The sequence below is a fragment of the Delftia sp. Cs1-4 genome (genome assembly GCF_000214395.1).
GTDB lineage: Bacteria > Pseudomonadota > Gammaproteobacteria > Burkholderiales > Burkholderiaceae_C > Comamonas > Comamonas acidovorans.
The window spans coordinates 4,857,118-4,913,713 of record NC_015563.1; the positions used below are offsets into that span (position 1 = coordinate 4,857,118).

The window sequence follows — 56,596 nt, forward strand, 5'->3', positions numbered from 1 at the left end:
TGCTGCCCTCCATCCTCCAGGCCCAGGTGGCCCCCGCCGCCATCACGCGCGACGCGGCGCGGCCGCTGCTGCCCTCGGGCCTGCAAAGCGGCGATGTGCTGGCTGACCGCGCCATCGTCTGGGCGCGCGCCAGCCGCGATGCGCGCATGTGGATCGAATGGTCCACCACCTCCGGCTTTGCCAACCCCACGCGCGTGCGCGGGCCTGATCTGCTGATGGACAGCAGCGACGGCACGGGCCGCATCGACCTGCAGGGCCTGCCTGCGGGCCAGGACATCTTCTACCGCGTGGTGCTGGAGGACTTTGCCAGCGCCAATGTGCGCTCGCCCGCCGTGCAGGGACACTTTCGCACGCCGCTGGCGGCGGGCATGCCCGCCACGCGGCCGCTGCGCCTGGTGTGGAGCGGCGACACGGCGGGCCAGGGCTTCGGCATCAACGAGGCCTTTGGCGGCATGCGCATCTACGAGGCCATGCGCAGGACCGACCCCGACGTGTTCCTGCACAGCGGCGACACCATCTATGCCGACGGCCCCATTGCCGCGCAGATGAAGCTGCGCGACGGCACGCTGTGGAAGAACCTGGTCACGCCCGAGGTCGCCAAGGTGGCCGAGACGCTGGACGAATTCCGGGGCCGCCACCGCTACAACCTCATGGACGCCAACGTGCGCGCGCTGGGCAGCGAGGTCGCCCAGATCTGGCAGTGGGACGACCACGAGGTCACCAACAACTACTCGGACAGCAAGAGCGTGGCCAACGACGCGCGCTACACCGAAAAAAACGTGCAGCTGCTGGCGGCGCGCGGCCAGCGCGCCTTCATGGAATACGCGCCCATGCGTCCCTTCGGCGCGGCCATGCACCAGCGCCTGTACCGCCGCCTGCCCCAGGGCCCGCTGGCCGACATCTTCGTGATCGACATGCGCAGCCACCGCGGCCCCAACAGCCACAACCTGCAGGCGGCCGAAGGCCCGGACACCGACATGCTGGGGCGCCCGCAGGTGCAGTGGCTGCTGGACGGCCTCAAGCGCAGCCGCGCCACCTGGAAGCTGATCGCCAGCGACATGCCCATCAGCCTCTTCGTGCCCGATGGCAAGGATGCCGAGGGCCGCGCCCAGTGGGAGGCCGTGGCCAATGGCGAGCATGGCGCACCCCGGGGCCGCGAGCTGGAGATGGCGCGCCTGCTCAAGGGCATCAAGGATGCGGGCATCCACAACGTGGTCTGGCTCACGGCCGACGTGCACTACACGGCCGCCCACCATTTCAGCCCCGAGCGCGCCAGCTTCCAGGACTTCGACCCGTTCTGGGAATTCGTCTCCGGTCCGCTGAATGCGGGCGGCTTCGGACCCAACGAGATGGACAGGACCTTTGGCGGCGAAGTCGTTTTCCAGAAAAGCGCGGGCCACGCCAACTCCGCGCCCAGCGAAGGCTTCCAGTTCTTCGGCCAGCTCGACATAGACCCCCGCAGCCAGGCGCTGACCGTGGTGCTCAAGGACCTGGACGGCAAGGCGCTGTACACGAAGACGCTGGAGCCGCAGCGCAGCTGAGCCTGCCGCCTGGAGATCACGGCATTGCCCCCGCCGCAGGCCCCTGGCCGGCGAACAGGGCAAGATGGCCGGCTGCGGCATTCGGGCCGCTCAGACACAGCACGGAATCTCCATGAAGCACTACGACTACATCGTCATCGGCGGCGGCAGCGGCGGCATTGCATCGGCCAACCGCGCCGCCATGCACGGGCGCCACTGCGCGCTGATCGAAGCCGGCGAGATCGGCGGCACCTGCGTCAACGTGGGCTGCGTGCCCAAGAAGGTCATGTGGCATGCGGCCCAGATCGGCGAGGCCATGCACCGCTACGGCCCCGACTACGGCTGGGATGCCACCGTCAACCGCCTGGACTGGCAGCGCCTGCTGGACAGCCGCAGCGCCTACATCGACCGCATCCATGCCTCGTATGAAAGCGGCCTGGCGCGCAACAAGGTCGAGCTGATCCAGGGCTTCGGCCGCTTCGTGGATGCGCGCACCGTGGAGGTGGGCGGCCAGCGGCTCAGTGCCGATCACATCCTCATCGCCACGGGCACGCGGCCGGCACGGCCCGACATTCCGGGCGCCGAGCTGGGCATTGACTCCGACGGCTTCTTCGCCCTCAAGGCCCTGCCTGCGCGCACGGCCGTGGTGGGTGCCGGCTATATCGCCGTGGAGATTGCCGGCGTGCTGCACGCGCTGGGATCGCAGGCCCATCTGTTCCTGCGCCAGAACTCGGCACTGCGCGGGTTCGATCCGCTGCTGAGCCAGACCCTGATGGAGATCATGGAGGCCGAAGGCCCCGCCGTGCACCGCCAGGCCACCCCGAAGGCCGTGGTCCGCAACGCAGACGGCAGCCTGGACCTGCAACTGCAGGACGGCAGCAGCCACACCGTGGACTGCGTGGTCTGGGCCGTGGGCCGCCGACCCGACACCTCGGGCCTGAACCTGGAGGCCGCAGGCGTGGCGCTGCAGGACAGCGGCCACATCGCGGTGGACAAGTTCCAGGACACCAATGTGCCCGGCATCCACGCCGTGGGCGACATCACGGGCCGCATCGAACTCACGCCCGTGGCCGTGGCCGCCGGCCGGCGCCTGTCCGAGCGCCTGTTCAACGGCAAGACCGGCGAGCACCTGGACTACGACAACGTGCCCACCGTGGTCTTCAGCCACCCGCCCATCGGCACCGTGGGCCTGACCGAGCCGCAGGCACGCGAGCGTTTTGGCGACGATCAGGTCAAGGTCTACCAATCGGCCTTCACCGCCATGTACACGGCGGTCACGCGCCACCGCCAGCCCGCGCGCATGAAGCTGGTCTGCGTGGGCCCAGAGGAACGCATCGTGGGCATACACGGCATCGGCCTGGGGATGGACGAGATGCTGCAGGGCTTTGCCGTGGCCCTGAAGATGGGTGCCACCAAGCGCGACTTCGACGACACCGTGGCCATCCACCCCACGGCGGCCGAGGAGTTCGTGACCATGCGCTGAACAGGCGCACAGCCTGACCTCAGCGGTTGACCACGGCCTTGGGCAGGGCCAGCGTCAAGAGGCTGCCGGCCACCAGGCAGGCGGCGAACAGCAGCAGGCCTGCGCTCGACGAGTGCGTGAGATCCTTGAGCCAGCCCAGCAAATAGGTGGCCGCAAAGCCTCCCAGGTTGGCAATGGAGGCGATCAGCGCAATGCCTGCGGCCGCCGCCGGCCCCGTCAGGAACGTGGCGGGCAGGCACCAGAACACGGGAAAGGCTGCCATGATGCCCGCCGTCGCCAGAGAGAACAGCAGCACGGTGGCGAACACATGGCCGGTGTACAGCGTGCTCAGCGCCATGGCGGCCGCACCCGCCAGTGCCGGCAGCACGATGTGCCAGCGCCGCTCGCGGCGCCGGTCGGAGCTGATGCCGTTGAGCAGCAGCGCCGCGATGGCAAAGGCATTGGGAACGGCCGTGAGCAGGCCGATCTCGGCCGTGCTCCTGACCCCGGCCTCGCGGATGATGGTGGGCAGCCAGAAGCTGATGGCATAGGTGGACATCATCAGGCTCAGGTCGATCATGCCCAGCAGCCAGACCCGGCCGCTGGACAGCGCCGCCCACAGCGAATGGTGGGACTCGGCCAGCCTGTCGCTGTCGAGGTTGGCGCGCAGCACGCCCTTGTCGCGCGGCGACAGCCATTGGGCCGACTCGATGCTGTTGGGCAGGTAGACGAAGACCAGCAGGCCCAGCACCACCGAGGGAATCGCCTCCAGGAAGAACAGCCACTGCCAGCCCGCATGGCCACGCACGCCGGCAAAGGCCGTCATGATCCAGCCCGACAGCGGCGCCCCGACCAGGCTGGCCAGCGGCAGGCCGATCAGGAACAGCGCCATGATCTTGCTGCGCATGCGCGTGGGATACCAGTAGGTCAGGTACAGCATGACGCCGGGAAAGAACCCCGCCTCGGCCACACCCAGCAGAAAGCGCAGCACATAGAACTGCATGGGCGTGCTCACGAACATGGTCGCGCCCGAGATCAGGCCCCAGGTGATCATGATCCGCGCGATCCACAGCCGCGCGCCCATGCGCGCCAGCACCAGGTTGCTGGGCACCTCGAAGAGGATGTAGCCCACGAAGAACAGGCCCGCACCCAGGCCGTAGACCGTCTCGCTGAAGCCCAGGTCCTGCTGCATCTGCAGCTTGGCCAGCCCCACGTTGATGCGGTCCAGATAGGCGGCCAGGTAGCACAGGCAGAAGAAGGGCACGAGCCGCCACGTCACGCGCCCGTACAGCTGCCGCCGCTCCTTCTCCTGCTCCCGCAAATGGACCCCCTGCCCCTGCATACCGCCAATGCCTGCATTGCTGTGAACTGACATTTCAGCTCCTTGCTGTGTTGACCATTGCCACCGTTCATGGCCCTGCGTCGCCGCGTTGGCGCACTGCAGCCGGATCCGGCGGAAACATCTGTCTGCAGTGGAAATTTCAAGTGCCTACGCTCAATGCTACGCATGATAGTCAAAAACAAATCAAGTAGTTTCCCGATAGTCATCATCCATCAATGCGCAGAAAAATCCCTGTACGCAAAGGAAACAAGGGGCATCAACTCACGCAATGCCTTGGTGTTCCTTTGTAGTGGACCCGACTCAATTCAAGTGCATACGCTTCAAAACCCCGAACCCACGGAATGAAATCCGTGATCAGAACCAAGGAGACACCCCATGCCCAGACTGCATTCAAGGACAGGACACGCCATTGCCCTGGCCGCCCCGGCACTTGCCTTGCTCCATGCCATCGCCCCGCTGCCGGCGGGTGCGCAGGTCACGCTGCAGGGTCAGATCGATGCCTTCGCGGGGTTCTCGCGCCCGCTGGGCGCGGACAAGGGCACGGGCGTTCTCACGCCAGGCGGCATGCAGACGAATTTCTGGGCCTTGCGCGGAACGGAGGACCTGGGTTCTGGATTGAAGGCCGTGTTTGCACTGGAGGCCTTCTACCGCGCGGACAGCGGCGCCGAAGGGCGTTTTGCCAATGACGCCTTCTTTGCGCGCAGCGCCTATGTGGGCCTGAGCAGCGGCTGGGGCACGCTGCAACTGGGGCGCAACACCACGCCCTACTGGCTGGCCACCATCGCCTTCAACCCGTATGCAGGGTCCTTTTCGTTCTCACCCGCGGTGCTGCACAGCTTCGGGCCCAACGGCACGGCCGCCGCGCCGCTGCGGGGCGACTCGGGCTGGAGCGACAGCCTGCTCTACACCAGCCCGTCCTGGGGCGGATTCACGGCACGGCTGCAGTACTCGTTCGAGCCGCCGGCCGGCACGCCCGCATCCCAGCGCCGCGATGCGGACAAGTACGGCGCCAGCCTCAGCTATGCGGGCGGCGCATTCGCCGCCTCCCTCGCCTACCAGAGCGTGGCCTATCCCAATGCCGCCACCACCGCTACCGCCACCGGCTTTGACCGCCAGAGCGCCTGGCTGCTGGGCGGCTCCTACGATCTGGGCATGGTCAAGCTGTTCGCCCAGTACCAGCGGCTGGCCGACACCGTGGCCGGCGCGGACCGCCGCAGGAACAGCGGCCAGTTCGGCCTGTCGATTCCCGCAGGCCCGGGCGCCGTGCTGGCCTCATATGGCCATGCGCGCACCTCGGGCGCCGAAGACGCCAGGCGCAACACCTGGGCCGTGGGCTATGACTACCCCCTGTCCAAGCGCACGGACATCTACCTCAACAGCCTGCACGACCGCATCACGGGCACGGGCGCCGGCAGCGGCCAGACCTGGGGCCTGGGCCTGCGCCACTATTTCTGAGTCCTGGGCTGGGGCTGGGCCGGTGGCTGCTGCACCACGCGCAACACCGTCTCCACCATGTGGTCGCCCCAGCGCTGCAGCTCGGCCTGCTGCAGCAGCTCCTTGTCGAAGAAGGCGCTCAGCGTGTGGCGGTTGGACAGGTAGAAGTAGCCCAGTCCCATGACCGTGATGTAGAGATCGTCGATGTGCACATCGGGACGGAACAGGCCCTGGGCCATTCCCGATTCCACGGCCTTGCGCAGCAGCGTGATGGCGTTGGGAAAGAAGTCGCGTATGCCCGAGGCCTTCTTCAGGTGCTTGCCCTTGAGCAGGTTTTCGGTGTTGAGCAGGAAGATCAGCTCCGGGTGCTCCTGGTAGTAGCGCCACATGAAGCGCACCACGGCCTCCAGCGCAGCGCGCGGATCGTCGAAGTCCACCAGCAGCTTCGCCTCGGCCTCCACCAGCTTGCGGTAGGCGTTCTCCAACACGGCGGCGAACAGCTTGTCCTTGCTGCCGTAGTGGTAGTAGAGAAGGCTCTCGTAGCACTTGGCCTGCTTGCCGATGCGCTGCACGCTGGCGCCGTCGTAGCCACTTCTGGCGAACTCGATCTCGGCCGCAAGCAAGATGGCCTCCTTGGTCGTCTTGCCGGTCTTGGCAGTCCGCTTGCGCACCGCAGACGCCTTGGCAGGGGCCTTGGAAGGGGTCGACTTCGCAGCGGCTTTCCTGGCGGGCGGAGCCTTGCGCTTCGGGGTGGCGGGAACTTCCTCGGGATCAGTGGTCATGGGCACGGCGTCAGATGAAGGGGGCGTTGCGTCGGCCATTCTAGGGAAAAACGCCATATTGAAATTGAGTGTTCACTCAAACAAAATTGAGTGAACACTCAACAAGGAGAGCCCACATGGAAACCTATGTACTCGATACCTGGTACCCGCTGACCTGGTCGCGCAACGTGGGCCGCCAGCTGTCGGCGCACCGCATCGTCGAACGCGACGTGGTGCTCTACCGCACCGAGGCCGGCGCCGTCGTGGCCATGGAGGACGCCTGCCCCCACCGCCTGCTGCCGCTGTCCATGGGCAAGCTCAAGGGCGATGCCATCGAATGCGGCTACCACGGCCTGACCTTCGACTGCAGCGGCCGCTGCACGCGCGTGCCGGGCCAGGACATGATCCCGGGCAACGCCGTGGTGACCACCTATCCGGTCAAGGAGAACATGGGCCTGGTCTGGATCTGGATGGGCGATCCCTCGCGCGCCGACAGCGTGCCGGTGTTCGACCTGCCCCAGTACCACGACCCGGCGTGGAGCGCCGTTGAAGGCGATGCGCTGCGCATCCAGGCCAACTACCTGAACCTTGCCGACAATCTCTGCGATCCGGCCCATGTGAGCTTCGTGCACCTGAGCACGCTGGGCAACGCGGCCAGCGAGGACATCCCCGTGCACCACGAGGAGCTGGACGGCCGCATCGTCACCTGGCGCTGGATCATCGATGCGCCGGCCATTCCGCTGTTCGCCAAGTACGGCAATTTCAGCGGCAACGTAGACCGCTGGCACTACTACCACTACCACGCGCCCAGCATCGCCATCATCGACTTCGGCAGTGCCGCCACGGGCACGGGCGCCCCCGAGGGCCGGCGCGACAACTGCATGCAGATCTATGCCTGCCACTTCATGACGCCTGTGGACCGGAACACCTCCATCGACCACTGGCTGCACGTCAAGAACTTCACGGCCGATGCCGACACCAATGCGGCCCTCTCCGCCGACTTCCGCGTCGCCTTCGCCGAGGACAAAGCCATCCTCGAAGCCATAGAGCGCAACGAAAAGCGCTTTGCCACGCGCAAGACCATCAAGATCGCCATCGATGCGGCCCCCCGGCGCATGCGCCGCATGGTGGACCGCATGATCGAGGGCGCACCCACGGGCGGCTGAGGAGCGGGCCATGCACGACGACACCCACCCGACCCTCCCGCCGATCGGCTGCAACGGCCGTGGCGTGCAGCGCTCCTCGCGCCACCAGCCCATCGGCCTTCAGGAGCTGCCCATACGCGAGCAGTTCCGCCTGGTCAGTGAAACCGGCGCCTTCGACTGCTTCGACCGCCTGCCTCTGCGCACGCAAATGGCCGAGTACGAGGCCGCCATCGCCGAGTTCAACCTGCCCGTGCACACGGCCAGCTGGTTCTACCGCCTGGGCGAGGACGAGGCCTTGCTGGCCCACAACCTGCGCATCTGCCAGGCCATAGGCGCGCGCTGCCACAACATCATGACCTTCAAGCACCACCGCGACGGCCATGTGCTGGACGATGCCGAGATCACCGACCACTACCTGCGCGTCTACGACGACGCCATGGCTCTGGGCGTGGAGCCCAGCTTCGAGCTGCACGTCAACATGTGGACCGAGGATTTCCTGCGCGTACGCGAGGTGGCCCGGCGCGTGCAGGCGCATGGCGTGCCCTTCCACTTCACGCTGGACTACAGCCATGTGAACTTCAAGATCGGCAACCCGGCCGAGCAGGAACTGTCGGGCGTGCGCGAACTGGTCGAGAGCGGCGAACTGGTGCTGGACCCCTTCGAGCCCGGCTCCCTGTGCGAACAGTGGCTGGACATGGGCATCGTGCGCTGGGCCCAGCTGCGCGCAGCCGGTCCCAACCAGCCCCTGAACCTGTGGCACCGCAACGAGGACGGCAGCCCGGGCCGGGGCATCCAGTACCCCATGCTGCGGCCCGGCCCCGGCGAATGGCACTCCCCCTGGCACGCCTATCTGCTGGAGCCCTCCAAAGAGGCCATCCGCAAGGTGCTGGCCTACCACCACGCGCACCCGCACAGCCCGCTGCGCCACCTCACCACCGAATTCATCAACCTGCCCGACTACGGCCTGGGCGCACGCTATGACCTGCTGGCGCAGAACGTGGCGGCCGCACGCTTCATGCGGCAAGCCTGGGACGAGATCTGCGCCCGCCCCGCAGTCCAGGCCTCGTGCAAAGGTGCATCATGACCCCCGCACAACACGCCCAAGGCCACGCCGTCATCATCGGCGCCGGGCATGCCGGCGGCACCCTGGCCGCCCTGCTGCGCCAGTACGGCCACCCGGGTCCCATCACCCTGGTCGGCGGCGAAGACCTGCCGCCCTACCAGCGCCCGCCGCTGTCCAAGGCCTGGCTGCAGCAGGCCATGGGCCCGGACGACCTGCTGCTGCGGCCCGCCAGCGCCTATGCCGACCAGGCCATTGCCCTGCGCCTGGGCGTGCGCGCCATGGCCATAGAGCCGGGCTCGCGGCAGGTAGCGCTGAACGACGGGTCGGCACTGCACTACGACCACCTGGTCATTGCCACAGGCGCCGCACCGCGCTGGCTGGCCCTGCCCGGGGGTGAGCGGCCCGGCGTGACCTACCTGCGCACCATGGAAGACGCGCAGACGCTGCGGGGCCACCTGCAGACCGCCCGCTGCCTGGCCATCATCGGCGGCGGCTATGTGGGTCTCGAAGTCGCGTCCACGGCCCGCAAGCTGGGGGTACAGGTCCGGGTCATCGAGCGCGAAGGCAGGCTGCTGTCTCGCAGCGCCTCGCCCCAGATGGCCGCACATCTGCACGGCCTGCATGCAGGCCAGGGCGTGGAGGTGCATTTCAACGCTTCGGTCACCGCCATCCAGGGCGACAGCCCCACCGGCATCACGGGCCTGAGGATGGCCGATGGCTCCCGCCTGGAGTGCGATGCCGTGCTCATCGGCGTGGGCGCAGCGCCCAGCGTGGAGCTGGCACAGTCCCTCGGCCTGGACTGCGCGGGCGGCATTGCCGTGGACGGCGAAGGCCGTACCGCCATGGCCGGCATCTACGCCATAGGCGATGCCACGCGCCGCCCGCTGGCCGGCTACCCCGGGCTGCACCGGCTCGAAAGCGTGCCCAGCGCGCTCGAACAGGCCCGGCGCGCAGCCTGCGCCATCACGGGCCGCGCACTGCCCGCCCATGAAGCGCCCTGGTTCTGGTCCGATCAGTACGACACCAAGCTGCAGATCGCCGGCCTGCCCGGCCATGGCGACCAGACCGTGCTGCGCGGCGACCCGGCCAGCGGCAGGTTCGCCGTCCTGCACCTGCGCGGTGGCCAGCTGTGCGCCGCCGAATGCGTGAACTCACCGGGCGAATTCATGGCAGCGCGCAAGGCCATCGCCGCCACGCACTGCGCCGACCCCGGTTTCCCGCCCCGCCCCCCCAAAGCCCCACCCACGCCATGACCACCATCACCTTCATAGAACACTGCGGCCGCGAGCACGTGGTGCAGGCCACGGACGGCCAGAGCCTCATGCGCGCCGCCGTCTCCAACGGCGTGCCGGGCATCGATGCCGAATGCGGCGGCGCCTGTGCCTGCGCCACCTGCCATGTCTACATACAACCGGAGTGGCTGGACCGCGTGGGCCCGGCCCAGGGCGGCGAAAGGGAGATGCTGGACTTCGCCCTCGACGTGCGCGGCGACTCGCGGCTGGCCTGCCAGATCACGGTATCGCCGCAGCTCGACGGGCTGGTGGTGGGCATGCCGGTGGCGCAGAGCTGACGCGGCATCCGGCCGGCCCCAGGCTCACTTTCGCTTCCACTTCCACTTCCACTTCCACTTCCCAAGACGATTTCAGCACGACGCCAGGCCGTTCCCCACCGCCCGCAAACACTCCACCAGCAACCGCGTCGTCGCCGTCATCGGCTGGCCGCGCAGGGTGATCAGGCCCACGGCCGGCAGGTCGATGGGCACGGGCAGGTCCAGCACGGCGACCAGCCCCTGCTGCGCGAAATGCTCGGCCACGCCGCGCGCCATGAAGGCCACGGCGCCGCGCTGGTGCAGGAAGCTGATCTGCGACAGGAATGAGGCGGACTCGACCAGATCGGCCGGCGGATGCAGGCCGTGGGCGAAGAACTGCTGCTCCAGCTTCACGCGCAGCGATGCCCAGGGCGGGGGCATGACGCAGGGCATGTCGGCCAGCGCCTGCCAGCTGGCAGGCTGCGCCAGCAGTGCATGGCCGGGGCGCACGACGGCGACCATGGGCTCGTCGTACAGGGCTTCGGTCTCCAGGTCGGGCGAGGCATAGCCAGGTTCGAGCCGGCCCACGAACAGGTCCAGCTCGCCCATGCGCAGCTTGGGCAGCAGCCGCGTGAGATCGCCCTCCTCGACCAGCACCGTGGTCTGGGCCGATCGCGCCTTCAACTGCTCGACGGCCCGGGCCAGCAGCACGGGCGTGGCCACCACCATGGCGCCCACGCTGGTGCGCCCGCGTGTGCCGCTGGCCTCGGCCGCCATTTCATCGCGCGTGCGTTCGAAGCCCGCCAGCACCGAGCGCGCAAAGCGCACCATGCTGACGCCGGCGGCCGTGGGCTCGGTTCCTCGCGTGGAGCGCTCGAACAGCGTCATGTCCAGCATGCGCTCGATCTCGGCCAGGGTCTTGGAGACGGCGGGCTGGGTCACGGCCAGGAACTCGGCGGCGCGGCCCAGGTGGCGGAACTGATCCAGCGCCACCAGCAGCTGCAGGTGGCGCAGCTTGAGGTTGGAGCGCAGCACACGGTCTATCTTGCTCATGGGGTCTTCATAGCTTTGAGGTTATGAAGCCAGTCTATCTTTTCATTGGATTGTCATGATCAGGCGCTGAACAATCGCGCCAGTCAGCCCAAGGCCCGGATCACAGGGCTGCAAAAAGCCAATACAGGAGACAAGCGATGAACACCCCACGCACACGCCATGCAAGCCGGCGCGAATTCGTGCTCGCCACGCTCGGCGCCAGCGCACTGGCCGCCACCGGACCTCTTTTCGCCCAGAACTGGCCCGAACGCCCCATCACCTTCATCTGCCCCTGGCCTGCGGGCGGCACGGCCGACCAGTCCATGCGCGCTTTGTGCACCGTGGCCGGCAAGCTGCTGGGCCAGCCGATTGCGGTGGAGAACCGTGCGGGCGCATCGGGAATGATCGGCGCCAAGGCGCTGGCCTCGGCCAGGGCGGACGGCTACACCATCGGCCAGATTCCCATCTCGGTCACGCGCTTTTCGCAACTGGGCAGCCTGCAGGCCGATCCGCGCAAGGACTACACCTACATCGCGCGCACCTCGGGCCAGACCTTCGGCATTGCCGTGCCCGCCAATTCGCCGTTCAAGACGCTCAAGGACTTCGTGGCCGCCGCCAAGGCGAGGCCCGGCCAGGTGACCTATGCCCATGCAGGCGTGGGCGGTGCCACGCATGTGGGCATGGAGGAATTTGCGGGCGTGGCCGGCATACAGCTCAACCATGTGCCCTACAAGGGCGGCGCCGAGGCACTGCAGGGCGTGCTGGGCGGCCATGTGGATGCGCTGGCCGACTCCAGCTCCTGGGCTCCGCATGTGGAGGCCGGCAAGCTGCGCCTGCTGGCCACCTGGGGCGAGCAGCGCACGGCGCGCTTCAAGGACGTGCCCACGCTGCGCGAATGCGGCTACGACGTGGTGGTCGATGCGCCCAACGGCATTGGCGCGCCGCGTGGCCTGGACCCGGCCGTGGCGACCAGGCTGCGCGAGGCCTTCCGCGCCGCCGTGGCCAGCCCCGAGTTCAAGTCCGTGGCCGAGAAGCTGGATGCGCCGCTGCTGTACCTGGACGGCCCGGACTACGAGAAGTACGTGAACACGGTCTACCAGAAGGAGACCGTCCTCATCGACAAGCTCAAGCTGCGCGAATTGATGAAGGGCTGACAGCCCGCGAACCCACACCGATGAAAGCCCCGCATGTCCCGCATGTCCCGCACCGATAGCCCCCTGCTGCACCTGCATCCCAACGACAACGTGCTGGTCGCCAAGACCGCTCTGTCGCTGGGCCAGGAGATTCCCGAACTGGGCGTGCGCGCCCGCGCCCAGGTGCCTGCGGGCCACAAGATCGCCGCGCGCCGCATCGCAGAGGGCGAGCAGGTGAAGAAGTACGACACCGTGATCGGCGTGGCCATGCGCGAGCTGGAGGCCGGCGACTATGTGCACAGCCACAACCTGCGCATCGTGGACTACTACCGCGACCCGGCCTTCGGCGCCGACGTGCGGCCCGTGGACTATGTGCCCGAGGCGCAGCGCGCCAGCTTCCAGGGCTTTGTGCGCGCCGGCGGCGGCGTGGGCACGCGCAATTTCATCGGCATCCTGTCGTCGGTGAACTGCTCGGCCACGGTGATCAAGCGCATTGCCGCGCATTTCACGGCCGAGCGCATGGCGGCATTCCCCAACGTGGACGGCGTGGTGGCCTTCGCCCAGACCAGCGGCTGCGGCATGTCTTCGCCCAGCGAGCATTTCGACGTGCTGCGCCGCACGCTGGCCGGCTATGCGCGCCACCCGAACCTGGCCGGCGTGCTCATCGTGGGCCTGGGCTGCGAGCGCAACCAGGTCGATGCCCTGGTGGAGTCTCAGGGCCTGAGCGAAGGCCGGCTCATGCGCACCCTGGTGATGCAGGAGGTCGGCGGCACGCGCGTGACCATAGAGGCAGGCATCCGCGCCATCGAAGAGATGCTGCCCGAAGCCGATGCCGCGCGGCGCAGCACGGTCAGCGCCAGCCACCTGAAGATCGGGCTGGAGTGCGGCGGCTCGGACGGGTTTTCGGGCATCACGGCCAACCCGGCCCTGGGCGCGGCAATGGACATCCTGGTGCGCCACGGCGGCACGGCCATCCTGTCGGAAACGCCCGAGATCCATGGCGTGGAATTCATGCTCACGCGCCGCGCCATCACACCTGCCGTGGGCCAGAAGCTGCTGGACCGCCTGGCATGGTGGGAGCGCTACGCGGCCGGCCAGAACGCGCAGTTCAACGGCGTGGTCGGCCACGGCAACCAGGCCGGCGGCCTGGCCAACATCTTCGAGAAATCGCTGGGCTCGGCCATGAAGGGCGGCACCACGCCGCTGCGCGCCGTCTACGAATACGCCGAGCCCATCACCGAGCCGGGCTTTGTGTTCATGGACTCGCCGGGCTACGACCCCGTGGCCTCCACGGGCCAAATTGCCAGCGGTGCGCACCTGATCTGCTTCACCACGGGGCGCGGCTCCATGTTCGGCAGCAAGCCCGCGCCCACTATCAAGCTGGCCAGCAACACGCCCATGTACCGCCGTCTGGAAGAGGATATGGACATCAACTGCGGCCTGATCGTTGACGGCGAATGCGGCGTGCCCGAGATGGGGCAGCGCATCTTCGCGCAGATCCTGCGCCACGCCAGCGGCGAGCCCACCAAGAGCGAGGCCCTGGGCCTGGGCGACCATGAGTTCGTGCCCTGGCACCTGGGCATCGTGAGCTGAGCGCCCCTTACAACACCTGCATCCACCGATTCCATGCCACTGACCCTGACCCGCCCCGAGCTGCTGCGCAGCGCCAACTTCATCGCCGGCCAATGGACGACCGCGACGGCCACGCCCGCCGCACCTGCCCCACGCCTGGCCGTGACCGACCCCGCCACGGGCGCACTGATCACCGAGGTGCCCGACTCCGGCGCCGCCGAGGCCCACGCCGCGCTGGACGCCGCGCATGCCGCCTTCCCCGCCTGGCGCAGGACGCCTGCCAAACAGCGCGCCGCCATCATCAAGCGCTGGAACGACCTGGTGCTGGCCCACCAGGACGACCTGGGCCGCCTCATCAGCCGCGAGCAGGGCAAGCCCCTGGCCGAGGGCAAGGGCGAGGTCGCCTATGCGGCCAGCTACATCGAATGGTTTGCCGAAGAGGCCACGCGCATGAACGGCGAGATCATTCCCGCGCCCGTGCCGGGCCGGCGCATGTTTGCGCTGCGCGAGCCCGTGGGCGTGGTGGCCGCCATCACGCCCTGGAACTTTCCGGCCGCCATGATCGCCCGCAAGATCGCGCCCGCGCTGGCCGCCGGCTGCACCGTGGTCTGCAAGCCCGCGGAAGACACGCCGCTGACCTCGCTGGCCCTGGTGCTGCTGGCCCAGGAGGCGGGCGTGCCGGCCGGCGTGCTCAACATCGTCACGGCCTCGCGCGAAAAGACGCCCGAGGTGGTGGATGTCTGGCTGGACGACGCGCGCGTGCGCAAGATCACCTTCACGGGCTCCACGCCCGTGGGCAAGCATCTGGCGCGGCGCAGCGCCGACACGCTCAAGAAGCTCTCGCTGGAGCTGGGCGGCAATGCGCCCTTCATCGTCTTCGAGGACGCCGACATCGAGGCCGCCGTCGATGGCTTCATGGCCGCCAAGTTCCGCAATGGCGGCCAGACCTGCGTGTGCCCCAACCGCGTCTTCGTGCACCGCAGCGTGCACGACGTGTTTGCACAGAAGCTGGCCGCGCGTGTGGCCGCGCTGCATGTGGGCCCGGCCAGCGACCCGGCCTCGCAGATCGGCCCCATGATCAACGCGCGCGCCGTGGAAAAGATCGAGCGCCATGTGCAGGACGCCGTGGCGCGCGGCGCCAGGGTGCTCACGGGCGGCAGGCGCCTGGATGCCCTGGGCACCAACTACTACGCGCCCACCGTGCTCACGGGCGCCGATGCCAGCATGGCCTGCGCCTGCGAGGAAACCTTCGGCCCCGTGGCACCGCTCACCGTCTTCGACAGCGAGGACGAGGTCATCGCCGCCGCCAACGACACGCCCTTCGGCCTGGCCGCCTACTTCTACAGCAACGACGCACGCCGCATCTGGCGCATGGCCGATGCGTTGGAGACCGGCATCGTCGGCATCAACGAAGGCGCGCTGGCCGCCGAGGCAGCGCCCTTCGGCGGCGTCAAGGAGTCGGGCTACGGCCGCGAGGGCTCCACCCACGGCCTGGACGACTACCTGCACACCAAGTACGTCTGCCAGGGCCTGCTGGACTGAATGTTTCCCTCAACGAAATCACCGGACACCATGCCAACCCATAACCCCTTCAAGACCGCCCTGGCCGCAGGCCAGCCCCGCATCGGCCTGTGGCTGTCCATGGCCGACCCCTACCTGGCCGAGGCGGCCGCCACCTGCGGCTACGACTGGCTGCTGATCGACGGCGAGCACGCGCCCAACGACGTGCGCAGCACCCTGGCCGCGCTGCAGGCCGTGGCCCCGCACCCGGCCCAAGCCGTGGTGCGCGTGGTCGAAGGCAGCACGGCCCTGATCAAGCAGATGCTGGACATAGGCGCCACCACCTTGCTCGTGCCCATGGTGGACACGGCCGAACAGGCGCGCGCCGTGGTGTCCGCCACGCGCTACCCGCCGCTGGGCGTGCGCGGCGTGGGCAGCGCCGTGGGCCGCGCATCGCAGTGGAGCGCACGCGCCGACTACCTGCAAGTGGCCGACGACGAGGTCTGCCTGCTGGTACAGGCCGAGACCGTGACCGCGCTGCACAACCTTGAAGCCATCTGCGCGGTGGACGGCGTGCACGGCATCTTCATCGGCCCCGCCGACCTGGCCGCCTCCATGGGCCACCGCGGCAACCCCGGCCACCCCGAGGTGCAGGCCGCCATCGAAGCCGCCATGAAGACCATCATCGCCAGCGGCAAGGCGGCCGGCACCCTGACCTCGGACCCCGCCCTGGCCCGCCGCTACCTGGATCTGGGCTGCAGCTTCGTGGCCGTGGGCGTGGATGTGCTGCTGTTTGCGAATGCGGCGCGAAGGCTGCGGGGGCAGTTCGATGATTCGCCGGTGGCCGAGCCTGCACAGCAGGCAGCTGCCGCCTATTGAATCAGCCAGCCACCAGCCAGGCCAGCAGCCCCGCCGCCGCTGCAGCAGCGGCCACGCGCCGCGCGAACTGCGGCGCATAGGTCAGCAGCAGGCCCAGGGCCAGGGCCGCAAAGGTCAGCAGGCCCAGCCAGGCGGCCACGGCCACCGAGGCATTCCAGCGCAGCAGGCAAGGCGCCAGCGACACGGCCAGCAGCGCGTAGCCGGCCAGCCGCCAGGCCTTCAGGCGCGCGGGCGTCAGGCCTTCGGTGCCTAGCTGGTCCTGGTGCCGGTCCATGGAAGCGGCGACGACGGCAAAGCCTGCAAAGGCCAGAAAAAAGGCGGCAAGAATCATCATGACGCGCGCTCCAGCGTGGGGGCATGGCTGGCGGCCCGGGCTTGCGTGCGGGGCACTGCAGCCGCTGCCGGCTTGCCGCGCAGCAGCCACCAGGCCACTACGCCGTGGATGGCGGCCAGGCCCAGCATCAGCAGCTCGAAGCTGGCGATGCTCCACTGCCCGTTGGCCAGGGTCTGCACCAGCGATGCGCCGCCCGTCAGCAGGTTGAGCAGGGGCAGCAGCGCATACAGCACGGCGGCCAGCGCCATCTGCTGCAGCCAGGCATTGCGGTGCGAGACCAGCAGCGGATGCAGCAGGCACAGCAGCCAGATGATGAAGAAGCCGTTGATTTCCCAGTCGGCGCGCCCCTGCATGGGCACGGGCAGCAGGCGGTTGAGCCAGAAGAAGCCGGCCACGGCCACCGACAGGCCCGCGATGGAGCCCACGTTGAGCACCTCCACCAGACGGTGGCCGAAGGGCGTGCGGCCCAACTTGCGGCGCTCGGGCATGCGCTTGACCACCCACAGCACCATGCCCGACGCGGCCATGAAGGTGCCGACCACGCCGCTGAGCAGCAGCAGCCAGCGCGTGGCGGGCTCTGCAAAGCGGCCCAGGTGCACGCCGGTGATCACGTTGCTGGTGGCGCGCACCCAGGAGATGGCGGGCGCCTCGGGGCTGGCCTGCAACTGGCCGGTCACGCCGTCGAAGCGCAGGGTCTCGGACTGGCCGCGGTTGATGAGGCTCATGCCGCCGCCTTCGCGCAGCTCGACCACCGCGCGCGAGGTGCCGGGCGCGTTGACCGTGATGCTGCCCACGCCGTGCTCGGGCCAGCGGCGCGCGCCCTCGGCCATCATGGGCGCGATATCGGCCAGCGCGGCCGCCTGGCGCTCCTGTTTGCCACCGCGCGCGCCCGGGCCCTGGTTGGCCGCCTGCCCGCGTGCCCCGCGCACATCGGCGAAGTAGGCATTGGTGTCGCCGTTGTAAGCCGCCTGTATGCCCCAGGGCATGAGCATGAACATCAGCAGCACCAGGCCGCTGAAGGTGATGACGATGTGAAACGGCAATGCCAGCACGGCCGTGGCGTTGTGCGCGTCCAGCCAGGAGCGCTGGCCCTTGCGCGGGCGGAAGGTGAAGAAGTCCGTGAAGATCTTCTTGTGCGTGATCACGCCCGTGATGATGGCCACGAACATCAGCATGGTGGCGAAGCCCACGATCCAGCGGCCCCAGATGCGCGGCATGGCGTGCAGCTCGAAGTGGAAGCGGTAGAAGAAGTTGCCGGCGCGTGTCTCGCGCGGCTCCAGCTTCTCGCCCGTGGCGGCGTCGATCTCGGCGCGCTTGGTGCCTGCGCGGCCCGTGGCGGCGCCGGGCTCGCGCCAGGATGCGGCCACCGCCACCTGGCGCGGGCCGGGCAGGCCCAGCGTCCAGGTCGTGGCCTCCGGCGCGATGCGCTGCATGGCGCCCAGTGCGCGCTGCGCGGTGTCGGCGTCCTGCACCGAGCCGTGCAGCTCGGGCCGCATCCAGTCGTTGATCTCGTCGCGGAAATAGCTCAGGGTGCCCGTGAAGAACACCGCGTAGAGCAGCCAGCCCAGCAGCAGGCCGCTCCAGGTGTGCAGCCAGGACATGGACTGGCGCAGTCCCTCGGGTTTGCCGTCTGCCCTCATGCGGCGGCTCCGTTCGACAGCATCCAGGCCAGAAGTCCCAGGCCCGCGCCCGGCAGGCCGATCACGGCCCAGGCGCGCCAGGCGCTGGCGCAGCCAAAGGCCCACATGGCCGCCACGGCGTAGATGATGAAGGCCAGCAGGGTCGAGCCCAGCGCCGCATCGGCCCGTTCCACGCCCAGCCAGACCATGGCGCGCGCGCCCGTGGCGGCGCAGGCGGCCGACAGCAGATAGCCGCCGCCGATCGCTGCCAAGGCGCGCGAGGCCACGGCCACGCGGTAGCGCAGCAAGGATGGAGAGGACCCTCCCGGGGTCGAGGCTTGCATGGAGATGACCTTTCTTGCGGATCGTTGCCCGTTCCGGACGCCGCGGCCGCAGCGCAGGCCCGGACGGACAAAGGCGCCACAACAGTTCAAGGTCTGTGCGGCGCCGGGCGTTGGCCGCGCGCCTGAAGCACGCCGCCTTTCAAAGAGCGGGAATGATAATGATTTTTATTACCCGAGTCATTTAAAGAAATGCAAAGCCGGCCTCCTGCCACCGGCCCCGGCCATCTCCCTGGCGCCTTTTCCCCTATCGCGCCCGCCCCGCCAGCCAGCGCCCGCCGAACTGGTTGATCACCATGCCCGCCAGCACGGCCAGCGTGCCCATCCACTGCATGAAGGTAGGCCGTTCGCCCAGCAGCAGCATGGCCGAGACCAGGCCCACCACCGGCACCATCAGAGACAGCGGCGCCACCGTGCCGGCCGCATAGCGCTGCAGCAGGCGCGTCCACAGGCCATAGCCCAGCAGCGTGGCCAGCAGCGCCAGGTACAGGATGGAGGCCACGGCGGTCAGGTCGATCCCCGCCAGTTGCTGCACGACCGTATCCGCGCCATCGGTCCAGACGGCCAGGGCCATCAGCGGCGCAATGGGAAAGATGCTGCTCCAGACGATGAAGGGGAAGGGCTCGTAGGGGCCGCTGCGCGCCGCATAGCGCGTGATCATGTTGGACACGGCCCACATGCAGGCTGCGCCCACGGTCAGCAAAAAGCCGGCCAGCGTCATGGCGTTGTCGCCTTCGCCATGGGCGCTGCCAATGGCAACCAGCCCGCCCAGCGATACCACCAGGCCCAGCCAATGCCACAGGCGCGCGGGCTCGCCCAGCAGGAAGGCGGCCAGCAGCAGCGTGACGAAGGCCTGTGTCTGCAGCACCACCGAGGCCATGCCGGCCGGCATGCCCAGCTTCAGGCCCAGGAACAGCATGCCGAACTGGCCCACGCCCTGCACCAGCCCATAGGCGGCCAGATAGCGCCAGCCCACCGACTTGGGCGGGCGCACGAACAGCAGGAACGGCAGCGACGCCACCACGAAGCGCAGCGCGCTCAGCAGCATGGGCGACAGCGTCAACAGGCCGAACTTCATGGCCACGAAGTTGGTGCCCCAGATCAGGATGACCAGCAGCGCACGCGCCCAGTCGCCACGGCTCAGGTGCTGCGCGGTCATGCCCTGCCCTCGGTGCAGCGGGGCCTGCAATGGTCAGGGACAGCGGCCGGCAGCACCGGCAAGGAACAGGAAGAAGGCATGGCGGGCAATGGGCAAAAAGAAAAGGGGCGGATCACATCCGCCCCCGGCGTTTGTACCACCGCAGCCCGTGCGCTGCCGGGCGGCCGTGGCTCGGCCCTGCGTTTCAGTCCGCCGCGTAGTCGATGGGGTCGTGGGCATGCTGGCGCCCCAGCGCGCCGGCCAGGGCCAGGAGGAAGGCCAGGCCGCGCCGCACATCGGGCTCGCGTGCCATGCGCATCAGGCCGATCAGGGTGGGCGTTTCCTCCATGGCCTGCACCTGGGCCGCCGCCATGCGCGCGGCATTGCCCGCGGCCCAGGCCCCGCCCACGCCATCCTCGAAGGCCTTGGCGACCTTCTCGACCATGTAGTCGTCTGCCATGTCCACCAGGTCCGCCGTGGCCGACAGCAGATCGACCACGCGGTTCAGGCGTCGGCCCGCCAGCAGCGGCTCCAGCTTGCCCACAAGCTCGGCCAGACCCTGCAGCGCGGCGTCGTCCTGCAGCAGGCCGCCGGCGGCGGGCTGCGCCACGGGAATGTCGGAAGCGATGTTCATCTCGGTGCTCCTTGTCTTCGTGCTTGGAATGACAATGCAAAGGCCCTGGCCTCAGACCAGGGCGCGGGCCACGGCCCAGTACATGCCGCGGTTGAAGCCCTTGCGCATCATCGAGCCGACCTTGGTCGGCGGCGTGGGCTTGACGTCGACCTGGTAGTCGTACCAAAGCGGCATGCCGCCGTCCAGGCCCATCTGGGCGATGGCCACCACGCGCCCGTCGTAGGCATCGCTGGTGCGGCCGAAGCGGATCTGCGAGGCGATGTTGTTCACCACCACGGGCGACTGGTTGTGGCAGGCGCCGCCGGCCTTGCTCACCGGCAGGTCCACCGTATCGCCCAGCACATAGACATGGCTCTGGCCCAGCACCTGCATGGTCTCGTGGTCGGTGGGCAGCCAGCCCTCGCCGTCCTGCGCCTGCGACAGGCCGCAGTCGCGCACGGCCTGCACGGCGCGTATGGGCGGCGTGGCCATGAGGATGTCGAAGTCTTCGGCCTGTCCCTCCTCCGAGTGGGCCACCTTGGCCTCGGGGTCCACGCGCGCCAGCGTGAATCCGCGCTGGTGGCGAATGCCGCGCTGCTCGAACACCGTGGGCAGGATCTCGCAGGTGTCCTTCTGCAGGAACAGGCAGTTGCGCAGCAGCTGCGAGACCGTGGGATAGGTGTAGACGATCTCCACCTTGTCGCGCACGCCGCGCCGGCGCAGCAGGTCGTCCAGCATCAGCGTGGTCTCTATGGGCGCGATGCCGCACTGGTGCGGCACATTGGGCGTCTTGGGAAAGGTGACGGTGACGAAGATGCGGCCCTTTTCTATGCGCGCCAGCTTGTCGGCCAGCTGCCGCGCGGGCGCGTGCTGGTAGAAGTGGTCGCCGGCCTCGGCCAGGCCTTCGATGCGCTCGGGCGAGGGCACGCAGCCCGTGGAGATCACCAGATGGTCGTAGCCGAAGCGCTTGCCGCTCTTGCAGTGCACGGCCTGCAGCGCAAAGTCGAAGCGTTCCACCTCTTCCACCTGGAAGTCGATCTCGGGCCGCAGCAGGCCGCGCTGCCTGCGCCGCAACTCGTCGCGGAAGAAGGCATTGAAGGCCACGTACATGAAGGCCGGCTTGTAGTAGTGCCAGGGCGAGTTCGACAGCATGGTGATGCGCACCTTGCCCGTGACCACCTCCGGATACAGCTTGCTGACCAGGTGGTTGGCGGTCATGGTGCCGCCAATGCCCCCTCCGATGATCAAGATGTGATGCGCCATCCCTGCTACTCCTTGTGCTTTCGCCTCAGTGGAACAACCGCTGGCGCCGCACGGCGCCAGCGCCGGAAAATGCGCCGCTCAGTCAGGCTTGAGCGATCGCCACACCCCGTCCCAGAGCGCGTCGAACAGGGGCTCTATGGGCGTGTCGATGATGCCGTCCAGCCGCAGGCAGATCATGCGGATCGCGCTGCCGTACATCAGGCTGGCCGCCACCATGGGCTCCATCTGGCGGATCTCGCCATCGGTCATGCCGGCGAACACGAAGCCGCGCATGCGCACGAAGGCCGAGGCCGAGCAGATGGCCTGCTCGTCGGGCAGAAACTCGCGGTGGCGCGCATTGACCACGAAGCCCATGGCCTCGGGCTCGGCCTCGGCCAGCCCGAACAGCATGCGCAGCACCTCGCGGCAGCGCTGGGCGCTGCCCGCGTGCCGCTCCTCGATATCGTCGAGCAGCACATTCATGCGCGCCAGCAAATGCCGGTACAGCTCGCGCGCAATGCCTTCCTTGTCGGCAAAGTGGTTGTAGAAGAAACCGATGGACACGCCGGCCTCGGCGCACAGGTCCTGTATCGAGGTATTGAAGAAGCCCCGCTCCACGAACAGCCTGAGCGCCACGCGCAGCGTCTGCACATGGCGCGATCCCGCGTGCGGAAAGAAGGTCCAGGCCTCGTCTTGCATGGGAACCGATAGTAGAACGAATCTTCATTCTATTTTTCACAAGCACTTGCAAACTACACCAGGGTTTTCCAGAAAAGACGGTACCCAGTGCATCAGCCGCAATGCCCGGCCCATTCCCGGCCATTGCCCTGCGGGACCGTAGAATCCGCGCGCAGCCATTGGAGACAGAGACAAGAATGACCGGCTGCACACGAATCCGACCCAAAGGCCTTTTGCAAATGCAACTCCCCATTCACGTCATCGACGCATTCACATCGGAACGATTCAAGGGCAATCAGGCCGCCGTCATTCCCCTGGATGCATGGCTTGCCGATTCCACGCTGCAGGCCATTGCCGCAGAGAACAATCTCTCGGAAACCTCGTTCCTGGTCTGGAGTGCCGAGCGCGACGCCTTCGAGATCCGCTGGTTCTCCCCGCTCACGGAGATCGCGTTCTGCGGCCATGCCACGCTGGCAAGCGCCTTCGTGCTGTTCGAGGCCGACCCGGCGCTGCGCAGCATCACGTTCTGGGCCGCTGCCGTGGGCAAGGTCACCGCCACGCAGGAGGATGGCGGACGCATCGTCATGACCTTCCCGCGCCGCGATGCCAAGCCGCTGGATGATGTGCCGGCCGCGCTGCGCGAAGGCCTGACGCCCGCGCCCACGGCCTATCTTGTGAACCAGCAGGCCTACGTGGCGGTCTACGCCGCCGAGGCCGATGTGCTGGCCGTCAAGCCGGATCTGGAACGCCTCAAATCGCTGGGGCCGCTGGACGTGGTGGTGACGGCGCCTGCGGATGCGGGCGCCGCGTATGACTTCGTCAGCCGCTATTTCTGGCCAGCCAATGGCGGCGAGGAAGATCCCGTCACGGGCTCCATCCATGCGGCGCTTGCGCCTTACTGGGCGGGCAGGCTGGGCAAGAACCGTCTGATCGGCCACCAGGCCTCGCGCCGCACGGGCACGCTGTTTTGCGAAGTGACCGATGCCAGCGTCGAGGTGGCCGGCCACTGCGCGCGTTACCTGACCGGGACGATCACCGTCTGACTGCGGGCTCGTCCCGATGGAGCCGACGCGGAAGGCGCATCAGCGCCGAAGGCAGCGACCGGCGCCATCGATCAGGCGGGCCATTTCCCTGTCCACGCCCAGGTCGGCGCAATAGGCGCCCGCCCCGCGCAGTGACAGATCCAGAGTGGCAGGCTTGCTCCTGGACACCTCGGCCCTCAGCCGAAAGCCCGCCACGTTGGGCGCGCCGTAGTCGGCCGTCTCCAGCACGCCCGCCCTGGTATCGCGGATGGCATGGCCGTTGCCAAGGTGGTAGGCCCCCTCTTCGCCGGCCATGGCTTCGTCAAGGCAGGCAAAGGCCTGCTCGGCCGAGGCGCCTTGGGGCAGGACCAGCGACGCGGTTGTGCCTGGACCCAGGGCATCGCACATGCCTGCAGAGATTGCGCAGCCGCTCAACAGGCCTGCAAGGCCCAGTACCCATATCCGCATTCACGCTTCCTTTCCAGAGGCCATGGAATCCGCGGCAGTGTATCGACCCGGCGGCGGCGCCGGGCTCGCAATGCGCAGGGAATAGTCTCTCGCCTTGCCGATACCCCCGAGACACGCAGGTACCATCCGCGCATGAGTACCCACTACGAATCCCTGTCGCAAGCCGACGCCTACCGCGACGCCTTCGACGTGGAAGCGCCCGCGGCCAGCGAGCGCAACATGACGCCGCGCAAGTCCGGCTTTTTCATCCGCAGCGTCGCCGTGGCTGCAGAGGCAGCCGCTGAACAGGCAGAACCTGCAGCTCCCGACACACCGCCTGCAGCACCCACCACTCCCGCACGCGAGCTGGTTGCCGCCCAATGGGGCCTGGTGCCGCACTGGGTGAAGTCGGCCTCCGACGGCCGGCTGCGCGCGCTCAAGCTGGTGAATGCGCGCTCCGAAACGGTGTCCACGGCCCAGGCCTTCCGCGATGCCTGGCTCAATGGCCAGCGCTGCATCGTGCCCATGGCCGCCTTTTTCGAGGATGACTACCGCAACGGCAAGGCCCTGCCCACGCGCATCTCGCGCATCGACGGCAAGCCCATGGGCGTGGCCGGCGTGTGGGCGCAGTGGACGGGCCCGGACGGCGAGGTGCTGCTGAGCTACGCCCTGCTCACGGTCAACGCCAACAGCCATGCGCTGCTGCACCGCTACCAGCAGCCCGGCGCGGAAAAGCGCATGCCGGCGATTCTCAACGAAGGCGCCTACGACGCCTGGCTCAACGCGCGCGTGGAAAAGGCCCGCGAGTTCATGCGCCAGTACCCGTCCAACTGGCTCACCGCCAATCCGGTGGAGCGAAAGGCCGACAAGCGGCCTCCAGGCCTGATGGGCTGACAGGCTGGCGCTGGCCCTTGTCCCGCGCGCTACGGCGCCTTGGGCAACGCGTTGATGGAGCGCAGGATGTCGCGCGTGATGCCCTGGCGCTTGGGCAGGTCGGCCAGCCGGTGGGGCGTGTCCATGTTCATGGCGAAGAACACGGGGCCGGCCGGCCATTCCACCCAGCCCACCCACCAGCCGATACGGCCCGTCCAGCCGGTTTTGGCGCGCAGTATCCAGTCCGGGCCGGCCTCGTTGATCATCACGTCCTTCACCAGCCGCTGGTGCTCCACCGGCAATGGCAGCCGATTGCGGTACAGCCGCTGCAGGAAGGCCACCTGCTCCAGCGCCGAGATGGCCAGGTCGCCCTCCACCCAGAACGGCGCCTCGCCCGTGGCCAGCGCATTGCCGTAGTCGATCTTGCGCATGTAGGCAGCCTCGCGCGCGCTGCCAAGCTCCCTGGCAAAGCCTTCGTACACCCACAGGGTGGAGTTGCGCATGGCAGAGCGCAGGTCCTGATCGGCATTCCAGGCCGGCAACTGGCGCTTCACGCCATCCCAGGGAATGCGCTGGAATTCATCGCGCAGCAGCCCGGCGTCCAGCGCGAACAGGCTGTGCGGGATCTTGAAGGTGGAAGCGGGCGAGTAGCGCCGCGCCGCGCGGTCACGGTTGTGGACGTAGACGGCTTCGGCCTGGCCCCTGGCATCGACCACGACGATGCTGCCATCGACCTTGGCATCGGCAAAGAAGCGGTCCCACTCGGGCTTGTCCTGCAGTTCTGCAGCCGCCAGCGCCGCCTGTGACAGACAGGCGAGCAGCGCGGCGCACATCAGATTTCTTCGATTCATGCAGGCAGTTTAAGAGCTGCACCACCGCACGGCGATGGTGCACCGCCCGCCCGGCTGCCCTGTTTTGACTCGCTGTTTTCCCGTTTTGGTGTTCCGGCTGCATCGCGCGGGCCCCAAGGGCCCCGTGTGCGCTGGCACGACTTGTGCAAGGCCGCTGCAGGCCGGCCAATGCAGCCATGGCGGCAACGGCAGACGGCCCCATGACCACAACAAACAAGGGAGTCATTGCATGCACAGGTGCGCACGGGCATTGAGAACATTGGTGGGGGGAGGATGGGTCGCGGTCCTGGGTGCGGCGCAGACGGCGCAGGCGGCCGAGCAGGCGATCACGCGGCCGTCGCTGGTGGCGGTGGAATCCATCAGCGCCGTGGACACGGTCTGGCTGATGACGGCCACGGTGCTGGTGCTGCTGATGACGCTGCCCGGCATTGCGCTGTTCTATGCGGGCATGGTGCGCCGCAAGAACGTGCTCAACACCATGGCCAGCGTGGTGGCGATTGCCTGCCTGGTGAGCATTCTGTGGTTTGCACTCGGCTACTCGCTGGCCTTCACGCCCGGCAATGCGTGGATAGGCGGTGATTCGCGCGCCTGGTTCGCGGGGCTGGATTTCAACGCCGCCAAGGGCCTGGTGGCCGTGAGCCACCTGGCGCCGCATGTGCCTGAAGCAGCCTATGCCATGTTCCAGCTGGCCTTTGCCGTGATCACCGCCGCCTTGCTGGTGGGCGCCTGGGTGGAGCGCATGCGCTTCGGTGCCATGCTGATCTTTGTGGGGCTGTGGAGCCTGCTGGTGTATGCGCCGGTGGCGCACTGGGTGTGGGAGCCGGGCGGCTGGCTGGCGCGCATGGGCGCGCTGGACTTTGCCGGAGGCACCGTGGTGCATGTGAACGCGGGCGTGGCCGGCCTGGTCTGCGCCTGGTTCCTGCGGCCGCGCCGCGGCTACGGGCACGAGCCCTTCGAGCCCTACAACCTGGCCTTGACCATGATGGGCGCAGCCCTGCTGTGGATGGGCTGGTTCGGCTTCAACGCCGGCTCATCGCTGGCCGGGGACAGCCGGGCGGCCCTGGCGCTGGCTGTCACCCACATTGCCGCCAGCGCGGGCGCCCTGGCCTGGTCGCTGGCCGAGTATGTGGTGCGCGGCAAGGCCACGCTGCTGGGCCTGTGCTCAGGGCTGGTCGGCGGGCTGGTGGCGATCACGCCGGCAGCGGGTTTCGTGACGCCGCTGTCGGCGCTGTGCATCGGCCTGATCGCCGGTGTCGCCTGCTACTGGGGCGCCACGGGCCTCAAGCGGCTGCTGGGCGCGGACGATTCGCTGGATGTGTTTGGCGTGCATGGCGTGGGCGGCATCGTGGGATCGCTGCTGACAGGCGTGTTTGCCAGCCCGCAGATCGGCGGCGTACAGGGCAGCGTGCTCACCCAGGCCGTGAGCGTGCTGGCCGTGGCCTTGTTCACGCTGGTGGCCACGGCCGTGCTGCTGTGGCTGCTGGACATGCTGATCGGCCTGCGCGTGGACGAGGAAAGCGAGCTGCAGGGCCTGGACCTGGCGCTGCACCGCGAACGCCTGAGTGGATGAACGGCCGAGCCGCAAAGCGGCCCGGCGCCCGATGATCGTCAAACCGAAGGAGTGCCCACTACATGCCCGAAAGCGAACTCCTGGCCATCGCCGCGCACCTGCATGTGCTGCTGCGCAGAAGCTGCGGCCGCGTGACCGATACCGAATGGCTGGCGGCCAATGCCGAGTACGCCGCCGAAATCATCCGCTTCGCCCGGGAGCAGGAAGGGGCGCGCAGCACGCCCGAACTGGTGGACTGGACCCATCGCTTCGAAGCGGCCTGGAATGCCGCGCTGGCCGGGCCCGCCGAGCGCTCGCCGCTCATGCAGCGCGCCGGCGAGCTGATGCGCCAGCGCGCGGAAAACCGCAAGTACGTGGGCACGCTGCGCTAGCGTCTTGCCTGATCAGGCCGGTGGCGCGGGCACGGAGTGCAGCAGCACGGGCGCGTCGCCATCGCCGTTGACGCTTTCCATCTGCACGCCAAAGCCCCACAGGCGCGCTGCGTGCTTGAGCACTTCCAGCGCATCGTCGGACAGGGGCCGGCCCTGGTAGCGCGTGTGGCGCAGGGTCAGGCAGCGGTCGCCGCGCAGGTTCACGTTCCAGACCTGGATATTGGGCTCGCGCGCGCCCAGGTCGTACTGCTGCGACAGGGTCTGGCGCAGGGTGCGGTAGCCGTCGTCGTCGTGGATGGCGCTGACCAGCAACTCGCGTTCGCTGGCATCGTCGTGGATGGAGAACAGGCGCATGTCGCGCATCAGCTGCGGGCTCAGGTACTGGCCGACAAAGCTCTCGTCCTTGAAGTTCTGCATGGCATGGTGCAGCGCCGGCAGCCAGGGCGTGCCGGCCAGGTCGGGGAACCAGCGGCGGTCTTCCTCGGTCGGGTCCTGGCAGATGCGGCGGATGTCGCGGTACATGGCAAAGCCCAGCGCATAGGGATTGATGCCGCTGTAGGCGCGGTGTCCGGCGGGCGGCTGGTAGATCACGTTGGTGTGGGAGGACAGCCATTCGATCATCACGCCGTCGGTCAGCCAGCCTTCGTCGTACAGGGTGTTGAGCAGGGTGTAGTGCCAGAACGTGGCCCAGCCCTCGTTCATCACCTGGGTCTGGCGCTGCGGGTAGAAGTACTGGGCGATCTTGCGCACGATGCGCACGATCTCGCGCTGCCACGGCTCCAGCAGCGGGGCGTTCTTCTCGATGAAGTACAGCAGGTTTTCCTCGGGCTCCTTGGGAAAGCGCTCGCTGTGCTGCGCCGCGCTGTCCTTGCCGGGACGCGCCGGCAGGGTGCGCCACAGCTCGTTGACCTGCTGCTGGGCATAGGCCTCGCGCTGCTCGCGCTCGGCCCGCTCGCGCGCCAGGCTTTTCTTGGAGGGGCGGCGGTAACGGTCCACGCCCAGGTTGGACAGGGCGTGGCAGGAGTCCAGCCATTGCTCCACCGTCGTCAGGCCATGGCGCTCCTCGCACTGGGAGATGAAGTCGCGCGCATAGACCAGGTAGTCGATGATGCTGCCCGCATCCGTCCACATGCCGAACAGGTAGTTGTTCTTGAAGAAGCTGTTGTGGCCGTACGCCGCATGGGCGATCACCAGGGCCTGCATGGCGGTGGTGTTCTCCTCCATCAGATAGCTGATGCAGGGATTGGAGTTGATGACGATCTCGTAGGCCAGGCCCATGTGGCCGCGCCGGTAGCGCCTCTCCGTCGCCATGTATTCCTTGCCATAGCTCCAGTGGCGGTAGCCCACGGGCATGCCCACGCTGGCGTAGGCGTCCATCATCTGCTCGGCCGAGATCACTTCCAGCTGGTTGGGATAGGTGTCCAGGCCGTAGCGTTCGGCGGCGGCCGCAATCGCTGCGTGATAGCGCTCGATGAGCTCGAAGGTCCAGTCGCTGGGATCGGGCAGAGGCTCGGCTGGCCGCGCCCCCGCCGGCAGCGGCGCGGAGGGCACGATGCGCTGGGCCCGGTCGCTGGCCAGATGGGATTTCCACTGCGGCGTGGCATGGCGGGGCGCCAGCACGGGATAGTGAGAGAGGTTCATACCGATACCCCCTCTTTCTTGAACAGGTCGCGGAACACGGGATAGATCTCGCTGGCGTCCGACACCTTGCGCATGGCGAAGTGCGAGAACAGCGGCAGCACCTGGCTGTACTCCTGCCACAGGCTCTGCTCTTCCTGCACCACCTGCACATAGGCGAAGTAGCGCACCAGCGGCAGGATTTTCTCGACCAGCAGGTTGCGGCAGTTGGATCCGTCGTCGCCGAAGTTGTCGCCATCGCTGGCCTGGGCCACGTAGATGTTCCAGTCCCCGGACGGATAGCGCGCGCGGATGATCTGGTCCAGCAGCACCAGCGCACTGCTGACCACCGTGCCGCCGCTTTCCTGGGAGTGGAAGAACTCGTCCTCGCTGACCTCGGCCGCCTGCGTGTGGTGGCGGATGAAGACGATGTCGATCTTCTCGTAGTGCCGCGTCAGGAACAGGTACAGCAGGATGAAGAAGCGCTTGGCCAGGTCCTTGCGGTCCTGGTCCATGGAGCCGGACACATCCATCACGCAGAACATCACGGCCTGGCTGATGGGCGCAGGCACGCGCGTGCGGTTGCGAAACCGCAGGTCGATGGGGTCGAGAAAGGCCACCGTGCCCATGCGCAGCTTCAGCGCGTCGATGCGCTGCTGCAGCTCGGCCGCCGCCTCGCTGGTGCCATCGTCCTGCGCCAGCAGCGCTTGCAGCTGCTCCTCCAGTGCCTTGAGTTCGCGGTGCGGCGCCTTGGTCAGCGCAATGCGCCGGCCCAGGGCGCCGCGCATGGTGCGCAGCAGCGCCAGGTTGTGCGGCGTGCCGTCGTGGCTGTAGCCGGCGCGGCGCGTCTTGTACTGCATGGTGTTGCCGATGTGGGTGCGCAGCAGCCGCGGCAGGGCCAGGTCTTCAAAGAACAGTTCCATGAACTCTTCCTTGGTCAGGGTGAAGGTGAAGTCGTCCTCGCCCTCGCCGCTGTCGCTGGCCTGGGAGCCACCGCCTCCTCCTCCGCCCTGCGGCCGGGCAATGCGGTCACCGCGCACATGCTCGGTGTTGCCCGGGTGCACCGTGTCATGGACGCCGCCCTGCCCGTGGTGGAACACGGGCTCGCGGATGTCCTTGCGCGGGATGGAGACGCTCTCGGACTCCTCCATGTGGCGGATGCCGCGCTTGTCCACCGCGCGGCGCACCGCCTCGGCGATCTGCGCCTTGTAGCGGCGCACGAAGCGCTCGCGGTTGCCCACCGACTTGTTCTTGCCGGCCAGCCTGCGATCGATGATTTGCAATGCCATCTGTTCCCCCCAGCCCGGGCGCGCCGAAGGGCGGCGCACCCACCCGTCAGTTGCTCTTGCGAACGCGCAGGTACCACTCGCACAGCAGGCGCACCTGCTTGGACGTATAGCCCTTGGCCTCCATGCGGGTGACGAAGTCCTCGTGCTTGCGCGCGTCCTCGGCACTGGCCTTGGCATTGAAGCTGATCACGGGCAGCAGCTCCTCGGTATTGGAGAACATCTTCTTCTCTATCACCACGCGCAGCTTCTCGTAGCTGGTCCAGCTGGGGTTCTTGCCCTGGTTGTTGGCCCGCGCGCGCAGCACGAAGTTGACGATCTCGTTGCGGAAGTCCTTGGCATTGGCAATGCCCGCGGGCTTCTCGACCTTCTCCATCTCGGCATTGAGCGCGTTGCGGTCGAAGGCCTCGCCGGTATCGTTGTCGCGGTACTCGCTGTCCTGTATCCAGTAGTCGGCGTAGGTGACGTAGCGGTCGAAGATGTTCTGGCCGTACTCGCTGTAGCTTTCCAGATAGGCGGTCTGGATTTCCTTGCCGATGAACTCGGCATAGTGCGGCGACAGGTACTCCTTGATGTAGCTGGTGTACTTGGTCTCCAGCTCGGCCGGGAACTGCTCGCGCTCGATCTGCTGCTCCAGCACATACATCAGGTGGACCGGGTTGGCCGCCACCTCGGTGCTGTCGTAGTTGAAGACCTTGGACAGGATCTTGAACGCGAAGCGCGTGGAGATGCCCGACATGCCCTCGTCCACGCCCGCATAGTCGCGGTACTCCTGGAAGCTCTTGGCGCGCGGGTCCGTGTCCTTGAGGCTTTCGCCGTCATACACCTGCATCTTGCTGAAGATGCTGGAGTTCTCGGGCTCCTTCAGCCGCGTGAGCACGGCGAACTGGGCCATCATCTTGAGCGTGCCGGGCGCGCACACGGCGCTGGCCAGGGACGACTCGCGGATCAGCTTCTCGTAGATGCGCACCTCCTCGGAAACGCGCAGGCAGTACGGCACCTTGACGATGTAAACGCGGTCCAGGAAGGCCTCGTTGTTGCGGTTGTTGCGGAAGGCCTTCCACTCGCTCTCGTTGCTGTGGGCCAGCACCATGCCGTCGAAGGGAATGGCGCCAAAGCCTTCCGTTCCCTTGTAGTTGCTCTCCTGGGTGGCCGTCAGCAGCGGGTGCAGCACCTTGATGGGCGCCTTGAACATTTCCACGAACTCCAGCAGGCCCTGGTTGGCCAGGCACAGGCCGCCCGAGTAGCTGTACGCGTCGGTGTCGTCCTGGGCAAAGTTCTCCAGCTTGCGGATGTCCACCTTGCCCACCAGGCTGGAGATGTCCTGGTTGTTCTCGTCGCCCGGCTCGGTCTTGGCAATGCCCACCTGCCTGGAGATGCTGGGATAGCGCTTGACCACGCGGAACTGGCGGATATCGCCGCCCAGCTCCTCCAGGCGCTTGACGGCCCAGGGCGACAGCACATGGTTGAGGCAGCGCCGGGGAATGCCGAACTGCTCCTCCAGCAGCGGCCCGTCCTCCACGGGGTCGAACAGGCCCAGCGGCGACTCGTTCACGGGCGAGCCCTTGAGGGCGTAAAACGGCACCTTCTGCATCAGGTATTTGAGGCGCTCGGCGATGGAGCTCTTGCCACCGCCCACGGGGCCCAGCAGATAGAGGATCTGCTTGCGCTCTTCCAGGCCCTGGGCCGCATGGCGGAAGAAGCTCACCACCTGCTCGATGGAGTCTTCCATGCCGTAGAACTCGGCGAAGGCCGGATAGCGCCGGATGACCTTGTTGGCAAACAGCCGCGACTGGCGTGGATCATTGCGCGTGTCCACCATTTCAGGTTCGCCGATGGCTGCCAGCATGCGCTGGGCAGCACCTTCGTAAGCCATGGGATCGCGCTGGCACAGGGCGAGAAATTCGTCCAGCGACATCTCTTCTTCGCGAAGGCGAACGTAACGTGCAGCCGAGTTGCTGATGACATCCATACGACCTCTCCCGGCGGCACCCGAGGGCGAACAGTGCCGCGAAGTTGCAAGGCATTCGCTACCGTGTGGAACTGTTGTAGCACCTTGCATCGGCTTTGAATAGCTCATACGTCCCACATGTCTGCATTGCGCGCGAGGTCACAATGTCAGGTTCCTGGACTACCCCGCTTTTTGCGGCGCCGGGACAGGGGCTTGAGCCAGCCGGGCCTGCAGCAAGGCCCGTGAATACAGCGCCTGACGCTCCCACTTTTGACAAATGATAGTCCGCACTCACACAGCGGCACAGGCCCGAATTCAGAACCGATGTCTCCTGCCGACAACCCCCTACTTGCCGCCGGTCGCCCATCGCGCAAACTGGCTGCCGTGACGCCGATGCACCTGCTGTGGGCCATGAGCCTGGTGCTCGGCCTGCTGCTCGCCCTGCTGGCACCGGACCTGGCCAAGGCCGCACCGGCAGCAGGCCCTTTGGGTGCCTTGCAGGGCACCCTGGGCGGTGGTGCCGCGTCCGACAAGGAACGAAGCAACGCCATTCAGGCCCAACTGGATGCGGCCGCATCGGCGACAAAGGAAGCCGATGCGCTGGCGCAGGAACTGGACCGCCTGCGCGCCAGGGCACGCACGCCCGTGCCTGCCCTGCCCGCGCCGCTGAGCGACGAGCAGCTGGGCAGCCTGTTCGATCGCTGGAAGGAACGCGTTCCCGCCAACGCCAGCCAGGAAGTGCTGGAGCGGCTGCTGGCCGATGAGCGCGATGCCATCGCCGCACTCAAGGTGGGCATCGAAAAATCCGCGGCCGACCAGGCCAACCTGGTCTCGCAGCCCGGCCCGGGGCGGATCGATTTGTCCATCCTCCAACAACGCGCGCAGGAAAACGCCGAGCCCGTGACCGCCGAGCCCGGCGAAGCCCCCGACCTCACCCAGGCCCGCCAGGCAAGGCGCAGCGCAGAGCACCGCCGCGCCCTGCTGGAGCTGGCGCTGCGCCAGGAAGAGCAGTCCACCATCGAAGCCCGCCAGCGCCTGCTGGCCGCCCAGTTGCAGGCCCAGCGCCGCGAGCTGCTCGAGCGCATACCGCGCGCCGCCTGGCTGACCCAGCGCATTGCCGAGCGCAGCCGCCAGCAACTGGAGCAGCAGGTGCAGGAGATGGAGCTGGCCGCCCAGCACGCTTCCGCCGCCGATCCCGCCATACGCGACCTGGCCCAGCGCAATGCGGCGCTGGCCGCGCAGATCCTCAAGAACTCCAATGAACTGGCGCAGGAGCGCAAGACCCTGGCCAATGACGAATATGTCCGCGACCAATTGAGCGCCACGCTGCGCGACACCCAGGCACGCCTGCGGCTGGGCGGTGGCAGCGCGGCCGTGGGCCAGTGGCTGTGGCAGCAGCGCGTGGAGCTGTCCTCCGGCAACACCTTGCAGTCCAGGCACCGCGCCGTGCAGCGCCAGCTGGCCGAGCTGCGGCTGATGCTGTTCAACTCCAGCAAATGGCGCCAGAACCCCGGCGCGGACACGGCGGCACAGGCCCCGGCCGACGCTGCGGATGCAGGCGGCGTGGCGGCACCTGAACCTGCCGCCAGCGCCACCACGGCCATCAATGCCTCCACCTCGGCACAGCAGACCGCCCTGCTGGCCCGGCAGGTGGCGCTCACCGATCAATTGCAGCCCGTTTTGCTGCGCCGCATTGCCGTGCTGGAGCAGACCGATGAAGCCCTGCGCGCCGCCCTGCGCAGCGGCAACGAACTGCGCCAGGTGCTGGACAAGGAACTGCTGTGGTTCCCCAGCCACCGCCCCATGGACCGCACCTGGCTCAGCGAGTGGCAGGCGCTGGAGCAGGACATCGAAGGCAGCAGCTCCCCCTGGAAAACCGCGCGCGCCCTGGCCGCCAGCATCTGGAACGATCCCTGGGCCTTTGGCGCCGTCGGCCTGATCGTGGCCCTGCTGCTGGGCCTGCGCCGCTACGCGCTGCGCCAGCTGCAGTCCATCGCCGTGCGCGTGGGCGACTTCATGCGCGACAACTTCGGGCTGAGCCTGCTCGCGCTGGGCTGGAGCCTGCTCTACACCCTGCCCTGGAGCTTTGCGGCCGCGGCGCTGGGCAGCCTGCTGCAAGGCCCCGAAACCGTGGGCACGGCGCTGGAGCCGCTGGGCGCCACCCTGGTCCAGCTCAGCGATTTCATCTTCGTGGCCACCTTGCTCAACGCCCTGTTCTGCCCGGGCGGGCTGGCACTGGCCCACTTCGGTTGGCCGGCCGCTCGCGTGCAGATGCTGCGCCAGATGGTGCGCCGCGCCGCCTGGCTGATCGTGCCTGCCGAACTGCTGGGCGGCCTGGCCTTCTACAGCCATGACAACCACGCCATCAGCACCTGGGGACGCATCTCCATCCTCATGCTGTCGCTGGGCCTGGCCTGGATGGCCTGGCTGTACTTTCGCCGTGTCATGCAGCAAAAGCGGCCCGGCATCCACTGGGGCCAGATCGTCAGCGTGGTGCTGATGCTCATGCTCAGCGCGCTGGCCGTGGGCATCGTGCTCGGCTATGTCTACACGGCCACCGAATTCATCCAGGCCCTGATGGCCAGCTTCGTGTTCCTGGGCGCGGTCGAGGTCGTGGTCAACCTGCTGCGGCGCTGGCTGCTGCTGGGCGAACGGCGCCTGGCGCTGAACCGGCTGCGCGAAGCCGCCAGGCTGGCCCAGAGCGGCTCGGGCGTGGACACCGGCAAGGCCCCCACCGACGAAGCCACCCAGATGGCCCTGGTCACCGTGGGCGCCCAGGCTCACAGGCTGCTGGGCCTGCTGCAGCAGGTGCTGGTCGTGCTGACCCTGGTCTACGCCTGGCTGCCCGTGCTGCCTGCGCTGCTGCGCTCCGAAGGCGTGGTGCTCTGGTACACCACCAACACCGGCGCCGACGGCATCGCGCATGCCGCCCCCGTGAGCCTGATGGATGCGCTGCTGGGCGTGATGATCCTGCTGCTCACCTTCAGCTTTGCACGCAACCTGCCGGGCCTGCTGGAAGTGACGCTGTCGGCCTCCAACCGCATCAGCAGCTCCGCGCGCTACACCCTGGCCACGCTGGCGCGCTACGCCATCACCATCGCGGGCACGGTCAGCGCCTTCACGCTGCTGGGCCTGCGCTGGGGACAGCTGCAGTGGATGGTGGCGGCGCTCACCGTGGGCCTGGGCTTCGGCCTGCAGGAGATCTTCGCCAACTTCGTCTCGGGCCTGATCCTGCTGGTGGAGCGGCCCTTCCGCGTGGGCGATGTCATCACCATCGACACCCTCACCGGCACCGTCACGCGCATCCGCACGCGGGCCACCACGGTGCTGGACTTCGACAACAAGGAAATCGTCATCCCCAACAAGACCTTCATCACGGGCCAGGTGACGAACTGGACCTTGAGCGACGACGTGACCCGCCTGGTGATCGACGTGCCCGTGGCCCACGGCAATGACCCCGAGCGAGTGCGCGACATGCTGCTGGCCATTGCCAGGGAACACCCCCAGGTGCTGCGCGAACCCGAGCCCAACTGCTGGTTCATGGCGCTGGAAGGCAACGGCCAGCGCTTCGAGCTGCGCGCCTACGTGGGCAAGGTCGAAGACCGCCTGCCCGTGCGCCACGACCTCAACCGCCGCGTCAACGACCGGCTCAAGGACGCTGGCATTGCCGTGGCCTTCCCGCAGCTGGACCTGCATGTGCGCAACATGCCGGCCCATGCACCGGGGCAGGCACCTGGGCAGGCGCCTGGGCAGACCCCACCCCATCCGACGGCATGAGGCCGGCAAGTCCCCCGACTCCACGCTCACAGCGCGGCATTGCCCCGCTCGCGGTCAGAACACTTCCCAGTTCTCGTCCACACGCTCGCCCGTATTGCGCAGCGGGGTGACCTTGGCAGGCGCTGCAGCAACCCTGGGTGCCGCTGCGGACGCCATCGTCCGCTGGCCGCCCTTGCCGCCTGCGGCGGCTGGCGCTGGCGCCTGGCCCGGTGAGGACGCGGGCAGGGGCACGGACGAGGACACCCCGTCCAGCTTGAACAGACTGACCAGATCGACCAGCCTGGCAGCCTGCGCATTCAGGCTCGCAGCAGCCGCCGCCGATTCCTCGACCAGGGCCGCATTCTGCTGCGTGACCTGGTCGAGCTGAACGACGGCATCGCCCACCTGCGCCACACCGTCGGCCTGCTCGGCCGTGGCCGCGCCTATTTCGCCGATCAGGTCGGCAACGCGCTGCGCCTGCTGGACGATGTCCTTCATCGCGGAACCCGTCTCGCTCACCAGGCCCGAGCCCTCGTCCACCTTGGACACGCTCTCGCCTATCAGGGCCTTGATCTCCTTGGCTGCCCCCGCGCTGCGCTGGGCCAGGCTGCGCACTTCGGATGCCACCACGGCAAAGCCGCGCCCCTGCTCGCCCGCCCGCGCTGCCTCCACGGCGGCATTGAGCGCCAGGATGTTGGTCTGGAAGGCAATGGAGTCGATCACGCCGATGATGTCCTCGATCTTCCGGGAACTGGCGGTGATCTGCTCCATGGTGGCCACAACGCGGTCCACGATCTTGCCGCCGCCGGTGGCGGCCTGGCTCGACGAAGCGGCCAGCTGGGTGGCGGTACGCACCGTATCGGCATTGAGCTTGACGGTGGCGTTCATCTCCTCCATGGAGGCAGCGGTCTGCTCCAGATTGCTGGCCTGCTCTTCCGTGCGCTGGCTCAGGTCCGCATTGCCCGAGGCAATCTGGCTGGCGCCGGTCGCAATCGATTCACTGCTTTGCCGCACATCGGCGACCACGCGCGCCAGGCCGGCCCGCATGTCCTCCATGGCGCGCAGCAGGCTGGAGGTGTCGCCGGGCGCCAATTGCACCCGCACGGACAAATCGCCCTGCGCGATCTGGCGCGCCACCCCGGCGGCATAGGACGGCTCTCCGCCCAGCTGCTGCTTGACCGTCCTGGTGATCATCCAGGCCACCAGACCGCCCAGCGCGGCGGCCAGCAGCGTCAGCACCAGCATGGCCACGCCGTCTTCGGCCACGCGGCGCAGCGAGCCGTCCACGGTGGCCTGCGTCTGTGCCTTCTGGTAATCGACCAGCGCCTCGACCGCATCGAAATAGGTCGTCTGCAAGGAGCGCAGGCGCCCCATGATCAGATCCCTGGCGGCATCGCCCTGGTTGGCCAGGCCCAGGTCACCGGCCTGGCGCATGGTCTCCACGAACGGCTGGCGCGCCTGACGTATGTCGGCAAAGAGCCGGCGCGCCTGCTCGGTCTGCAGGCGCTGGTCCAACTCCTTCATGACCAGGCCGTTCCTGGCAACCACCTCATCCAGCCGGCGGCTCTCCTCGGCCATCTGCGCCGGATCGGTGATCAGCGCCAGATTGCGCACCACCCGCGCCGACGCATTGGCGTTGTCCTTGAGCGATTGCAGCCGGGCCAGATTGCCCATGCGGTCCTCGGCCAGCACGCGCAGCTGCTCGCCCTGGTCACGCAACTTCATCCAGCCGAAGGCCGCCACGCATACGCAAACCACGATCACCGCGAAAAAACCCATGCCCAGCATGGTTCCCAACTTCATACGCCTCAGAAAACCCACGTCGCTCTCCCTCGAACCACCTACGCAAACCGGCCAGACTGCTGGCACGGAAGAAACACATTCATGAACAAATTTGACAATTTGAATCAGTTGCGTCGCCTTCCCAAACCCTGCACATCCGGTAGGACAGCGCCTTGCCGACATGCAGGCATCGGGCTGCCAGCGATTGCACGAACCGTCATTTCGCGCTTGATGGCCATGTTTCAATCCACATGCCCGCATGGGGCGCGACGGAGGCGGGAGAGTCGCGGGCAGCTTTGGCGAGTTTCAATCCACGCGCCCGCACGGGGCGCGACCTGATTACAAACAGGCCCATAGCACCCCCTCTTTGGTTTCAATCCACGCGCCCGCACGGGGCGCGACCGCCGCCATCGGTGCGCGTGCGCTCGATGGAGAAGTTTCAATCCACGCGCCCGCACGGGGCGCGACATGCGCAGCTGGTTGCCCGGCACCCAGCCGCTGCCGTTTCAATCCACGCGCCCGCACGGGGCGCGACCTGGTTTCGCGGGCCAGCACGCCGCTGCCCTGGTAGTTTCAATCCACGCGCCCGCACGGGGCGCGACTCGATCAGCACGGCCTTGCCCAGGTCTTCGATGACGTTTCAATCCACGCGCCCGCACGGGGCGCGACTGACGATGATCGACGTGGCAGACCTGCGTTTCCTGTTTCAATCCACGCGCCCGCACGGGGCGCGACTCCTGCTGTGACGCCTAGCATCGGCTATCCAGCCAGTTTCAATCCACGCGCCCGCACGGGGCGCGACGTCCGCGGTCACGGTCTTGACGCGCGCAGCACGGTTTCAATCCACGCGCCCGCACGGGGCGCGACCGAACTGGTGCATGACGCCAGAACGATGCTGAAGTTTCAATCCACGCGCCCGCACGGGGCGCGACCCGAAGCATTGCCGGTGAGGGCAATGGAGCGCACGTTTCAATCCACGCGCCCGCACGGGGCGCGACGATTGCCCCCTGTGCCAACTGGCCGCCCAAGTGCAGTTTCAATCCACGCGCCCGCACGGGGCGCGACGAACCAGCCCAGGTCCACCGGCTTACCCATCTCGTTTCAATCCACGCGCCCGCACGGGGCGCGACCTTGACGAGCCAGCCCTCGCCGTCAATCTCAGGCTTGTTTCAATCCACGCGCCCGCACGGGGCGCGACCCAGCTTGCAAATGTCGCAGGCGATATCGACGTTGTTTCAATCCACGCGCCCGCACGGGGCGCGACGTCGCCCTGCGTCGGGATGTGCGGGTCAGGCCGGTTTCAATCCACGCGCCCGCACGGGGCGCGACTGCAGCACCTGCCAATCTTCTGCTTCGCTGGAGTGGTTTCAATCCACGCGCCCGCACGGGGCGCGACCGCATACGTTCTCCTAGCGTATTTTTGTGGAAATGTTTCAATCCACGCGCCCGCACGGGGCGCGACTCCTCTGCAACGTCATCAGCGGTCCCTTTAGGAAGTTTCAATCCACGCGCCCGCACGGGGCGCGACTCGCTCTGGTGCCGATGCGCCTGACGCGGGCCATGTTTCAATCCACGCGCCCGCACGGGGCGCGACACAGCAGACGCTACAGCGAGTCAGGCAAGCGGTGGTTTCAATCCACGCGCCCGCACGGGGCGCGACGGCCGGGGTAGGTCGTTCTATTTCGGCTCCAAAGTTTCAATCCACGCGCCCGCACGGGGCGCGACGGCTGTGGAGGCGCTTCTGTTTGAGCGTAGACCTGTTTCAATCCACGCGCCCGCACGGGGCGCGACAAGCGGCGACTCCGTAGATCAGTGCCTCATGGGCGTTTCAATCCACGCGCCCGCACGGGGCGCGACCTGTGCACGATCCTGCCACAAGGGCCGCGCACCACGTTTCAATCCACGCGCCCGCACGGGGCGCGACGCTGCGCATCACGGTCGTGCTGCTCAGCCAGTTGTTTCAATCCACGCGCCCGCACGGGGCGCGACTTGGCATCCGTCACCCAGTCCTCGTACATCGGGCGTTTCAATCCACGCGCCCGCACGGGGCGCGACCCGTCACCTGGTCATAAGCGGGTGCCGTATGGGGTTTCAATCCACGCGCCCGCACGGGGCGCGACCAGGCTGGCAGGGCATTTCGGGCTGTGTGCAGATGTTTCAATCCACGCGCCCGCACGGGGCGCGACAAGTTCGGCACGTCCGAAGAGTTCAAGAAGTGGGGTTTCAATCCACGCGCCCGCACGGGGCGCGACCTGATGAGGCCATGCACGCTCATGGCCGGCTGATCGTTTCAATCCACGCGCCCGCACGGGGCGCGACTTGGCATCCGTCACCCAGTCCTCGTACATCGGGCGTTTCAATCCACGCGCCCGCACGGGGCGCGACGTGCGCTACGACGCACCAGGGTGTTCGACCTGGTTGTTTCAATCCACGCGCCCGCACGGGGCGCGACGACGGGCATGCGTACAGCCCTCACCCTTGAGCGTGTTTCAATCCACGCGCCCGCACGGGGCGCGACGGCATGCTTATAACCCAGCCGTACCACTGCAAAAAAAGCTTCGCCATCGCGAACCTGCGCGCTCTGTCCCGAAAAAACGGCAAGGACCACGACAGACGCAGTGATGCCTCAACAAAAACAACGGCTTGCAGAAATGCGAACCTCAGGGGAGGACAAAGGTCACTTGGGGTTCGCGGGACGCGAGCTGGTGCGGCCAACTGCGGCCGGGGCACGCGGTGACTGGGTGCCCACAAAAAAGCGGCCTTTCAGGCCGCTCTTCATCAGCATGCGCAGCCGCAAGCCGATCAGCTGCCCGCCACCTTCATCCGGTTGATCAGGATCGAGCCCACGGTCTTGGCGCCGTAGTTGTAGGCATCTGCGCCCACGGCCTCGATGCCCTTGAGCATGTCCTTGAGATTGCCGGCGATGGTGATCTCATGCACGGGGAAGGCGATTTCGCCGTTTTCCACCCAGAAGCCGCTGACACCGCGCGAGTAGTCGCCGGTCACGTAGTTCACGCCCTGGCCCATGAGCTCGATCACGAACAGGCCCGTGCCCAGCTTCTTGAGCATGGCGGGCAGGTCGTCGCCGGCCTTGGTGCGGCGCGAGGTCATGACCAGGTTGTGCGATCCGCCGGCATTGCCGGTGGTCTTCATGCCCAGCTTGCGGGCCGAGTAGCTGGACAGGAAGTAGCCCTCGACGCGGCCGGCATCCACCACCTTGCGGGCCTGCACGCGCACGCCTTCCTCGTCGAAGGGCGAGCTGCCCTTGCCACCGAGGATGAAGGGGTCTTCCGTGATGTCGATGTGCTTGGGGAAGACGGGCTTGCCCAGCGAGTCGAGCAGGAAGGTGCTGCGGCGGTACAGCGCGCCGCCGCTGACGGCCTGCACGAAGCTGCCCAGCAGGCCTGCGGCCAGCGTGGACTCGAACAGCACCGGGCATTCGGTGGTCGGGATCTTGCGGCTGCCCAGGCGGCTCAGGGCGCGCTGGGCGGCGTAGCGGCCCACGGCTTCGGGCGAGGCAAGGTCGGCCGCGTTGCGCATGGAGCTGTACCAGGCGTCGCGCTGCATCTCGCCATTGCGCCCGGGCAGCGAGGCGATGGGCGCCACCGACAGGCTGTGGCGCGAGCTGGCGTAGCCGCCACGGAAACCATTGGTGTGGGCGCTGAAGAAATGGCTTTGCTGGGCCGAAACGCCCGCGCCTTCACTGTTGGTGATGCGCTTGTGCGTGCGCAGCGCGGCTTCCTCGCATTGCAGCGCCAGTTCGGCCGCAGCCTCGCTGGTGAGGTCCCAGGGGTGGAACAGCTGCAGGTCGCGGTGGGTGCCGGGCTGGGCGATGTCGGCCGCATCGGGCAGGCCGGCCATGGGATCTTCGGCCGTGAAGCGTGCGATGTCGTAGGCGGCCTGCACGGTCTGCTGGATGGCGGCATCCGAGAAGTCCGAGGTGCTGGCGTTGCCACGGCGGTTGCCCAGGTAGACGGTCACGCCCAACGACTTGTCGCGGTTGCGCTCCACGGTCTCCAAAGCCCCCTTGCGCACGCTCACGCTCAGGCCGCAGCCCTCGGAAGCCTCGGCCCCGGCGTTGGTGGCGCCGAGCTTCTTGGCGTGGACCAGGGCACGGTCCACCAAGTCTTCAAAAAACGGTTGGCTGTAGCTGAAGCCGGAATCAGCCTGCGGTTTGGCGGTGCTTGCCGAGCGGGGACGGGGTTTTTTCATAGCGGCGGCTATGATAGCCGCCACTGCAGCGCTCTCCGCGCCGCCACTGCATTTGTCCCCTACCCCATGTCACGCAAACCCAAAAAAGGCTACTACGTCAAAGGTCACTTCGTTGCCGAAGGCAGCGAACTCGACCTGCAGCTCAAGGCCGAACTCAAAGGCACCCCCGACTCCAGCAAGACGGATCTCAAGCGCGAGTCCGACGCTCTGCAGGACCTCGGCAAGGATTTGCTGACGCTGCGCTCCGACCTGTTCAAGCGCCTGCAATTGCCCGACCAGCTGGCCGATGCCCTGGCCGAGGCCAAGCGCATCACCAATTTCGAAGGCAAGCGCCGCCAGATGCAATTCGTCGGCAAGCTCATGCGCAAGCTGGACGAGGCCGAGATCGCCGCCGTGCGCGCCGCGCTGGACGAGCAGCACAACGGCTCGGCCGCCGAGAAGATGGCCCTGCACGCCGCCGAGCAATGGCGCGACCGCCTGATTGCCGAGGAATCGGCCCTGTCCATCTGGCTGGACCATTTCCCCGACACCGACACCCAGCAGCTGCGCGCCCTGATCCGCCAGGCCCGCAAGGACATGCCGGGCGCCCATGAGGCCAATGTGCAGGAATCCACCGGCCTGGCCCAGCGCAAGGGCCGCGCCTACCGCGACCTGTTCCAGCTGGTTCGCCAGCAGTTGGGCGGCACGGGCCGCGAGACTGCCGAGGACGGTGACGGCGCTGGCGAGGAAGCTGACGATGAGTGAACCCGTCCATGACGCTGTGCGCATCGGCATCGTCTCGATCAGCGACCGTGCCAGCAGCGGCGTCTATGAGGACAAGGGCCTGCCGGCCCTGCAGGACTGGCTCACCCGCGCGCTCAGGAACCCCATCACGTTCGAGCCGCGCCTGATCCCCGACGAGCAGGCCGGCATCAGCGCCACGCTGATCGAACTGGTCGATGCAGGCTGCTCCCTGGTGCTGACCACGGGCGGCACCGGCCCCGCTCTGCGCGATGTCACGCCCGAAGCCACCCTGGCCGTGGCCGACAAGGAAATGCCGGGCTTTGGCGAGCAGATGCGCCAGATCAGCCTGGCCTTTGTGCCCACGGCGATTCTGTCGCGCCAGGTGGCGGTGATCCGTGGCAAGAGCCTGATCATCAACCTGCCGGGCCAGCCCAAGGCGATTGCCGAGACTCTGCAAGGCCTGCAAAACCCTGATGGCACGCAAACGGTCAACGGCATCTTTGCGGCCGTGCCCTATTGCGTGGACCTGATCGGCGGGCCTTATCTGGAAACGGATGACAGCGTGTGCAAGGCCTTCCGGCCCAAGAATGCCGTGCGCGCGCCGCGCACTGCTGACTGAGGTCCAGGCCAGGAGGCCCACGGTGCATCCAACAAGGCAGCCTCAGGGCTGCCTTTTTTGCGGCCGCACGGCCTGACTGTCGCACCGGGGCCACCAAGCCCGTGCTTGCCCCAATGCGGCAGGCCCCTGTCCCTGCCAGCATGGAATCACCCCGGCCCCTGCGCAACAGCAGCGGGCTTTTTCCATCCAAAGCAAGGAGACTTCATGCAGCAACGCCCCAAGACATCGCTGATGACACCGCTGGCCCTGGCACTGTGCGCCGCCGCACTGGCAACGCCGGCCCTGGCGCAGCAGGACAAGGTTCGGATCGGCTTCATCACCGACATGTCCAGTCTCTATGCCGATGTCGAGGGCAAGAACGGCGCCGTGGCGATACAGATGGCCATCGACGACTACGGCGGCAAGCTGCTGGGCAAGCCCATCGAGCTGCTGACGGCCGACCACCAGAACAAGGCTGACATTGCCGCCAGCAAGGCGCGCGAGTGGATCGACACGCAGGGCATCAGCCTGGTGTTTGGCGGCACGAACTCGGCCACGGCCCTGTCCATGGCCAAGGTGGCGCAGGAGAAAAAGCGTGTCTTCATCGACAACGGCGCGGGCAGCTCGGCGCTGACCAACGAGCAGTGCAGCCCCTACACCGTGCACTACGCCTTCGACACCGTGGCCCTGGCCAAGGGCACGGGCGCGGCCGTGGTGGAGGCCGGCGGCAAGAGCTGGTACTTCGTGACGGCCGACTATGCCTTCGGCCATGCGCTGGAGGCCGATACCACCAAGATCATCGAGGCGCGTGGCGGCAAGGTGCTGGGCTCGGTCAAGACGCCGCTGAACGCCAGCGACTTCTCCAGCTTCATGCTGCAGGCGCAGAACTCCAAGGCCCAGATCCTGGGCCTGGCCAACGCGGGTGGCGACACCATCAACTCCATCAAGGCCGCGCGCGAGTTCGGCGTGACCAAGGACATGAAGCTGGCCGGCCTGCTGGTGTTCTTCACCGACGTGCACAGCCTGGGCCTGAAGAACACCCAGGGCATGCAGTTCACCACCAGCTGGTACTGGGACATGAACGATGCCTCGCGCAAGTTCGCCGATGCCTTCATGGCAAAGACCCAGCGCCGCCCCAGCGAGATCCAGGCGGCCGACTACTCGGCCACCATGAACTGGCTCAAGGCCGTGGAGAAGGCCGGCACGCTGGACGCCGACAAGGTCATGGCCACCTGGCGAGGCATGAAGATGGACGACTTCTTCGGCAGCGGCTACCTGCGCGAGGACGGCCGCTACGTGCACGACATGTACCTGATGGAAGTGAAATCCCCCGCCGAATCCAAGGGCACCTGGGACTACTACAAGCTGGTCAAGAAGCTGCCGGCCGAGCAAGTCTGGACCACCAAGGCAGAGAGCAAGTGCCAATATTGGCGCTGAACTTGCGGTGAGCCGGGGGGGGCAGCCCGGCCGCTCCCGCCCCTCGCTTTCTCCACTGAATCTCCATGCCTTGGTCAATGCCGGGACATCGAACCGCGCCAGACTGGTAAGTTCGAGCATTGGGCGCGGCGCCGGGCAGGAACTTCTTCCCCTGCGGCCGACCGCGCGGCAGGGGAAGAATGAAGTTCAATCGCAAGTGGACCATTGGCGCCGTGGTGGGTGCCTGCATCATCGCCGGGGGCGCACTGTGGAAGGCCAGCGCCAAGCCCGCCACCCGGTACGCGACGGCCGCCGTCACCGTGGGCAACCTGGAGCAGACCGTGCTGGCCGTAGGCCGGCTGCATGCCAAGGAGCTGGTTGCCGTGGGCGCCCAGGTCTCCGGACAGGTCAAGCGCCTGCATGTGGAACTGGGCCAGCAGGTCAAGGCCGGCGACCTGATCGCCGAAGTCGATGCCCAGCCGCAGCGCATCAAGCTGCGCAATGCCGAGGCCTCGGTCACCGCGCTGCAGGCGCAGTTGGCCGCACGGCGCGCGGCCCTCGTCCAGGCCCGGCTCACCTTCCAGCGCCAGCAGGAACTGCTGCAGGCCGACGCCACCTCGCGCGCCGACCATGAGGCCGCCAAGGCGGCGCTGGACACGGCCCAGGCCGAGGTCGGCGCTCTGCAGGCCCAGATCGAGCAGGCACGCACCCAGGTGGAGACCGAGCGCATCAACCTGGGCTACACCCGCATCGTGGCGCCCATGGACGGCGTGATCGTGGCCGTGGTCACCAAGCAGGGCCAGACCCTGAACTCCTTCCAAACCACGCCCACCATCGTCATGCTGGCCAAGCTCGACGTGATGACCGTGCGTGCCGAGATTGCCGAGGCCGACGTGGACAAGATCCAGCTCGGCCAGACCGCATGGTTCACCACGCTGGGCAGCAACCGCCAAAAACACATGGCGAAGATTGAGCGCATCGAGCCCGCACCGACCTCCATCGTCAATGACGCGGGCGGCGGCGCCTCGCCCGCTGCGGCCACGCCCGCCGCCAAGGCCATCTACTACAACGCCCAGTTCGACGTGCCCAACCCGGACGGCAAGCTGCGCCCCTCCATGACCGCCCAGGTCACCGTGCGCGTGGCCCAGGCCGACAAGGCCGTGCTGGTGCCGGCCGCCGCACTGGGCAGCCGGGCAGAGGACGACAGCTACACCGTGCGCGTGCGCGACGGCGAAGGCAAGGTCGCCGAGCGCAAGGTGCGCATCGGCCTGCGCACCAATGCCCAGGCCCAGGTGCTGTCGGGCCTGGAGGCGGGCGAGCAGGTGGTGATCGGCGAGGCGGGCCCGAACAACGCCCCCGCCGCCGACCCCATGGGAATGTGAGCATGGACCAGCCATTGCTGCAAATGCGGGGACTGCGCAGGGAGTTCCCCGCGGGTGACACCACGGTCGCCGTGCTCAAGGACATCGACCTGACCATCGAGGCCGGCGAGATGGTGGCCATCGTGGGCGCCTCGGGCTCGGGCAAGTCCACGCTGATGAACATCCTCGGCTGCCTGGACCATCCGACCTCGGGCAGCTACCGCATCGCCGGCCGCGAGACCGGCGAGCTGGGCCCCGATGCGCTGGCCGCGCTGCGGCGCGAGCATTTCGGCTTCATCTTCCAGCGCTACCACCTGCTGGCCGACCTCACGGCCCAGGGCAATGTGGAGCTGCCATCGGTCTACGCCGGCACGGCGCCCACGGACCGCCATGCGCGCTCGGCCGCCCTGCTCGAACGCCTGGGCCTGGCCGACCGCATGCAGCACCGGCCGGGCCAGTTGTCGGGCGGGCAGCAGCAGCGCGTGTCCATTGCCCGCGCGCTGATGAACGGCGGCGCCGTCATCCTGGCCGACGAGCCCACGGGCGCGCTGGACAAGGCCAGCGGCGAACAGGTCATGCGCATCCTGCAGGAGCTGCATGCCGACGGCCACACCATCATCCTGGTCACGCACGACATGGCCGTGGCGGCCCACGCCTCGCGCGTAATCGAGATCAGCGACGGCGCCATCATCGCGGACCGGCGCAGCGCCCCGCATGAAAGCAAGCCCCCGCTGGAGGCCACAGCCGCCCCGCGCGCCGCCTCCTGGCGCATGTTCGGCGACCGCTTCGGCGAAGCGCTGCGCATGGCGCTGCGGGCCATGAACGCGCACCGCCTGCGCACCTTCCTGACCATGCTGGGCATCATCATCGGCATCTCTGCCGTGGTCTCGGTGGTGGCGCTGGGGCGCGGCGCGCAGCAGCAGGTGATGAACCAGATCAGCGAGCTGGGCACGAACACGCTGGACATCTTCCCCGGCAAGGACTTCGGGGACACGCGCGCCGCCGCCATCGAGACCCTGGTCGCCGCCGATGCCCAGGCCCTGGCCGAGCAGCCCTACGTGGACAGCGCCACGCCCAATGTGTCGGTCAGCGTCACGGCGCTGTACCGCGAGAACGCGGCCATGGCCCAGGTGACGGGCGTGGGCTTCGAGCATTTCCGCGTGAAGGGCCTGCGCCTGGCGTCAGGGCGGTTCTTCGACCAGCGCGACGTGGACCTGCACGCCCAGGTCGCGGTCATCGACCAGAAGGCCGCCACCGCGCTCTTCCCCGGCAACCCCAGCCCGCTGGGCGAGGTGGTGATGCTGGGCGAGATGCCCGTGGAGATCGTGGGCGTGCTGCGCCCCGCGCAGAACAGCTTCGGCGGCTCCACGCCCACCTTCTTCGTGCCCTACACGGCAGCCGCCACGCGCCTGGTCGGCAAGTACCACCTGGACAGCATCACGCTGCGCATCAAGGACGAGGTGCCGGCCGAGATCGCGCTGAAGGCGGCCACCAGCCTGCTCACGGAACGCCACGGCACCAAGGACTTCTTCGTCTGGAACTCCGACCAGATCCGCCAGGCCATCACGCGCACCAGCACCACGCTGACGCTGCTGGTCTCGGCCATCGCCATGATCGCGCTGCTGGTGGGCGGCATCGGCGTGATGAACATCATGCTGGTGTCGGTCACCGAGCGCACGCGCGAGATCGGCGTGCGCATGGCCATCGGCGCGCGCCAGTCGGACATCCTTCAGCAGTTCCTGATCGAGGCCGTGCTGGTCTGCATCGTGGGCGGCATCCTGGGTGTCTCTCTGGCGCTGGGCCTGGGCCTGGCAGTGAGCCTGTCGGGCTCCACCTTCCAGCTGTCGTTCTCGGCCGCCTCCATCGTGCTGGCCGTCGCCTGCTCCTCGCTCATAGGCATCACCTTCGGCTTCCTGCCCGCGCGCAGCGCGGCGCGCCTGGACCCCGTCCAGGCCCTCTCCAGAGATTGACATGCATATGCTCAAGACCAGCGCGCTGGCATGCGCCGTGGCCCTTGCGGGCTGCGGCGCCATCACGCGCACCCCCTACGAAGCGCCCCAGGTGGAGCTGCCCGCGCAGTTCGAACATGCGCAGGCATCGTCCCCGGCAGCCACGCCCACGCCCACGCCCATGACCGATGCCTGGTGGCGCGGCTTCGGCGATCCACGGCTCGATGCCTGGATTGACCTGGCACTGGCGCGCAACCCAGACATGGCCACGGCCGGCATCCGCGTGCGGCGTGCCGCGCTGCAGGCGCAACTGGCAGGCCATGCGCTGCTGCCCCAGCCCAGCGGCAGCGTAGGCACGGGCGCCAGCCGCCCGCTGTCGGGCAGCCAGCGCAGCACCCTGGAGAACGCCAGCGCCACACTGGGCGTGGCCTGGGAGCTGGACCTGTTCGACCGGCTGGGCGCGCAGCGCGATGCCGCCGTCTTCGAAGCACAGGCCAGCGTGCAGGACAAGGATGCCGTGGCGCTGTCGCTGACCACCACCACGGCCAGCCTGTACTGGCAACTGGCGCTGGCCAACGAACGCCTGGACATGTCACGCCAAAGCCTGGAGTACGTACGCCGCACCATCGACCTGGTGCAGGCCCAGTACCGCAGCGGCGCCGTGTCCGGCCTGGAGCTGCGCGAGGCCCGGCAAGCCCTGGCCGAGCAGCAGGCCCTGCTGAGCCAATACACCCAGGCCCGCGCCGAACTGCGCCAGGCATTGGCCGAATTGCTGCAGGGCGCCGAGCCGCCCGGTGGCGAGCCCCAGGCGCTGCCCGTGGCCGACCTGCCCGCCGTGCAGCCAGGCCTGCCCGCCGACCTGCTGGGGCGCCGCCCCGACCTGCGCGCCGCCGAACTGCGGCTGCGCGGCGCCCTGGCCGGCAGCGATGCCACGGCCGCCAGCTACTACCCCCGGCTATCGCTCACCGGCAGCCTGGGCACCTCCAGCAGCACCCTGCTCGATGTGCTGGCCAATCCCGTGGCGGCCCTGGGCGCCAACCTGGCCCTGCCGTTTCTCAATGTGCGCGAGATGCGGCTGAACACCGCCATTGCACGCAGCCAGTACGAAGAGGCGGTGGTCAACTTCCGCAAAACGCTGTACGCCGCGTTGGCCGAAACGGAAAAAACCCTGTCCGCCCGCACCGAACTGGCCCGCCAGGAAGAGGCCCAGCAGCGCGCCACGCAGGAATCCGTGGAAATCACACGGCTGTACGAAGCGCGCTACCGCGCCGGCCAGGTGCCGCTGCGCACCTGGCTGGACGCCCAGGAGCGCCGCCGCGCAGCGCAGCTGGCCCTGTCCGCGCTGCACCTGGCACGCCTGCAGAACCAGCTCACGCTGCACAAGGCCCTAGGCGGAGGGTGGCCGGCTTCCTGAAGCCACCACCCACGGTCCGCCAGAGTCAGAACGAATGCGCCATGCCCACGTAGAAGCCGGTCTGGCTGCCCCCAGGCGCCGGGTTGTTGTTGGTGGTCTCCACCGAGAAGTTCGCATTGCCGCCATTGCGCACATTGCCCACGCTGGCGTACAGCAGCGTGCGCTTGGACAGCGCGTAGTCGGCGCCCGCCATGAACAGGTTGGCGCTGCCGCCGCCCTTGTTGACCGTGGTGCGGTAGCCCGCCCCGATCAGCGTCAGCGGGCCTGACACCTTGTAGCGCGCGCCCATCCAGTACTGCCGCGCCTTGTTGGGCACGCCGGCCGCGCTGTCGGGCGCGGACAGCTGCTCATAGCCCGCGAACAGCTTGAGCGCGGACAGCGTCACCGTGCCGCCCAGCGTCAGGTTGCGGGAGGTGGTGTAGAGATCGCTGAAGCGGCCATTGGCATCGCGGGCCACGTCGTAGATGGCGCGCAGCTCGAACGTGGGCGCGGTATAGGACACGGACAGCGCATCCTTGCGCAGCCGCGATGCGCCCTGCGGCTGCTCGCCCAGGCCGGTCAACGCCAGCACGCGCAGGCCGCCCCAGCTGGGCGTTTCGTACGAGATCATGTTGTCATGCCCGCCCCAGTTGCGCCCCCGCACCAGCGTGGCCGAGCCGATGAACTGCTGGCCCGTGGGGTCCAGCGCCCAGTGCGCATCCGAGATCGACAGGTCCTTGCCCAGTTTCAGCGTGCCCCAGCCGCTGCGCAGGCCCACGAAGGTGCGGCGGTTGAAGAAACCTGCGCCGTTGAACTTGGCATCGTCGATGCTGAAGCCCGACTCCAGCGTGAACAGCGCATGCAGCCCGCCGCCCAGGTCCTCCTCCCCCTTGAAACCCAGCATGCTCGTGCCCCACTGGTTGCCCACCGCCCGCCACAGATTGCCAGAGCCCCCCGTGGCCGGATCGTACACATTGCTCTGGTAGTCCACCCCCGCGACCACACGCCCATAGAGCGTGACCGAACTCTGGGCCTGGGCCGCCAGGGCCGTCCCAAATGCAAGCGCCGTGCCCAGCCATTGAATGGTTCTTCTAGCCATGTCGTCTCCTCCTCCCGATTGCCAGTTGGCGAAAGCCCTCGCCACGAGGGCCAGGGCGTACTGAAATCCTTGCCGGCCACGCGTGAAAACTGCGGCCGTGCAGTCAGCGCGTTCTTGTTCTTGTGCCTGCGAAGCCTGCGGGGCAACGCCGGTAACGGCTGGCCATGGAATTCTCGGTGGGAGAAGGTGGCTGGAGATAAACGATTCGGCGACGGACTGATCCTCAGCCATCACGGACCGCTAGGTGTTTTCCCAAGGAAAGGCCGCCGCGCCATCCACGGCGGCCACCGGGCCGCGCATTGCACGCAGCCCGGATCGGCTCAATGCCGCGCGATCAACGCGCCGTCGTATCGCTGCTGGCCGCCACGATGGGGATATAGAACTCGCCGCCGGCGCGGTTGAATTCCTCGGCCTTGGCCTGCATTCCGGCGGCAATGCCTTCCTGCTCGGCCACGCCCTTGGCAGCGGCGAATTCGCGCACTTCCTGGGTGATCTTCATGGAGCAGAACTTGGGGCCGCACATGGAGCAGAAGTGCGCCACCTTGGCGCTGTCCTTGGGCAGGGTTTCGTCGTGGTAGGCCTGGGCGGTGTCGGGGTCCAGGCCCAGGTTGAACTGGTCCTGCCAGCGGAAGTCGAAGCGCGCCTGGCTCAGCGCGTCGTCGCGGGCGCGGGCGCCGGGGTGGCCCTTGGCGACGTCGGCGGCGTGGGCGGCGATCTTGTACGCGATGATGCCCTGCTTGACGTCGTCGCGGTCGGGCAGGCCCAGGTGTTCCTTGGGCGTGACGTAGCACAGCATGGCAGTGCCGAACCAGCCGATCATGGCCGCGCCGATGGCGCTGGCGATGTGGTCGTAGCCGGGGGCGATGTCGATGGTCAGCGGGCCCAGGGTGTAGAACGGCGCCTCGTGGCAGTGCTTGAGCTGCTCGGTCATGTTGGCCTGGATCATGTGCATGGGCACGTGGCCGGGGCCTTCGATCATGGTCTGCACGTCGTGCTTCCAGGCCAGCTGGGTCAGCTCGCCCAGGGTCTTGAGTTCGGCGAACTGGGCTTCGTCATTGGCGTCCGAGGCGCTGCCGGGGCGCAGGCCGTCGCCCAGCGAGAAGCTGACGTCGTACTGCTTCATGATGTCGCAGATGTCCTCGAAGTGCTCGTACAGGAAGCTCTCGCGGTGGTGGGCCATGCACCACTTGGCCATGATGGAGCCGCCGCGCGAGACGATGCCCGTGCGGCGCTGGGCTGTGAGGTGGATGTAGGCCAGGCGCACGCCGGCGTGGATGGTGAAGTAGTCCACGCCCTGCTCGGCCTGCTCGATCAGGGTGTCGCGGAAGATGGGCCAGGTCAGGTCCTCGGCGATGCCGCCCACTTTTTCCAGCGCCTGGTAGATGGGCACGGTGCCGATGGGCACGGGCGAGTTGCGGATGATCCAGTCGCGCGTGGTGTGGATGTTCTTGCCGGTGGACAGGTCCATCACGTTGTCCGCGCCCCAGCGGATGGCCCAGACCAGCTTCTCGACCTCTTCCTCGATGCTGGAGGTGACGGCCGAGTTGCCGATGTTGGCGTTGATCTTGACCTTGAAGTTGCGCCCGATGGCCATGGGCTCGATCTCGGGGTGGTTGATGTTGGCCGGGATGATGGCGCGGCCGCGCGCCACTTCGTCGCGCACGAACTCGGGCGTGATGATCTTGGGGATGGCGGCGCCCAGGCCGTTGCCGGCCAGGCGGGCCTCGCGCGCGGCGTCCTGCTGGTACTCGGCCATCCATTCGCGGCGGCCGTTCTCGCGCAGGGCCACGTATTCCATCTCGGGCGTGATGATGCCCTTGCGCGCGTAGTGCATCTGGGTGACGTTGCCGCCGCTTTTCGCGCGGCGCGGTTGGCGCTGCAGCGATGCGGCCTCGGCCCGCAGGCGGGCCACGCGCTCGTCTTCCTCGCCGCGCTTGCCGCCGTCGTCCAGGGCCTGGCGCAGGCGGCCGGCGTAGTACTCGCTGTCGCCGCGCGACTCGATCCAGGCATTGCGCACGCCGGGCAGGCCGCTGCGCACGTCGATGGCCACGGCCGGATCGGTGTAGGGGCCCGAGGTGTCATAGACGCTGACCTGCTCGCCATTGGTCAGCTGGATATCGCGCACGGGCACGTTGAGGCCGCTGTGCAGGCTGCCTTGCAGATAGCTCTTGGTGGAGGCCGGGAACGGCTTGCGCGACTGCGCCAGCAGGTCGGAAAAACGCTGTGCGTCTGGAGCTTCGCCGGCTGCGGGGGTGAAGATGGAATCGGGAGCGTTCATGTCGGGTTCCTTGCGTTCAAAGCGTCGATCAACAACGCTCCGGGAACCGGACACTCCTTGGGCTGTGCCAAAGGCCGCGCACCGGACTATGCCAGTGTGGGCCTGCCAGGGCCGTATGGCCTTGGCCCCTGGTTGCCACGCACGCCAAGGCGCACGAGCAGCCTTGGTTGGCAAGGGCCGATGTGCGTTGGATGGTGGCCTGCCTGGCCGTTGCGGCCCTGCGTGTATCCGCCGTGGCGGACTTCCATCCTCTGACTTCGGCCCCGCTTCAGGGTCCCGCTCTTCTTCCGCCGGTATCAACCGGATCAAGTTCGTCGGGTTCGCCGCCTGGTCCATGCAGCGCATGGACCGGTTGGCATCTCAGTGCATCAGCACACCCCGGAGCAGAGCGCAGTATAGGGGATGGCAAGGCGCCATTGCCCTGCGGGTTTGCCCAGGGGCCTGAAAGCCCTGCTCAGTCGAAGCCGCGCATCTGTGCCCATTCGGCCACCGGAGCGCGCGTGGCGCGCCAGCCGTTGATGGGGGCTTCCTTGTCCTCGTAGCCCAGCGCAATGCCAAAGGCCACGTGGTAGCCCTCGGGCAGCGCCAGCGCCTGGGTCACGGCGTCGTTGTAGCGGCGCCAGAAGCCCTGGGCGCAGGTGGCCAGGCCATTGGCGCAGGCCAGCAGCATGAAGGACTGCAGGTAGATGCCCAGGTCCACCCATTGCGGCAGGCCCATGCGCTCGTCCACCGCCACGATCAGGCCCACGGGCGCGCCGAAGAACTGGCCGTTGCGCGCCAGCTGCTCCAGCCGCGCGGGCTTGTCGTCGCGCGGAATGCCCAGCGACTGGTACAGCTCTTCGCCATTGGCAAAGCGCCGGCTGCGGTAGGGCTCCCAGAGATTGGGCGGGTAGGACAGGCCGGGCTGGGCGTCCTGGGGCTCGGCTTCGGCAACGGCGGTGAGCAGCTGCTGCAGCGGCTCACCCGTCAGCGCCAGCACGCGCCAGGGCTGCAGGTTGCCGCCCGAAGCCGCTTGTGCCGACTGTTCCATCAGGGAGCGCACCAGGGCCGCATCGGGCGACTGGGGCAGGAAGGCGCGCACGGAGCGGCGCGCATGCAAGGCCTGTTCAACGTTCATGCTGGTCGGAGTCTCCGGTCTTCTTGGGGGATCTTGGGGATCTTTGGTGATCTTGTGCAGGCCTACTTGCCCATGATCTGGTCGATCTTGTCCTTCTGGAAGGCCTGCGGGCGCTCGGACTCGCAGGGCACGCAGTCGCCCACCTTGCTGCCGGCCGAGAGCTTGGCAATGGCCTCCCACAGCAGCGCGATCTGCTGCTCGTGCGCGGCCGCGCCATCGCTCAGGCCGCGCATGGCCTGGGCCACGGGGTCCATTTCCTGGGTGATGCCGTAGGCCGTGAACGGCTGGGGCGCGGCAGAGGCCGGGACCTTGATGGACTCGGCCTTGGCAGATGCCAGGTCGTGCTCGGTCACGTCGGCGCTGTGGCCGTTCTTGCTGGCGATGATGCGCGCCGGAATGCCCACGGCCGTGGCGCCTGCGGGCACGGGCTTGATGACCACGGCATTGCTGCCGATCTTGGCACCGTCGCCCACCTCGAAGCCGCCCAGCACCTTGGCGCCTGCGCTGACTACCACATCGCGGCCCAGCGTGGGATGGCGCTTGGCGCCCTTGTACAGCGAGGTGCCGCCCAGGGTCACGCCGTGGTAGATGGTGCAGCCGTCGCCGACCACGGCCGTCTCGCCGATGACGACGCCCATGCCGTGGTCTATGAAGACGCGCTCGCCGATGACGGCGCCGGGGTGGATCTCGATGCCCGTGAGCCAGCGGCCGATGTGCGAGATGAAGCGCCCCAGCCACTTGAGGCCATGGTTCCAGCACCAGTGCGCCGGGCGCTGCAGCCAGATCGCATGCAGACCCGGATAACAGGTGATGACCTCCCAGGTGCTGCGTGCCGCAGGGTCGCGGTCGAGGATGCACTGGATATCGGAGCGCAGGCGGTCAAGCATCTAGGGGCTGGTTATTGTTGACAAGACCGCTCAGTCTAGCGTTTCGGTGGGGCGCTCTGCAGCATGGCCTTCGCAACACCGCGCAGGATGTGGATTTCCTCGGCGGTCAGTTGCGAGCGGTTGAAAAGCTGGTTGAGGCGCGGCATGAGCTTCTTGGGCGCGGCCGGATCCAGAAAGCCGATATGGGCCAGCGCCTGCTCCCAATGGCCCAGCATGCCGGCCACCTGGGCCGCGTCGGCACGCTGCGGCGCGGGCGTGTGCTCCACCACGGGAAAGCCGCCCAGCGCCTGGCGCCATTCGTAGGCCACCACCTGGATGGCCGCCCCCAGGTTCAGCGAACCGAACTGCGGATTGGACGGAATCGACAGCGCCACATCGCTGCGGTAGACATCGTCGTTGCTCATGCCGAAGCGCTCGCAGCCGAACAGGAAGGCCACGCCCGACTGGTTGCAGCGCGGCGCGGGAGCCGGTGCGGACACGGAGGCATCGGCGGGCGGCGCGGCCTCATCGGGCGCCGCCAGCACATCCAGCGCCCCGCTGAGCAGCAGCTCGAAATGCTGGCGCGGCGTGCGCGTGGGCGGGCCGAAGTCGCGCGGCGTCATGGCCGTGGCGCACAGGTGGCTGATGCCGTCCAGCGCCTCCTCCAGCGTCTCGACCACGCGCGCATTGCCCAGCACGTCCAGCGCGCCGCTGGCCCGCTGGATGGTCTCTTCCTTGCGCAGCACGTTGGGCCAGCGCGGGCGCACCAGCACCAGGTCGTCAAAGCCCATGGTCTTCAGGGCGCGGGCGGCGGCGCCCACATTGCCGGCGTGGCTGGTTTCTATCAGTACGAATCGGGTTTTCATGGCGTCGCTGGCCTGCCGGCGCCGGCAGAGCCCCCAAGACGGGACAGGTTGCGCAGCACAAAACGGACAAGGCGGGTAAAATTGCGCGCTATTGTCGCCGCCCCGCATCGCCGGACGCGGCTTTTTCCGTTCTTACCCGCGTCAAACAGCCTGCTTTTGCCAGAGAGGACCGTCCTCTCCTTGCACAGCCGCTGCTCCGCCAACGCCTCACAATCTATGTCGACCAACCTGCATCCCATGCTCAACGTGGCCATCAAGGCCGCACGCGCCGCCGGCGCCATCATCAACCGCGCGGCTCTTGACGTGGAATCCGTGCGTGTCGCACAAAAGCAGGTCAACGACTTTGTGACCGAGGTGGACAAGGCGGCCGAGCAGGCCATCATCGAAACCTTGCTGGGCGCCTACCCGGGCCACGGCATCCTGGCCGAGGAATCGGGCAACGAGTTCGGCGCCAAGAACTCCGACTACGTCTGGATCATCGATCCGCTGGACGGCACCACCAACTTCATCCACGGCTTCCCCGTGTACTGCGTGAGCATTGCCCTGTCCTTCAAGGGCAAGGTCGAGCACGCCGTGGTGTACGACCCCTCGCGCAACGACCTGTTCACCGCCACGCGCGGCCGCGGCGCCTACCTGAATGACCGTCGCATCCGCGTGTCCAAGCGCATCCAGCTCAAGGACAGCCTGATCTCCACCGGCTTCCCCTTCCGCCGTGGCGACAACTTCAAGCAGTACATGAACATGCTGGGCGACGTGATGCAGGAAACCGCAGGCGTGCGCCGCCCCGGCGCCGCCGCGCTGGACCTGGCCTACGTGGCAGCCGGCTTTGCCGACGGTTTCTTCGAAAGCGGCCTGC

At 67.7% G+C, this 56,596-nt stretch carries 45 protein-coding genes, 1 CRISPR repeat array and 1 riboswitch (2 of these 47 running past the window's edge); of the genes, 23 read left to right on the top strand and 22 right to left on the bottom strand.

Annotated elements, in window-relative coordinates; genetic code table 11:
* Window positions 1–1,541: the 3' portion of an alkaline phosphatase D family protein gene (locus DELCS14_RS21270; RefSeq protein WP_013803485.1), read on the top strand. It extends 46 nt beyond the left edge of the window; 1,541 of the gene's 1,587 nt are visible here — the last part of the coding sequence; its start codon lies beyond the left edge, outside the window; the stop codon is at window positions 1,539–1,541.
* 112 nt (window positions 1,542–1,653) lie between these two features.
* A complete protein-coding gene (gene gorA / locus DELCS14_RS21275; RefSeq protein ID WP_013803486.1) occupies window positions 1,654–3,003 on the top strand; it encodes a glutathione-disulfide reductase in 1,350 nt (449 codons plus the stop codon).
* Window positions 3,004–3,022: 19 nt separating this feature from the next.
* On the opposite strand, the gene DELCS14_RS21280 is transcribed toward gorA, so the two are convergent.
* Entirely contained in the window at window positions 3,023–4,324 is a 1,302-nt protein-coding gene (locus DELCS14_RS21280) for an MFS transporter (RefSeq protein WP_049801443.1), read from the bottom strand.
* Between the two features lie 375 nt (window positions 4,325–4,699).
* On the opposite strand from DELCS14_RS21280, the gene DELCS14_RS21285 reads away from it, so the two are divergent.
* Window positions 4,700–5,779, top strand: coding sequence for a porin (locus DELCS14_RS21285; RefSeq protein WP_013803488.1), 1,080 nt, complete (start codon window positions 4,700–4,702; stop codon window positions 5,777–5,779).
* On the opposite strand, the gene DELCS14_RS21290 is transcribed toward DELCS14_RS21285, so the two are convergent.
* The gene (locus DELCS14_RS21290; protein WP_172642965.1) at window positions 5,770–6,540 is read right to left on the bottom strand and encodes a TetR/AcrR family transcriptional regulator; all 771 of its coding nucleotides are present in this window, start codon (window positions 6,538–6,540) and stop codon (window positions 5,770–5,772) included. The two genes, DELCS14_RS21285 and DELCS14_RS21290, sit on opposite strands and share 10 nt — an antisense overlap.
* A 116-nt stretch (window positions 6,541–6,656) precedes the next feature.
* Here DELCS14_RS21290 and DELCS14_RS21295 point away from each other — a divergent pair, with 116 nt between their 5' ends.
* From DELCS14_RS21295 to DELCS14_RS21310, 4 genes are read left to right on the top strand one after another with little or no spacing between them, the layout of a single operon-like run.
* The gene (locus DELCS14_RS21295; RefSeq protein ID WP_013803490.1) at window positions 6,657–7,685 is read left to right on the top strand and encodes an aromatic ring-hydroxylating dioxygenase subunit alpha; all 1,029 of its coding nucleotides are present in this window, start codon (window positions 6,657–6,659) and stop codon (window positions 7,683–7,685) included.
* Between the two features lie 10 nt (window positions 7,686–7,695).
* Entirely contained in the window at window positions 7,696–8,748 is a 1,053-nt protein-coding gene (locus tag DELCS14_RS21300) for a xylose isomerase (protein WP_013803491.1), read from the top strand.
* Window positions 8,745–9,980: an FAD-dependent oxidoreductase gene (locus tag DELCS14_RS21305; RefSeq protein WP_013803492.1), complete on the top strand. Its 1,236-nt coding sequence runs from the start codon at window positions 8,745–8,747 to the stop codon at window positions 9,978–9,980. Before DELCS14_RS21300 ends, DELCS14_RS21305 begins: the two co-directional genes overlap by 4 nt.
* A complete protein-coding gene (locus DELCS14_RS21310; protein WP_013803493.1) occupies window positions 9,977–10,297 on the top strand; it encodes a 2Fe-2S iron-sulfur cluster-binding protein in 321 nt (106 codons plus the stop codon). The genes DELCS14_RS21305 and DELCS14_RS21310 overlap by 4 nt, the downstream gene beginning before the upstream one ends.
* A gap of 72 nt (window positions 10,298–10,369) precedes the next feature.
* Here DELCS14_RS21310 and DELCS14_RS21315 read toward each other — a convergent pair whose 3' ends face one another.
* A complete protein-coding gene (locus DELCS14_RS21315) occupies window positions 10,370–11,308 on the bottom strand; it encodes a LysR substrate-binding domain-containing protein (RefSeq protein ID WP_013803494.1) in 939 nt (312 codons plus the stop codon).
* Window positions 11,309–11,445: 137 nt separating this feature from the next.
* On the opposite strand from DELCS14_RS21315, the gene DELCS14_RS21320 reads away from it, so the two are divergent.
* The 4 genes from DELCS14_RS21320 to hpaI are packed head-to-tail and all read left to right on the top strand — an operon-like array spanning window position 11,446 to window position 16,371.
* A complete protein-coding gene (locus tag DELCS14_RS21320) occupies window positions 11,446–12,441 on the top strand; it encodes a tripartite tricarboxylate transporter substrate binding protein (RefSeq protein WP_013803495.1) in 996 nt (331 codons plus the stop codon).
* A gap of 42 nt (window positions 12,442–12,483) precedes the next feature.
* Window positions 12,484–14,013: an altronate dehydratase family protein gene (locus tag DELCS14_RS21325; protein ID WP_034398286.1), complete on the top strand. Its 1,530-nt coding sequence runs from the start codon at window positions 12,484–12,486 to the stop codon at window positions 14,011–14,013.
* A gap of 33 nt (window positions 14,014–14,046) precedes the next feature.
* Entirely contained in the window at window positions 14,047–15,534 is a 1,488-nt protein-coding gene (locus DELCS14_RS21330) for an NAD-dependent succinate-semialdehyde dehydrogenase (RefSeq protein WP_013803497.1), read from the top strand.
* 30 nt (window positions 15,535–15,564) lie between these two features.
* Entirely contained in the window at window positions 15,565–16,371 is an 807-nt protein-coding gene (gene hpaI, locus DELCS14_RS21335; protein ID WP_013803498.1) for a 4-hydroxy-2-oxoheptanedioate aldolase, read from the top strand.
* Between the two features lies 1 nt (window position 16,372).
* Here the strand turns inward: hpaI and DELCS14_RS21340 are convergent, their stop codons facing one another.
* The 7 genes from DELCS14_RS21340 to DELCS14_RS21370 form a co-directional block, all read right to left on the bottom strand.
* The gene (locus DELCS14_RS21340; protein WP_013803499.1) at window positions 16,373–16,705 is read right to left on the bottom strand and encodes a DUF3325 family protein; all 333 of its coding nucleotides are present in this window, start codon (window positions 16,703–16,705) and stop codon (window positions 16,373–16,375) included.
* Entirely contained in the window at window positions 16,702–18,345 is a 1,644-nt protein-coding gene (locus DELCS14_RS21345; RefSeq protein WP_013803500.1) for a PepSY-associated TM helix domain-containing protein, read from the bottom strand. The genes DELCS14_RS21340 and DELCS14_RS21345 overlap by 4 nt, the downstream gene beginning before the upstream one ends.
* A complete protein-coding gene (locus DELCS14_RS21350) occupies window positions 18,342–18,668 on the bottom strand; it encodes a DUF3649 domain-containing protein (protein ID WP_012204261.1) in 327 nt (108 codons plus the stop codon). Before DELCS14_RS21350 ends, DELCS14_RS21345 begins: the two co-directional genes overlap by 4 nt.
* A 244-nt stretch (window positions 18,669–18,912) precedes the next feature.
* Window positions 18,913–19,824, bottom strand: coding sequence for an O-acetylserine/cysteine exporter (locus DELCS14_RS21355; RefSeq protein WP_013803501.1), 912 nt, complete (start codon window positions 19,822–19,824; stop codon window positions 18,913–18,915).
* A gap of 184 nt (window positions 19,825–20,008) precedes the next feature.
* Window positions 20,009–20,437, bottom strand: a complete 429-nt coding sequence (locus DELCS14_RS21360; RefSeq protein WP_013803502.1) for a DUF1641 domain-containing protein — start codon at window positions 20,435–20,437, stop codon at window positions 20,009–20,011.
* A gap of 51 nt (window positions 20,438–20,488) precedes the next feature.
* Entirely contained in the window at window positions 20,489–21,679 is a 1,191-nt protein-coding gene (locus DELCS14_RS21365; RefSeq protein WP_013803503.1) for an FAD/NAD(P)-binding oxidoreductase, read from the bottom strand.
* A gap of 78 nt (window positions 21,680–21,757) precedes the next feature.
* Complete coding sequence (locus DELCS14_RS21370) at window positions 21,758–22,357, bottom strand: TetR/AcrR family transcriptional regulator (protein ID WP_012204257.1); 600 nt, start codon at window positions 22,355–22,357, stop codon at window positions 21,758–21,760.
* Between the two features lie 218 nt (window positions 22,358–22,575).
* Between DELCS14_RS21370 and DELCS14_RS21375 the strand changes: the two genes are divergently transcribed.
* Window positions 22,576–23,379, top strand: a complete 804-nt coding sequence (locus DELCS14_RS21375; protein ID WP_013803504.1) for a PhzF family phenazine biosynthesis protein — start codon at window positions 22,576–22,578, stop codon at window positions 23,377–23,379.
* Window positions 23,380–23,418: 39 nt separating this feature from the next.
* Here DELCS14_RS21375 and DELCS14_RS21380 read toward each other — a convergent pair whose 3' ends face one another.
* The gene (locus DELCS14_RS21380; RefSeq protein WP_013803505.1) at window positions 23,419–23,826 is read right to left on the bottom strand and encodes a hypothetical protein; all 408 of its coding nucleotides are present in this window, start codon (window positions 23,824–23,826) and stop codon (window positions 23,419–23,421) included.
* 132 nt (window positions 23,827–23,958) lie between these two features.
* Between DELCS14_RS21380 and DELCS14_RS21385 the strand changes: the two genes are divergently transcribed.
* Entirely contained in the window at window positions 23,959–24,699 is a 741-nt protein-coding gene (locus DELCS14_RS21385; RefSeq protein ID WP_013803506.1) for an SOS response-associated peptidase, read from the top strand.
* Window positions 24,700–24,728: 29 nt separating this feature from the next.
* Here DELCS14_RS21385 and blaOXA read toward each other — a convergent pair whose 3' ends face one another.
* A complete protein-coding gene (gene blaOXA, locus DELCS14_RS21390) occupies window positions 24,729–25,529 on the bottom strand; it encodes a class D beta-lactamase (RefSeq protein WP_267233144.1) in 801 nt (266 codons plus the stop codon).
* Window positions 25,530–25,758: 229 nt separating this feature from the next.
* Between blaOXA and DELCS14_RS21395 the strand changes: the two genes are divergently transcribed.
* Both DELCS14_RS21395 and DELCS14_RS21400 read left to right on the top strand, forming a co-directional pair.
* A complete protein-coding gene (locus DELCS14_RS21395; protein ID WP_013803508.1) occupies window positions 25,759–27,099 on the top strand; it encodes an ammonium transporter in 1,341 nt (446 codons plus the stop codon).
* Window positions 27,100–27,161: 62 nt separating this feature from the next.
* Window positions 27,162–27,470 (top strand): hypothetical protein, encoded by a 309-nt coding sequence (locus DELCS14_RS21400; protein ID WP_013803509.1) that lies wholly within the window; start codon window positions 27,162–27,164, stop codon window positions 27,468–27,470.
* Between the two features lie 12 nt (window positions 27,471–27,482).
* Here the strand turns inward: DELCS14_RS21400 and DELCS14_RS21405 are convergent, their stop codons facing one another.
* From DELCS14_RS21405 to DELCS14_RS21415, 3 genes are read right to left on the bottom strand one after another with little or no spacing between them, the layout of a single operon-like run.
* Window positions 27,483–29,111 (bottom strand): SpoVR family protein, encoded by a 1,629-nt coding sequence (locus tag DELCS14_RS21405; protein WP_013803510.1) that lies wholly within the window; start codon window positions 29,109–29,111, stop codon window positions 27,483–27,485.
* Window positions 29,108–30,376 (bottom strand): YeaH/YhbH family protein, encoded by a 1,269-nt coding sequence (locus DELCS14_RS21410; protein WP_013803511.1) that lies wholly within the window; start codon window positions 30,374–30,376, stop codon window positions 29,108–29,110. Before DELCS14_RS21410 ends, DELCS14_RS21405 begins: the two co-directional genes overlap by 4 nt.
* 46 nt (window positions 30,377–30,422) lie before the next feature.
* Entirely contained in the window at window positions 30,423–32,345 is a 1,923-nt protein-coding gene (locus DELCS14_RS21415) for a PrkA family serine protein kinase (protein WP_012204247.1), read from the bottom strand.
* A gap of 372 nt (window positions 32,346–32,717) precedes the next feature.
* Here DELCS14_RS21415 and DELCS14_RS21420 point away from each other — a divergent pair, with 372 nt between their 5' ends.
* The gene (locus DELCS14_RS21420) at window positions 32,718–36,101 is read left to right on the top strand and encodes a mechanosensitive ion channel domain-containing protein (protein WP_013803512.1); all 3,384 of its coding nucleotides are present in this window, start codon (window positions 32,718–32,720) and stop codon (window positions 36,099–36,101) included.
* Between the two features lie 54 nt (window positions 36,102–36,155).
* On the opposite strand, the gene DELCS14_RS21425 is transcribed toward DELCS14_RS21420, so the two are convergent.
* Complete coding sequence (locus DELCS14_RS21425; protein WP_043796421.1) at window positions 36,156–37,883, bottom strand: methyl-accepting chemotaxis protein; 1,728 nt, start codon at window positions 37,881–37,883, stop codon at window positions 36,156–36,158.
* 218 nt (window positions 37,884–38,101) lie between these two features.
* A CRISPR array of direct repeats spans window positions 38,102–40,380; the repeat unit is 32 nt; unit sequence GTTTCAATCCACGCGCCCGCACGGGGCGCGAC.
* Between the two features lie 284 nt (window positions 40,381–40,664).
* Entirely contained in the window at window positions 40,665–42,074 is a 1,410-nt protein-coding gene (gene pmbA, locus DELCS14_RS21430; RefSeq protein WP_012204243.1) for a metalloprotease PmbA, read from the bottom strand.
* Window positions 42,075–42,140: 66 nt separating this feature from the next.
* Here pmbA and yjgA point away from each other — a divergent pair, with 66 nt between their 5' ends.
* The 6 genes from yjgA to DELCS14_RS21460 all read left to right on the top strand — a co-directional run bounded on the left by yjgA (window position 42,141) and on the right by DELCS14_RS21460 (window position 49,535).
* A complete protein-coding gene (gene yjgA / locus DELCS14_RS21435) occupies window positions 42,141–42,818 on the top strand; it encodes a ribosome biogenesis factor YjgA (RefSeq protein ID WP_013803514.1) in 678 nt (225 codons plus the stop codon).
* A complete protein-coding gene (gene mog / locus DELCS14_RS21440) occupies window positions 42,811–43,416 on the top strand; it encodes a molybdopterin adenylyltransferase (RefSeq protein WP_013803515.1) in 606 nt (201 codons plus the stop codon). Before yjgA ends, mog begins: the two co-directional genes overlap by 8 nt.
* Before the next feature lie 204 nt (window positions 43,417–43,620).
* Entirely contained in the window at window positions 43,621–44,832 is a 1,212-nt protein-coding gene (locus DELCS14_RS21445) for an ABC transporter substrate-binding protein (protein ID WP_012204238.1), read from the top strand.
* Between the two features lie 179 nt (window positions 44,833–45,011).
* Window positions 45,012–46,193, top strand: coding sequence for an efflux RND transporter periplasmic adaptor subunit (locus tag DELCS14_RS21450; RefSeq protein WP_013803516.1), 1,182 nt, complete (start codon window positions 45,012–45,014; stop codon window positions 46,191–46,193).
* Between the two features lie 2 nt (window positions 46,194–46,195).
* Complete coding sequence (locus DELCS14_RS21455) at window positions 46,196–48,142, top strand: MacB family efflux pump subunit (protein WP_013803517.1); 1,947 nt, start codon at window positions 46,196–46,198, stop codon at window positions 48,140–48,142.
* A gap of 1 nt (window position 48,143) precedes the next feature.
* The gene (locus DELCS14_RS21460) at window positions 48,144–49,535 is read left to right on the top strand and encodes an efflux transporter outer membrane subunit (RefSeq protein ID WP_013803518.1); all 1,392 of its coding nucleotides are present in this window, start codon (window positions 48,144–48,146) and stop codon (window positions 49,533–49,535) included.
* A 25-nt stretch (window positions 49,536–49,560) separates the two neighbouring features.
* Here the strand turns inward: DELCS14_RS21460 and DELCS14_RS21465 are convergent, their stop codons facing one another.
* The 5 genes from DELCS14_RS21465 to DELCS14_RS21485 form a co-directional block, all read right to left on the bottom strand.
* Window positions 49,561–50,613: a porin gene (locus DELCS14_RS21465; protein WP_013803519.1), complete on the bottom strand. Its 1,053-nt coding sequence runs from the start codon at window positions 50,611–50,613 to the stop codon at window positions 49,561–49,563.
* A 334-nt stretch (window positions 50,614–50,947) separates the two neighbouring features.
* Complete coding sequence (gene thiC, locus DELCS14_RS21470; protein WP_012204233.1) at window positions 50,948–52,891, bottom strand: phosphomethylpyrimidine synthase ThiC; 1,944 nt, start codon at window positions 52,889–52,891, stop codon at window positions 50,948–50,950.
* Window positions 52,892–53,156: 265 nt separating this feature from the next.
* A riboswitch (TPP riboswitch) is annotated at window positions 53,157–53,282 on the bottom strand.
* A 63-nt stretch (window positions 53,283–53,345) separates the two neighbouring features.
* Window positions 53,346–54,008, bottom strand: a complete 663-nt coding sequence (locus tag DELCS14_RS21475) for a nitroreductase (protein WP_013803520.1) — start codon at window positions 54,006–54,008, stop codon at window positions 53,346–53,348.
* A 62-nt stretch (window positions 54,009–54,070) separates the two neighbouring features.
* On the bottom strand, window positions 54,071–54,895 hold the full coding sequence (cysE, locus tag DELCS14_RS21480) for a serine O-acetyltransferase (RefSeq protein WP_013803521.1): 825 nt from the start codon (window positions 54,893–54,895) through the stop codon (window positions 54,071–54,073).
* Window positions 54,896–54,930: 35 nt separating this feature from the next.
* Window positions 54,931–55,740, bottom strand: a complete 810-nt coding sequence (locus DELCS14_RS21485; RefSeq protein ID WP_013803522.1) for an RNA methyltransferase — start codon at window positions 55,738–55,740, stop codon at window positions 54,931–54,933.
* Between the two features lie 216 nt (window positions 55,741–55,956).
* Between DELCS14_RS21485 and DELCS14_RS21490 the strand changes: the two genes are divergently transcribed.
* Window positions 55,957–56,596, top strand: the 5' portion of a protein-coding gene (locus tag DELCS14_RS21490) for an inositol monophosphatase family protein (RefSeq protein ID WP_013803523.1). Its footprint extends 275 nt past the window's final position; the window shows 640 of its 915 coding nt (coding positions 1–640); its start codon is at window positions 55,957–55,959; its stop codon lies beyond the right edge, outside the window.

Excerpts from the sequence above, each read along its gene's own strand:
- gorA (WP_013803486.1), top strand. The coding sequence starts at position 1,654 with ATGAAGCACTACGACTACATCGTCATCGGCGGCGGCAGCGGCGGCATT.
- DELCS14_RS21280 (WP_049801443.1), bottom strand. The coding sequence starts at position 4,324 with ATGCAGGGGCAGGGGGTCCATTTGCGGGAGCAGGAGAAGGAGCGGCGG.
- DELCS14_RS21285 (WP_013803488.1), top strand. The coding sequence starts at position 4,700 with ATGCCCAGACTGCATTCAAGGACAGGACACGCCATTGCCCTGGCCGCC.
- DELCS14_RS21290 (WP_172642965.1), bottom strand. The coding sequence starts at position 6,540 with ATGACCACTGATCCCGAGGAAGTTCCCGCCACCCCGAAGCGCAAGGCT.
- DELCS14_RS21295 (WP_013803490.1), top strand. The coding sequence starts at position 6,657 with ATGGAAACCTATGTACTCGATACCTGGTACCCGCTGACCTGGTCGCGC.
- DELCS14_RS21300 (WP_013803491.1), top strand. The coding sequence starts at position 7,696 with ATGCACGACGACACCCACCCGACCCTCCCGCCGATCGGCTGCAACGGC.
- DELCS14_RS21305 (WP_013803492.1), top strand. The coding sequence starts at position 8,745 with ATGACCCCCGCACAACACGCCCAAGGCCACGCCGTCATCATCGGCGCC.
- DELCS14_RS21310 (WP_013803493.1), top strand. The coding sequence starts at position 9,977 with ATGACCACCATCACCTTCATAGAACACTGCGGCCGCGAGCACGTGGTG.
- DELCS14_RS21315 (WP_013803494.1), bottom strand. The coding sequence starts at position 11,308 with ATGAGCAAGATAGACCGTGTGCTGCGCTCCAACCTCAAGCTGCGCCAC.
- DELCS14_RS21320 (WP_013803495.1), top strand. The coding sequence starts at position 11,446 with ATGAACACCCCACGCACACGCCATGCAAGCCGGCGCGAATTCGTGCTC.
- DELCS14_RS21325 (WP_034398286.1), top strand. The coding sequence starts at position 12,484 with ATGTCCCGCACCGATAGCCCCCTGCTGCACCTGCATCCCAACGACAAC.
- DELCS14_RS21330 (WP_013803497.1), top strand. The coding sequence starts at position 14,047 with ATGCCACTGACCCTGACCCGCCCCGAGCTGCTGCGCAGCGCCAACTTC.
- hpaI (WP_013803498.1), top strand. The coding sequence starts at position 15,565 with ATGCCAACCCATAACCCCTTCAAGACCGCCCTGGCCGCAGGCCAGCCC.
- DELCS14_RS21340 (WP_013803499.1), bottom strand. The coding sequence starts at position 16,705 with ATGATGATTCTTGCCGCCTTTTTTCTGGCCTTTGCAGGCTTTGCCGTC.
- DELCS14_RS21345 (WP_013803500.1), bottom strand. The coding sequence starts at position 18,345 with ATGAGGGCAGACGGCAAACCCGAGGGACTGCGCCAGTCCATGTCCTGG.
- DELCS14_RS21350 (WP_012204261.1), bottom strand. The coding sequence starts at position 18,668 with ATGCAAGCCTCGACCCCGGGAGGGTCCTCTCCATCCTTGCTGCGCTAC.
- DELCS14_RS21355 (WP_013803501.1), bottom strand. The coding sequence starts at position 19,824 with ATGACCGCGCAGCACCTGAGCCGTGGCGACTGGGCGCGTGCGCTGCTG.
- DELCS14_RS21360 (WP_013803502.1), bottom strand. The coding sequence starts at position 20,437 with ATGAACATCGCTTCCGACATTCCCGTGGCGCAGCCCGCCGCCGGCGGC.
- DELCS14_RS21365 (WP_013803503.1), bottom strand. The coding sequence starts at position 21,679 with ATGGCGCATCACATCTTGATCATCGGAGGGGGCATTGGCGGCACCATG.
- DELCS14_RS21370 (WP_012204257.1), bottom strand. The coding sequence starts at position 22,357 with ATGCAAGACGAGGCCTGGACCTTCTTTCCGCACGCGGGATCGCGCCAT.
- DELCS14_RS21375 (WP_013803504.1), top strand. The coding sequence starts at position 22,576 with ATGCAACTCCCCATTCACGTCATCGACGCATTCACATCGGAACGATTC.
- DELCS14_RS21380 (WP_013803505.1), bottom strand. The coding sequence starts at position 23,826 with ATGCGGATATGGGTACTGGGCCTTGCAGGCCTGTTGAGCGGCTGCGCA.
- DELCS14_RS21385 (WP_013803506.1), top strand. The coding sequence starts at position 23,959 with ATGAGTACCCACTACGAATCCCTGTCGCAAGCCGACGCCTACCGCGAC.
- blaOXA (WP_267233144.1), bottom strand. The coding sequence starts at position 25,529 with ATGAATCGAAGAAATCTGATGTGCGCCGCGCTGCTCGCCTGTCTGTCA.
- DELCS14_RS21395 (WP_013803508.1), top strand. The coding sequence starts at position 25,759 with ATGCACAGGTGCGCACGGGCATTGAGAACATTGGTGGGGGGAGGATGG.
- DELCS14_RS21400 (WP_013803509.1), top strand. The coding sequence starts at position 27,162 with ATGCCCGAAAGCGAACTCCTGGCCATCGCCGCGCACCTGCATGTGCTG.
- DELCS14_RS21405 (WP_013803510.1), bottom strand. The coding sequence starts at position 29,111 with ATGAACCTCTCTCACTATCCCGTGCTGGCGCCCCGCCATGCCACGCCG.
- DELCS14_RS21410 (WP_013803511.1), bottom strand. The coding sequence starts at position 30,376 with ATGGCATTGCAAATCATCGATCGCAGGCTGGCCGGCAAGAACAAGTCG.
- DELCS14_RS21415 (WP_012204247.1), bottom strand. The coding sequence starts at position 32,345 with ATGGATGTCATCAGCAACTCGGCTGCACGTTACGTTCGCCTTCGCGAA.
- DELCS14_RS21420 (WP_013803512.1), top strand. The coding sequence starts at position 32,718 with ATGCACCTGCTGTGGGCCATGAGCCTGGTGCTCGGCCTGCTGCTCGCC.
- DELCS14_RS21425 (WP_043796421.1), bottom strand. The coding sequence starts at position 37,883 with ATGAAGTTGGGAACCATGCTGGGCATGGGTTTTTTCGCGGTGATCGTG.
- pmbA (WP_012204243.1), bottom strand. The coding sequence starts at position 42,074 with ATGAAAAAACCCCGTCCCCGCTCGGCAAGCACCGCCAAACCGCAGGCT.
- yjgA (WP_013803514.1), top strand. The coding sequence starts at position 42,141 with ATGTCACGCAAACCCAAAAAAGGCTACTACGTCAAAGGTCACTTCGTT.
- mog (WP_013803515.1), top strand. The coding sequence starts at position 42,811 with ATGAGTGAACCCGTCCATGACGCTGTGCGCATCGGCATCGTCTCGATC.
- DELCS14_RS21445 (WP_012204238.1), top strand. The coding sequence starts at position 43,621 with ATGCAGCAACGCCCCAAGACATCGCTGATGACACCGCTGGCCCTGGCA.
- DELCS14_RS21450 (WP_013803516.1), top strand. The coding sequence starts at position 45,012 with ATGAAGTTCAATCGCAAGTGGACCATTGGCGCCGTGGTGGGTGCCTGC.
- DELCS14_RS21455 (WP_013803517.1), top strand. The coding sequence starts at position 46,196 with ATGGACCAGCCATTGCTGCAAATGCGGGGACTGCGCAGGGAGTTCCCC.
- DELCS14_RS21460 (WP_013803518.1), top strand. The coding sequence starts at position 48,144 with ATGCATATGCTCAAGACCAGCGCGCTGGCATGCGCCGTGGCCCTTGCG.
- DELCS14_RS21465 (WP_013803519.1), bottom strand. The coding sequence starts at position 50,613 with ATGGCTAGAAGAACCATTCAATGGCTGGGCACGGCGCTTGCATTTGGG.
- thiC (WP_012204233.1), bottom strand. The coding sequence starts at position 52,891 with ATGAACGCTCCCGATTCCATCTTCACCCCCGCAGCCGGCGAAGCTCCA.
- DELCS14_RS21475 (WP_013803520.1), bottom strand. The coding sequence starts at position 54,008 with ATGAACGTTGAACAGGCCTTGCATGCGCGCCGCTCCGTGCGCGCCTTC.
- cysE (WP_013803521.1), bottom strand. The coding sequence starts at position 54,895 with ATGCTTGACCGCCTGCGCTCCGATATCCAGTGCATCCTCGACCGCGAC.
- DELCS14_RS21485 (WP_013803522.1), bottom strand. The coding sequence starts at position 55,740 with ATGAAAACCCGATTCGTACTGATAGAAACCAGCCACGCCGGCAATGTG.